The organism is Ensifer sp. ENS06 (assembly GCF_014852205.1).
GTDB lineage: Bacteria > Pseudomonadota > Alphaproteobacteria > Rhizobiales > Rhizobiaceae > Ensifer > Ensifer adhaerens.
In genome coordinates this window covers 115,343-173,013 of the sequence record NZ_JACVBC010000012.1, presented here as the reverse complement: position 1 = coordinate 173,013, position 57,671 = coordinate 115,343, and the positions used below count along the sequence as shown (strand labels likewise).

The window sequence follows — 57,671 nt, the reverse complement described above, 5'->3', positions numbered from 1 at the left end:
CAGCACCACATAATCGACATCGATGAGTTCAAGCGCCTCTTCCGCGACAATGCTGCTCTCAGCGGCTACTGCCGCTATCCAGTCACCAACAAAGCGTGCTTTGCGTGCGAAGATGGGAGCGGGATGAGTCCCGTCGATCGTAGTCCTCGTGCCTCCATCCTGACAATCGGCCGCAGTGAGGATGGCAACCACACCTGGTAGTGCAAGCGCCTTCGTTACATCGATGCCACGAATGACGGCGTGAGCGTGGGGGCTGCACAAGATGCGCCCATGAGCCATTCCGACTATTTCAGCATTGGCAGACTGCTGGATGGAGCCTGATATGCAATCGAAGATGTCGGGCCTGGGAAAATGCTCGATCTGGAACTTCAAGGCCATCACCGCGCCTCGAGGGTTGCACGCATAGTTTTAGCGGCTGCCAACACTGCGTCTATGATGTTCGCATATCCTGTGCAGTGGCAAATGTTGCCTGCCAAGCTGCGGCGGATATCTTCACGTGTTGGCCGCGGATTGGTATCCAGCAGGGCGGTTGCCGACATCAGAATACCAGCCGTGCAGTATTCGCATTGTGATGAGCAATGATCCACCAGGGCTTGCTGCAAGGGATGCAAGGTGCCGTCATCGCATCGCAACCCTTCGATCGTGCGGATCTGAGCGCCGTTGACGGCCACTGCAAGCGTGAGGCAAGAGCAGACGGGCCAACCGTTGACCAACACGGTACAGGCGCCAGTGCAGGCGATTGAAGGGCAGCGTTGGGCACCGCCGAAATGAAAAGTGTCTCTGATCAGGTCGATTAGCAGCGTACGCGTATCGATTTCTGCTTCGCGTTTTTGTCCGTTGATCTTGAATGCTACGGGATGACGTACCATGGGCCCGCTCCTCAATAAGCCAGATGTGCATCATCGGCGGGATCGTGCCGCGAGCGGGCCCGGCTTGCCGCTTGCTCCAGGACATCGCGCACCAAAACACGAACCCACTCAGACAGGACGCCGCCAAACAAGCGTGATCCTCTCGACAGTCCCAAAGTATCTACGGCTTCATCGGCTGCAGCGGCATAGTTCGAGCTTTCCGCTTCCGCGCCTGCAAGCCGGGCTTCCACAGCTAGCATTCTTTGTGGCGCATTGGTGATGCCGCCAATTGCGAGCGTTGCCTCGACGATCGTCTCCTTTCGCGTATCAAGCGCGACATAGGCTGCTGCATTCACTTTTCCTACGTCGCCTTGATAGCGAATTGTTCGGTATATTTTTTTGAATGCACTGCCAGCATCGGACGCGGGCGGTGGCGAAAAGATAGATACAACCATCTCCCCTCCTGCAAGGGTTGTCTTGCCGGGCGGGCCAAATATCCCTTCCACCGGCAGTTTCCGTACGTCACATCCGTTGTCTATCCGAACCTGCGCACGGTGCGCTGTAAGGGCTGTCGCGAGGTCGTAGTGCGCCTCAGCCGAGCAGATATTTCCGACAACGGTTCCCATATTTGCGATGTGAGGTGGTCGAATCTGTTCCAAGGCTTCGTGCAGTGCTGCCCAGCGTTTTCCAATCCAAATGTCTGAAGCCAATCTCCGGATCAGCACTTGGGCGCCAAATTCAAGTCCGATCTTGGGATGCGCCTTGACATCGTTGAGGCCCGGGAGCCGCATTATGCTGACCATCTTCCCGCAATCGAGCGCGCCTCTTCGCATCGCATGCGCCAATTCGCAGCCTCCAGCAAATAACCGGGAGCCCGGTTCTGCGGCAAGCCCAAGTGCTTCAGCAATTTGCGTTGGCTCGGCAAAGTCGAAGGGCCGCATTGGCATTCATCCTGTTTTCGTCGGGTGAGGATTCATCTCGAATATAGACCACAGAGGGCCGCTGAAAAAACACTAACGCAAATGTATATAAATGCGACTGAAATATCAAGTGTTGACTTATGAAATATTTATATGCGAAGAAACGACATCAACGAAAATGGGGTGCTGAACGATGGGAACAGGTCAATTCAAGCTGCCTCGCCGCGTACTATTGAACGCTGCGGGAACCCTGGCCGCGGCTTGCATGCTGCCGCGAAAGGCCTTTGCTGGCGCGGGACCGATTAAGATCGGCTATATTAGTCCGCAGACCGGTCCTCTGGCTGCCTTTGGTGAAACGGACAATTTTGTAATTGCCGGCATCCGCCAAGCCGTGAAGGATGGAATCAATACCGCAGGCGGCAAACGGCAAGTCGAGATAGTTGTCTATGACAGCCAGTCATCGTCCAGTCGGGCCGCGAGCGTTGCGGCTGATCTCATCGATAAGGATGGTGTCAGCTTGATGCTCGTCTCCGCGACGCCTGAGACGACAAACCCTGTTTCGGATCAGTGCGAGTTGGCGGGAGTGCCGTGTATATCGACCGCCGCACCTTGGGAGGCTTGGTATTTTGGCCGAGGTGGAACGCCGGACAAAGGATTCGACTACACCTATCATTACTTTTTCGGTCTGCAGGACGCTATTTCCATCTACTCATCGATCTGGAACAAGCTATCGACAAACAAGAGAGTTGGCGGGCTTTTCCCAAGCGACGCGGATGGCGCGGCCTGGAGCGATGAAGCGCATGGACTTCCTTTCCACTTGCCGAATAAGGGCTTCGAATTGATAAACCCGGGGAGCTTTACGAGCAACACGGACAATTTTTCTTCTCACATCGCCGATTTCAAGGATGCCAAAGTCGAGATCGTGACTGGTGTTCTTAACCCTGCTGATTGGAATACGTTCTGGAAACAGGCGCACCAGCAGAATTTCAGGCCAAAGATTGCGACCATTGCCAAAGCTCTTGTATTTCCCGCCGCTGTGAAGACATTGGGACCAATAGCCGACGGACTGACAACCGAAATTGTCTGGTCGCCTTATCATCCCTTTAAATCATCTGTTACGGGTCAGAGCGCGTTTGAACTCGTCAATACGTGGATGAGGGAGACAGGCAAGCCCTGGACCCCGCCGCTTGGCTGGACGCATTCCATCTTCGAGGTTGCACTGGATGTGTTGAAGCGCTCATCTGATCCGGAAAGTCGTGAAGCCAATGTAGTCGCGCTTGCGGAAACCGATCTCCAGACAATCTTCGGCAACGTCAATTTCAAGAGTGGACCATTCGGCAAAAATATCTGCGTGACGCCAACCGTAGGGGGGCAATGGACGCTTTCTGGACCGCACGGATTGGACATCGAAATCGTTGCCAACGACACCCTTCCAGCCGTTCCAGTGACGTCTGAACTTAGACCTTTGCCAGTTTGAGGATTTTGGGATGTCACTACTGCAGCTTGAAGGCCTGAGTTTGAGCTATGGCGCGCTCAAGGTAACAAACGACGTTACTATGAGCGTTGAGGCTGGAACAGCGCTTGGGATAATTGGACCGAATGGTGCAGGAAAATCTACTCTGCTCGATCTTATAATGGGATCAAGGCGACCCGACGCTGGACGCGTCATGCTTGAGGGAGCCGACATAACTCATGTCTCGGCGCAAGAGCGATGCGATCTCGGAATTGCACGCGCTTTCCAGATCCCTCGACCGTTTTCCGGAATGACAGTTTTCGAAAACATCTTGCTTGGGGCGACCCATGGCGGTCGGTACAGCGAAAGCAAGGGAACCAGCATTGCTGTCGATGTACTCGAAGTAACTGGGTTGTCACGGCTTGCCAATGCGTCCTCCGGTTCACTCCGCCTTCTAGACCGGAAACGCTTGGAAATGGCTCGGGCGTTAGCAACCCGACCAAGGATCCTCTTGCTGGATGAGGTGGCAGGAGGGCTGTCGGACATCGAGTGCGCGAACTTCATCGAGACGATCCGCACAATCCATCGCTGCGGCACGACCATAATCTGGATAGAGCACATCGTGCATGCGTTGCTCGCTGTTGTTCAACGTCTATTTGTGCTGAACCAGGGAGCCAGGCTCGCCGAAGGCCCCCCTAGGGAGGTTATCGAGTTGCCCAGCGTGCGACAGGTTTATCTTGGAGTGCCGGCATGAGCCTGCTTGAGTTGTCTGAAATCGATACTTTCTATGATGACATGCAGGCTCTCTACAGAGTTGACCTTACGGTCGCTGAAGGGAACGTAGTGGCGGTTATTGGGCCTAACGGGGCCGGTAAGACGACGCTCCTCAAAAGCATCTCCGGCTGGACGAAATCTCAGAATGGTACGATCTCTTTAGCCGGTCAAAAACTGTCAGGAAGAAGCGCTGATGAGATTGTACGACTGGGCGTTGCCACCGTGCCGGAAGGGCGCCGCCTTTTTGCGAGCCTGACCGTCGAGGAGAATCTGCTGATGGGTTGCAATTCGCGTCGGCATGGACCGTGGACTTTGGATCGCGTCTATGGGCTGTTCCCAGTACTCAAGGAACGGCGTCATTCTCCCGGTACAGCGCTTTCGGGGGGGCAGCAGCAAATGGTCGCAATTGGGCGAGCGCTGATGACCAATCCGCGGATTTTGCTCTGTGATGAGTTGAGCTTGGGATTGGCGCCAACGGTGGTCAACGACATCTATGCAATGATGCCGAGAATTCTCGACGAGGGTATCGGCATCGTGCTCGTCGAGCAGGATGTTCGCCGCGCCTTGAGTACTGCGAGCTTCGTCTATTGCCTCATGGAAGGTCGAGTCGTCTTGGCGCATCCACCGGCCAACCTCACGATGGAGCAAGTATCAAAAGCCTACTTCGGAGTGGTGTCATGACAGAGATTGTCAATCTTCTGCTGCAAGGCATCATGATAGGTGGCCTCTATGCGCTGTTTGCCTGTGGGCTAAGCCTGACATTCGGGATGATGCGGATCGTAAATCTGGCCCATGGCGATCTCATAGTCGCAGCCGCTTTTATGGCCTTTTCAATTGCCGACACTGTAGGGCTTGGTTTTTTCCCAGCGATCGTGCTTACTCCGGTCCTGATGGGGATCGTCGGGTACGGCTTACAACGATGGCTGTTAAATCGTGTCATCGGCAATGATATTTTGCCGCCGCTGCTCGTCACGTTCGGCCTCTCCGTCATCATCCAGAATGGCATCTTGCAGCTTTTCTCTGCAGATAGCCGCAAGCTGTCGATCGGTTCGATTGAAACTGACAGTCTGACAATCATGCCTGGGGTGTCAGTTGGGTCCTATGCTCTCATTGTATTTGCAGTGTCGGTCCTTGCTGTTCTTATTCTGCATCAGATCTCCAACCGGTCTGCGCTAGGGCGCGGTTTCCGCGCTACCGCCGACGATCCGGATGTCGCGCGTCTTATGGGAGTCCCCACGCAGCATATCTTTGGTCTAGCGATGGGAATGGCTCTGGCCCTATGCGGTCTTGCAGGTGTTCTGTTTTCCGTCTGGACGAGCTTTACGCCCGTTGCAGGCCCATCACGTCTGCTGATTGCCTTTGAAGTCATCGTTATTGGCGGGATTGGCTCGATTTGGGGGACCCTTCTAGGGGGTGTCGTTCTGGGCCTTTCACAGGCGCTCGGTGGATATCTTAACCCGTCGTGGCAAACTCTTGCCGGCCATATCGCCTTTTTGGGCATCATGATGATTTGGCCAACCGGCCTTTTATCTCGGAGGCACGTATGACCCGATTGCAGTTTTCAGTGGACAGAGGTGGAAGCTACGGCATGGTAGTCGCATGCTTGGTGGTCGTTGGCCTGTTGGTGCTGCTTCCGCTGTTTGTCGGCAATGCAACATTGCGGCTGGCAACGGAAATGGCCTGTTATCTGATCTTGGCCATGATGTGGAATATGCTTGCAGGCTATGCCGGGCTCATGTCCATTGGTCAGCAGGTCTTCGTCGGTCTTGGTGGCTATACGCTGTTTGCGCTTTCGGGACCACTCGGTGTACCTGTTCTGCTAGCGCTACCGCTTTCAGCCCTGTCTGCGCTGGCGCTCTCAATTCCGCTTGCCGTTGTTCTTTTCCGCCTAAACGGCGCCTATTTCGCCGTTGGTTCGTGGGTCGTCGCGGAAATCGTGGCGTTGATTGTGGCGCAGTCGACCCAACTTGGTAGCGGTTCCGGCATGAGCTTTCCCGTATCCGCGGCGAGATCGCTGGGTACGGGCAGTGATCGAGCTGCAACGATCTGGTGGTGTGCCCTCGGTGCAGCCGTTGTAGCGCAGGCAAGCGTCTATCTTTTGCTTAGGTCACCTCGGGGGCTTGCGCTTATGGCCATGCGCGACAACGCTGTAGCGGCAGGAGCGCTCGGCGTCCGTACCGTTCAAAACAAGGTGCTTGTCTATGGTGCTGCAGCTTTCGCATCTGGAATTGCCGGTGCAATCCTATTCCTTGTGAAGCTTCGCATTTCGCCTGCGGCGGCGTTTGACGTGAATGAGTGGACTGCTTCAATCATCTTCATCGTTGTGATTGGCGGGCTAGGTCATCTGGAGGGGCCGCTTATCGGTGTGCTGGTCTTCTTCGCGCTTCGGGGACTTCTGTCCGATCTGGGCGCTTGGTATTTGATCATCCTCGGCATGGTCGCCATCGCCGTCATGCTAAAGGCGCCCACCGGTCTTTGGGGCATCCTGCAGACGCGGTTCAACATTGAATTGTTTCCCATCCGCCGCAGTGTTTTGCTTCGACAGAGCGAAACTTCGGCTTTCACTAGGAACAAAACATCGTGAAACTCCTACGTTTTGGTGAAATAGGCAACGAGCGGCCCGGCCTCTTGGACACGAACGGTGTGATCCGAGATTTAGGATCAATCGTAGATGATATCGTAGGCTCGACCCTTTGCGATGATGCATTGGCCCAACTTGCTTCCCTTGATGTCAACTCGCTGCCCATTGTGCCGGGCAAGCCACGGATTGGGGCTTGCGTTGGTCGTATCGGAAAATTTGTGTGTGTAGGCCTCAACTACACGGACCACGCCACAGAAACCGGCAAGAGTGTTCCCTCGGAGCCTGTAATCTTTATGAAGGCCACTTCTGCCGTTTGCGGACCGAATGATCCAATTGAAATACCGCGTGGATCCAGCAAGTCTGACTGGGAAGTTGAGCTTGGCATAGTCATCGGCAAGCGATCCAAATACGTGAGGCAAGCTGACGCACTGTTGCATGTGGCGGGCTACTGCACCGTAAACGACGGCTCGGAACGGGCGTTCCAATCTGAGATGCAGGGCCAGTGGACCAAAGGTAAAAGCCACGATACGTTCGGCCCTATAGGTCCATGGCTCGTGACCCGCGATGAAGTTCCTGATCCGCAGAATTTGACGCTTTGGTGTGAAGTAGATGGCCACCGTTACCAGGACGGCTCTACTCGCACGATGGTCTACGGCGTCGCGTATCTCGTTTCATACATTAGCCGTTTCATGACGCTTGAGCCGGGCGACATTATCGCTACAGGCACCCCGCCGGGAGTGGGCTTGGGTATTCGACCGAGACCGATATTCTTAAAGGCAGGCCAAAGGGTTAGGCTGGAGGTCGAAGGGCTTGGCGTTCAGGATCATGTGACAATCGAGGCACGTGATTAAATCCGCGCAGTTCAAGCACGGAAGCATTATCCGGACCAAATAACAAACAGGACAATACAATCGGCGCCAGTCGCGACCGATTATCTCGTGACGGATTTCTGTTTTCCCGCCCCATGCAACGAGGGTGGATGAAGACAGATGCTCATCTTTCCAAAGGACGCTTCTGTGCTTGGGTAAGGCTGGCCACAGCTCAATGCGACGATGCAGAGTTGAGTGTACATCACTCAAAAAGATCTATTGAAATGCATCTGAAATATCATAGAATGTTCTCGGACCGGAAGACTCTTGGCTGCGGGAAAACACAGAGGGAAAGGCAAAGACTCCATGTCACGTAAGGGAACCGACTACATCCAAAGTCTGCGGGACGGCCGCCAGATCTTCATCAATGGAGAATTGATCAGCGACCACGTAGATCACATCGCGTTTCGTAACGCGGTTCGATCCACTGCTGCGCTCTACGACTATCAGGCGGAAAACCAGGAGCAGATGACGTTTACCACGCCGACGGGCAGGCAGGTCAATCGCTCTTGGGAACTCCCGGATACCCGTGAAAAGCTTATCAAACGCGGCCTAGCGGCCCAGGCTTGGGCCGAGCAAAGCTGCGGATGGTTGGGACGCTCGCCCGATCATGTTCCAGCAGCGATAACCGGGATGATGACCCATATCGATGTGTTCGACGAATATGACAAGAAGCGTGCCGATGCGTTGCGCGGTTATTATGCGTATGCGCGCGACCGCGACCTCGCGATGACCTATACCATCGTCAATCCGCAAGGAGACCGCTCGAAACTGGCCAGTGAACATGACGATAAATATCATAGCCTGGGGGTCGTCGATGAGGACTTCGATGGCATCACTGTTCGTGGTGCTAAAATGCTTGGAACCTCTGCACCCCTTGCAGAGGAAGTACTGGTGGGCGTGCAGAATCCGCTGAAAGAAGGCGTGGACGATATTTACGCTCTTTCTTTTGCTTTACCCCTCGCCACCAAGGGGGTGAAGATTCTTTCGCGCAAATCCTACGAGCAGGACTCCCATTCGGAGTTCGACAACCCCCTTGCTACGCGTTTCGACGAGAACGACGCCGTCATATATTTTGATGATGTCAAAGTGCCCTGGGATCGGGTTTTCATTTACAAGAAGACCTCGATGTGCCGCGCGCAGTTTCACTCGACCGCTGCCGAAATTCTCATGAATACTCAGAGTCAGGCGCGCTACAGCGTAAAACTAAAGTTCTTGGTAGGACTGGCCAAGCGAATGGCGGAAACGACCGGCGTCATCAATTTCCCAGCTATTCAGGAATCGCTGGGAAATCTGGCATCTCAAGCCATGGTGATTGACGGTATGTTTCGCTCGTTGATTCACGATCCAACTGCGCGCAACGGTTACTTTTTTCCTCGTCAGCTTCAGATCTATACAACGCAAGCCTACAGTCAGGAGCTTTATCCGTCGTTCATCACGGCAATTCGCAAACTGGCGGGCGGGGGCGTGATCATGCTGCCGTCTGGAGTCGAAGATTTCGACAATCCGGAGCTCGCCGATTTAATTGGCAAAACGCAGTATTCGTCCGTCGCAAGTCCGGAAGACCGCGTTAAAGTGATGAAACTTGCCTGGGATGCGCTTGGCTCCGAGTTTGGCTCGCGCCACACCCAATATGAGATGTTCTATAACGGCCCACATTTCGCGGCATTGATGCGCGTGTTCGGCGCCTTCGACTGGAGGCACGCAACCGGCATGGTCGACGACCTGCTCGGCCGCTACTCGCTGGCAGGCTCCAAAAACGGTGCAGTGGAATGAGTGCCGCGCTATCCGATCCGACGATCGACTATCCGCAGCCGGACCTCCCCGTCGATATTGAGCATTTTCGTCGAGGAATGCGGCGGTTGACCGGAGCTGTAAACCTCGTAACGACAACGCACGAAGGTATATTGCATGGACTAACGGCAACAGCGGTGTGTTCGCTATCAGGTGAACCGCCGAGGTTGCTCGCCTGTGTCAACGTCTCTGGCAAGACTTTTGAATACATTCTTCAGTCGCGCCGGATGGGTATCAACGTCTTGGCATACCGGCATCTAGAGCTGGCGCGACGATTTGCAAACATGACCGACATTGGCTTCGAACGACGATTTGCCGACGCAGAATGGGTTTCCCGCCCTTCGGGTGCTCCGGTGCTGAACGATGCGCTGGTGACCTTCGACTGCATTGTGGACGAAATTATCGTCACCCCCTCTCACGGGGTGATCATCGGTGAAATCAAGTATGTCGGCTTTGGCCCTGAAGGCGAGCCGCTTCTCTACAACAACGGTAATTTCACAACCGTTCGCGCTGACGCCTGAAGCTGACGAAGAGCCCAGATGAAAAGAGAAAATGCATGAAAACCCAGACGCACCCAAAATCGGCCGATATACTTGCCGCGCTCGGACTGAAGGACATTAACCCAGGTTCGTGTAGCGGACCAAACGGCTGGTCCGCTATTGAGCCCGCAAAGGCTTTTGTATCAACCAATCCCGCCACCGAACAGGAGATCGCCAGTATCTCTCCGGCCAGCTCGTCGGACATGAAAACGGCAATAGATATCGCTACAGGTACATTCCACACATGGCGCATGGTACCGGCACCCAAACGCGGAGAACTAGTCGGTCGCATCGGCGAACTTCTTGCTGAGAACAAGGACGCGTTGGGGGCGTTGCTGGCGCTCGAAACCGGTAAATCGATCGTTGAGGGCAAAGGCGAAATTGGTGAGATGGTGGATATGGCTAAATTTGCCGTCGGCCAATCGCGTATGCTCTACGGCTATACCATGCAAGCTCAGAGAAACGAGCACCGCATGTATGACCAATGGTTGCCGCTTGGGGTGGTCGGCATCATCACCGCTTACAATTTCCCGGCTGCACCGTGGGCGTGGAACGCGCTAGTCGCCGCGGTCTGCGGCAACACGATCGTTTGGAAACCAAGTCCCAAGGTCGCGCTTCCTGCCATCGCAATCCAGCATCTCTGCAACAAGGCAATGACCGAACTCGGATATGAAGGTGTTTTTTCGCTTGTCATTCCGGCTGACGAAAGCATTTCCGAAGAGTTGGTCCGAGACAAGCGGGTGTCGCTCGTGTCATTCACGGGCTCAAGCAAGATAGGGCGCCGCGTCTCTAAAATTATCGCTGAGGACCTTGGACGTCGACATCTACTTGAATGCTCCGGCAACAATGGCTGTATCCTCGACGAAACCGCAGAACTTGATCTTTCAATTGCGGCGATCACCTTCGGCGCACTAGGGACTACGGGACAACGTTGCACCAGCACGCGACGCTTGATCGTCCACAAATCGCGAACAAAGGAAGTCGTTGAAAGGCTGAAAAAGGCCTATGCAAAGGTCAAGCTCGGCGACCCTTTCGTGCCCGGCAACCTGATCGGTCCGCTTATCGACAAGCAAGCCGTGGCCGACTTTGAAAAGGCCGTCGCTGAGGCCAAGGCACTCGGTGGGGAAGTTCTGTACGGTGGTAAGGTCATGCCGGGACCCGGCTACTATGTTGAGCCGACCATCATCATGGCAAAAAACGACTGGCCCTGTGTACAGCACGAAACCTTTGCGCCAATTCTGTACATCATCGAATACGAGACTTTTGATGAAGCGCTCGAATTACACAACAGCGTGCCCCAAGGGTTGGCGTCCGGTATCCAGAGCACCAATATCCGCCATATCGAAGCCTTCCTTTCGGCCAGAGGCAGCGACTGCGGAATTGCCAAGGTGAATATGGGTACGACCGGTGCTGACATCGGCGCTGCGTTTGGAGGCGAGAAGGAAACCGGTGGTGGGCGAGCCAGCGGCTCGGAGTCATGGAAAGCATATATGCGTCGCCAAAGCGTCGCGATCAACTGGGGCGATGAAACCCCCTGGCGACTGCACTTACAGGACTGAGTTACCTCGTTAATTTCAAATCTGCGTTGGCTCGCAGAATTGCGAAATTATAAAATTGAACTGATTGCAGGAAGGCAAACTCGTGGAAGCTATCAACCCGGCGACAAAATCGCTTCTTAGCAAGGTCAATGTTTCGACATTGACCAATTGTCTGTTGCGCCATGGTCTGCGAAACCAGTTTCTTCACGGTGTGACCCCTCTCGCTCCAGGGTTGCCCAATATGGTCGGCCCAGCGTTTACATTGCGATTTATTCCATCTCGCGAAGACTTGGATACGATGGCAGGTTACCAACTCGAAAGCCATGTACAACGCCGAGCCGTGGAGGAATGCCCTCCTGGCTTCGTCTTGGTGGTCGATAGCCGTGGTGATGCGCGGGCGGCATCCGCGGGTGATCTACTAATCGCCCGCCTTAAAGCGCGCGGTTGCTCGGGGATTGTCACCGATGGCGGCTATCGGGACCATTCTGGCATCATGCGCACCGGCCTTCCGGCGTATCAGCGCCAGACCGCTTCACCTGCAACCCCCATTAATCTGCATCCAGCTGACCTCAATTTGCCGATTGGTTGTGCCGGGGTCGCTGTGTATCCCGGCGATATCGTGGTCGGTGATTGCGAGGGGGTTGTTGTCATCCCGGCAAATCTGGCGGATGAGATCGCCGCCGAAGCGATCGCGGCGGTCGAGTACGAGGAGTTCGTGGAGGAAAAAATTGCAGCGGGACGCTCGATCTTCGGATTGTTTCCGGCAACTGAAGAGAGTCTGGCCGAATACTCGTTTTGGAAGAAGAACAGGGCTTGAGGATGTATGCAGTACTGGGTGTTTCCGGGAAAACCGGGGCGGCAACAGCGCGCGCCCTTCTTGGGCAGAACGTTGCGCTACGCGCTATAGTCAGGGACCAAACCAAAGAAGAGATTTGGGCGGCAAAAGGTGCGCAGGTCGCGGTCGCCGACATCGATAATACGCGGCAATTGGCTGCTGCCCTTAATGGCACGGCTGCCACCTACCTACTAAATCCACCGACATACGGCGCCGAAGACCCGTTTGCTGAGGCAGAGCGCCGGGCCGAGATCTTCGTCAAGGCGATTGAGTTGTCGGACACCCAACGAGTGGTCGTACTCTCTTCGATATCTGCTCATCTGCCTGAAGACAACGGGATCATTCACACCAACTATCTATTCGAGCAGCGTCTCAGAACCCTCGCAAAACCCGTCGCGTTCTTGCGCGCCGGATATTTCTTCGAGAATTGGGGCCACTCGCTTGGTAGTGCTAAGTCTGAAGGCATCCTTCCGTCTCTTCTATCGCGGCTGAGCGTTGCCATTCCCATGGTTGCCACCGCTGATATCGGTCTGGTCGCTGCAAAGCTGATGCAGGAATTTTGGACTGGCCAAAGGGTGGTCGAACTTGCTGGGCCGTCGAACACTTCGCCAGAAGAGGTGGCGGTGGCCATCGGCGGGGCGCTATCGCGAAAGTTGAAAGCCATAGCAGTCCCACGGGAAGCCTGGCCTGACATCTTTGCAGGCGCGGGTATGAGTAGCCGCGCCGTCCGGGCATTCATCGAGATGTACGACGGTTTCAACAACGGCACGATCCGCTTCGAAAATGAGAAGCCACAGCGCGGCTCAACGACGATTGTCGAGGCGGCCGCAAGGCTGGTTTCCCAACCATGCTGACAAGTGTCGCCCTCGCCAGTTTGCACGATAAGCGATGACGGCAGAGGAGTTCGCCCACCGCCGCTGGCATCCGGACTTCGATGCATCCTATCTGGCGCCATTGCCGGCAAGCAAGCCCTTGGTGATGTCCGCCCATCAGCCTATTCCAAGCTACCTGTGGGGGAGCACTCTGCTCCTTGGGAACTTCGATGGCATGCACGTGGGACACAGGGAACTGCTCTCTGCCGCTCGCCGACACGCGGCACTCCTCGGCGCTCCGCTTGGTATGATGAGTTGCGAGCCTCATCCCAAGCAGTTCTTCGAGCCTGAAATTGAACCATTTAGGCTTTCAAGTGCTGATGCCAAAACCATGATATGCAGCCAGCTCGGGGTCGACCTGTTATTCATGCCGGAGTTCAATGCCGGTTTCGCCGGTCAGACGCCACAACAATTCATAGCAGATACTCTTGTGGGCAGATTATGCGTTAAAGCTGTGGTTGTGGGCGAAGATTTTCGTTTCGGAATCGGCCGAAGTGGTGCGGTGGCCGATCTTCGGCGGTTTGGGAAAGAAAGCAATTTCGACGTTCTCGTTGTTCCCAATCGTGTCGTGGAAGGAGGGCGCATCTCTTCGACGCGCATTCGCTCTTGGATCCGTTCCGGCGATCTAGAAAAAGTGAACACCTCAATGCGCGACGCCTGGATCACCAAGATCATGGCGGGTGAAGATGGTTTGGTCACATTTGAGAAATTTACGGTCCTGCCACCAGCTGGGCGATATGCCGTCTCCGTGTGGAATGACGACGGTAGACGGTCGGTTTGTTTGAAACTTGATCTGACATCTGAGCGGACAGCCAAAATTGAAGCTGTTGCACTGAAGCCGGGACTGCATCTGATCACCGACTGGAGAAAGTGTGAATAGCCAATTGCAACTTGGGCTGACAGGTATGGCACTCGAACCCTTGTCCTTTAGCCGTATTCATGGAGCACGTTCACTAACATCAGACGCAAACTGGGATTACACATATTTCAAGGTGTAGACGTAAGACTTCGGGCCTTTTCGACTGACCCAATCGCCCTCAGGAGGATGGTCTCCCTGTTGGTGTGGTAGTATGGCCCATGGCCGCCCCATACAAGTGTTGCTTGCCTGGTCCCAGGCAACCCAACCCCATTCCGAACGATAGACAATCCATAGTTCTTGGTCCTGTCGCTGGTAACCGAATTGCCCGTGGGCAATGTGTTTTCGGATAAAAGTGTAAATCCGATCGTCGCTTAGCCTTCGTAGTTGGAACTTTTTCCGAAGATCGCTACACTGAATCACAATCTGCTTCTCGGTTGTCTATCAAATATACCTAGCCTCAAGATCCTCGAGAATTCAAATCCTCGTTCGACTTCTTGCGTCTAATCGGTGCGTGCCGAGTGGCGGGGTTCATGTAAGCGCCAATTCTCAGAACTTGGATCTATACCGCAGGGTTGACGATTACAGTCGGGTTCGCGCCCGTTTTCGGCAAGCCTTCCTTCAGCCAGAGCGGCTTTCGGGCGGCTTCCCGGGCACTTCTGACCGTTGCCCGGACGGTTCCGCGAATTTCTCACCAATAAGCAGCAACAGGTGGCCAAGTAGGTATTGCATTCGTATGCAGAGCTGTTAGTATGCATACGAATGCAAAGGGAAGTTGTTGAGCTTGGGAGGAGCTGAACCCATGATTTCGAGGCGCAATTTCACGCAGCTTGGGCTTGCGTCGTCTATGGCGGCGGCCTTCGGACTTTCACCGGGTCGCACTGCGGCAGCTCTTCTTGAGGGAAAGCCTTTTGCCGGTACGACGATCAATGTCATGCTTCCGCAGTCGAGCCAATTTCGTGCTCACGAAAGGCGGCTTTCAGCATTCGAGGAGCTGACCGGCATCAAGGCCGTTTACACCTACGTGCCCTATGGTCAGGTCCGCGACAAGATCACCACTGAAGCCGTCGCCGGCAGTTCTGAATATGATGTTGTCTGTTACCAGGATACTTGGGGTCCATCCTTGTCGATTTATCTGCAGCCGCTCGACGAGATGCTGAAGCGCGACGGCATTGATATGGATCGCTATCCGCAAGCCTACAAACTCGGAAGTCAAATCGATGGGGTAACTTACGGCTTGCCGGTGCGGGGGCACCCGCAGATGTTGTTTTATCGCAAAGATCTCTTCGAGGCAGCAGGCGTCAAGCCGCCAACGACCTGGGACGAGGTTGCGGCAGCCGGTGCGGCCATCCAGTCGGCAAATCCGGACGTTTCGGGTGTGGCGATGTACTACGGGAAGGGAAACGGGCAGCAAAACCTCTTCCTGTGGCTCAATCATCTGTGGGGGAAGGGGGGGGATATCTTCTCACCCGACTTCAAGGAAAGCCGCTTTACGGATCCGGCCGCCGTCGAGGCGACGCAGATGTATCTCGATTTGTTGCTAAAGCAAAAGGTGGCGGCGCCAGGTTCCGTCCAGTTCGTCGAAGGCGATGCCGTCAACTCCGTTTCGCAAGGCAAGTCGGCGATGGTCATGGTGTGGTGGTGGGTCTATTCGGTCCTGACTGGCGAGAAATCGACATTGAAGCCGGAGCAGGTGGGCTTTGCGCCGATGCCGCAATTCGCTGGCAGCACGCCTGTCTCCTACGCCCTTTCGCTGCCTTTTGCCGTAAGTTCTCTTTCGCAAAAGAAGGATGCGGCATGGGAGTTCATGAAGTGGGTGTCGACACCCGAGCTCGAAATAGAGTGCGCGATCGATAAGTCCGACCCGAAAACCTCCGACATTGTAGTGACCCATTCGAAGAGCTTTCTCGACGAGAAGGTCAATAAAGCAAATCATGGGCTACACAAGGTCGCCGCGCAGAGCCTAGAGGGCTCGCGGATTATGCCGCAACTGAAGGAATGGCCGCAGATCGCGGTGACGCTCGAGAATATGATCTCTGAACTTGCAACGGGTTCAAGACCAGTCAAGGATGGGCTGGATCAGGCTGCGCAGGACATCGACCGCATCCTGCGGCGAGCAGGCTACCGTAAAAGCTGATCGAGCGGCCTTCATCGTGAATGAGGGCGCCAAGTGAAACAACTGTTTTGCTTGGCAGCGCCTTCCTTGTCGTCAAGGGAATATCCGTGAAAGACAAACACCTGAAATATTGGCTGATTACGCCAGCCTTTCTCGTCATCGCTGCAACGCTTCTCTATCCGCTGCTCGCTGCGATGTGGTACTCGGTCCATGATTGGAACCTAGCTCAGCAGCCTGCGCTCGGGCCCTTCATCGGAATGGAGAACTATACTCGCGTCATCACGGACGATCCGGACTTCTGGCACAGCATCCGGGTGACAACGGTTTTTACTCTGTTTTCCGTGTTCTTCACGATGGTCTTGGCTATGGGCCTCGCCTTGCTCCTCACAGGCGCAGACACGATGCGGGTGAGTGTCCGAACGCTGCTCGTCATCCCCTTTGCCATGTCGCCAGCTCTTCTCGGCATTTCCTGGCGCTTTCTCTTCAATCCTGAATTCGGAGCATTTGCCGCAGCGCTCGGCGCCGTCGTCCCGTCCCTGAAAGGTGTCCCGATCCTTGCAGATCCAACGCTTGCCATGGCGACGCTAATTGCCTCCGACGTGTGGCACTGGTCGCCCTATTTCATGCTGTTGTTTATTGGTGCTCTTGCCGCTCTTCCGCAAGAAACGATCGAGGCGGCTCAGGTTGACGGAGCGTCGCGAACACGGGTGTTCTTTGAAATCGTCGTGCCGCAGCTGCGACCTGTGCTCGCGATTGCACTTCTGCTCAAAGCGATTTTCTCGCTCAAGGTTCTCGACCAGGTGGTCACACTGACGAACGGCGGACCTGGCACAGCAACCGAGACCTTGGCACACTTCGTCTTTCAGACAGCGTTTCGGTGGTACGACCTGGGCTATGCGGCAGCGGTTGCATATCTGCTTGCGGCGGTGATGGCGGTACTTGCTGCGCTTTATTCGCGGTTCGTTCTGGAGCGTCATTAACATGGATACGAAAACGAAAAAATGCCTTGCGGCTGTGACCCGCGGACTGGCCATTGCGCTTATTCTTCTCGTGTTCATCGGCCCAATAATCTGGATCGTGGCAACGGCCTTTAAGGATCCTCGCGACGTCTACGCGCTCAAGTTCTTCTTCGCGCCGACGCTCGACAATATCCGTGCCGCATTTGATGCACCGTTCCTAGTGGGGCAGCGCACCTGGAACAGCATCATCGTGACGATGGGAACGCTTTTCTTGTCGCTGCCGATTGCAACTGCCGCGGCCTACGCGTTCTCTCGCTTTCGGTTCCCGGGCGGTAGCATATGGCAGATCGGTGTACTGGCGACCCAGTTCATCCCGCCTGTTATCGTCATCATCCCACTGTTCATTGCATTTCGCCATGGAGGTCTGCTCGACACTCGTTTAGCGCTCATTATCGCGAACATGTCGTTTGTGGTCCCCTATGCAATCTGGATGATCAAGGGGTTCATCGATTCCATACCGGTAGATATGGAGGAAGCTGCGCAGATTGACGGGGCTTCCCGTATCAGGGCCATCTGGGACGTGGTGGTGCCCATGGCGCTGCCCGGCATCGCTACGGCCGGTATCTTCTGCTTTGTGGTTGCCTGGAACGAGTTCTTCTACGCGCTCGTGCTGACGCGAGAAAATGCAACAACAATCCAGGTAGCGCTGATGAGCGCCAGAACGGAGCGCGGTGACGCGTGGGAGATCATGGCCGCTATCGGCCTAGTGATCATCCTGCCGATGTTGGTTCTGTCGCGATACGTCCAGAAATATTTCGTCAAGGGCCTTGTTTCGGGCTCGGTAAGATAGGGAGAGCATTATGAATGAGGTTTCTGCAGTAAAGCGCGACATGCGCTCAGGCGTAACGACCGTGCGCCAGCACTCGGTCGAGGAGCTTCTTGCTCCAAAGGAACGCAATGGTTTCCCGTTGGCGGGTTTCGAAGATGCATTCGGCGACATCGTCGACTACATCTTCAAGATCACACACTGGATCTGGGCCGAAAAGTCGGTGGGAAAGATCTACGATTACTACGACCATGCCTGCATGGTTTACACGGCCTTCGACATTACCCGCTCCGTCGAGGAGGTGGTCAATGCAACCGTCTCGATGATGCAGGCATTTCCCGACCGCGAGAGCCGTTTCCTCAATGTCGCCTGGAGCGGAGACGACAAGGAGGGCTACTACACGAGCCATCTCGGGTTCAGTCAGATGACGAATGTTGGGCCGTCTATATACGGCGATGCAACGGGCCGGCGGGTGAACATCCACACGGTGGCCGACTGCGTTTCTCGCGACAACAAAATCTTCCGAGAATGGCTTGTTCGGGACAACGGTGCTTTGGTGCGTCAACTCGGTTTCGACATCCACGAAGTAGCGCGTCAACTGGCGGCACGGGATGCGGCATCGGGACGGGAACCCTGGTTCATTGGGCAGCCTGAGCGCTCCGCCGGCCAGGCTTTGCCCGCCCCTCTGGACCGGCCAAAGAAGACGATCGAGGACAGGCTCGCCCATGTGTTGCACGAAGCCTGGAACCGCCGGCGGTTTGACGCGCTTCGCGAACTCTACGATCCGGCCGTCAATGTCCATATGGCTGGCGGGCGCGAAATCGCCGGCATCGACGGCATCATCTACCATTTCATCCAAATAGTCGCCGCCTTCCCCAATGCAGTCTTCTCATTTGACCATTATTGCCACGCCGACGAAGCGGATGGCACGATTGCGGCGGTGCGCTGGTCTATTCGTGGCCATCATCGCGGTGCCGGGCTGTTTGGGGCGCCGAGCGGTAAGCCGGTGTACATTCTCGGCATGTCGCATTTCCGCTTCCATGAAGAAAAAGTCATCGAGGAATGGACGCTCTATGACGAAGTCGCCATTCTCAGGCAGATCTACGCTCACCTTCCCGACCGGCAGGAGGACTGACCCGTGGCGTCGGTAACACTCAGCAATATCGAGAAGAGATTCGGATCCTTTGTGGCGCTGCCGCAACTCAACCTATCCATCGCTGACGGCGAGTTCCTAGTCCTGCTCGGGCCGTCCGGATGCGGCAAGACGACCACCATGCGTATTGTCGCAGGATTGGAGGAAGCGAGCACCGGTGTGCTGCGGATCGGTGACAACATCGTAAACGACATCCTGCCCAAAGACCGCGACGTGGCGATGGTCTTCCAGAATTACGGCCTCTATCCTCACATGACGGTGGCCGGCAATATCGCCTATCCGCTGAAGGTCCGCGGCGTTCCCAAGGCTGAGCGGGAGCGCCAAGTTCGCATTGCTGCAGAAAAGGTCGAACTCGGACCTCTTCTCGAGCGCAAACCGCGGGAGCTATCGGGGGGGCAGCGCCAGCGTGTCGCCCTTGCACGTGCCATCGTGCGCACGCCCAAAGTGTTCTTGATGGACGAACCGCTTTCCAACCTAGACGCAAAACTGCGGGTCACGATGCGCGCCGAAATCAAGCATCTCCAGCACGAGCTTGGTGTGACGACCATTTACGTCACCCACGATCAGATCGAAGCCATGACGCTCGCCGATCGGGTCGCGGTGATGAACAAAGGGGAAATCCAGCAGCTGGCTCCGCCTGAAGAGATTTATGACCGTCCGGCCAATCTTTTTGTTGCAGGTTTTATTGGCTCGCCGCCGATGAACCTAATCACGGGTGAGATCACCAACGGTGTGTTTCGGGCAGGCGCGTTGAGCCTTGACAAGTATCAGTTTCCCGGCGAGGGCAAGACGGTCTTCGGTATCCGGCCCGAAGACATGACGGTAGCGGAGGACGGAGCCGGTGATGTGGGCGGGCAGATTTATGCAGTCGAGCTTACGGGTGAATCCAACTATGTCACCATCCAGCTCCCAGGCACGCGGATCATTGCGCGGGCCCCCAGATCCTGGCGCGGAAAGCCCGGAGACATGGCTAGCTTCAACTTCAACATGTCGCGCATACATCTCTTCGACTTGGATACCGGCAAGCGAGTCGAACCCCTTCCGACAGAGGTGAGAGGCACAACAGATCATCCGTGCTCTGAATTAGGAAGGCTATCAAGGTCGCAGCAATGAAAACTCGTTGCGGACCTGGGCTATTTGCGCAACGGATATTGCATACGTATTCATTCGCGCTATAGTAGCGCTGAGATGCGGTCTGGGTCCGCTGAACAGATTTTGGAAGAAGTCCGATCCGACAGCCGTTTTTTGGAAGGAATATCATGACCGTCACCTATCTCAAGCGGGGCAAACCCGAAGCCCAGCGGTCCGAGGACGATGCGAAGGTCCGCGCGGTCGTTGAAACGACGCTGAAGGACATCGAGACGCGCGGCGATGCGGCCGTGCGCGACCTGTCGCAGAAATTCGACAAGTTCTCGCCTGCGTCCTTCAGGCTCAGCCAGTCCGAAATAGAGGCGGCGATGTCCAAGGTCTCGGCGCGCGACATGGCCGACATCGACTTCGCGCAGATGCAGATCCGCCGGTTTGCGGAAGCCCAGCGCGCCTCGATGACCGATATAGAGGTCGAAACGATACCGGGCGTCGTTCTCGGCCATCGAAATATCCCCGTCCAGTCTGTCGGGTGCTACGTGCCGGGCGGCAAGTTCCCGATGGTCGCCTCCGCGCATATGTCGGTGCTGACAGCGTCGGTCGCCGGCGTGCCGCGCATTGTCGCGTCCGCGCCGCCGCAAAAGGGCGAGCCGCATCCGGCGATCGTCGCCGCCATGCACAAGGCGGGTGCCCATGAGATCTACGTCCTGGGTGGCATGCAGGCCGTCGGTGCGATGGCGCTCGGCACCGAGACGATCAAGCCGGTCGATATGCTGGTCGGCCCCGGCAACGCCTTCGTCGCCGAAGCCAAGCGCCAACTCTACGGTCGCGTCGGTATCGACCTCTTCGCCGGTCCGACGGAGACGATGGTGATTGCCGACGAGACGGTGGACGCCGAGATGTGCGCGACCGACCTGATCGGCCAGGCCGAGCACGGCTACAATTCACCTGCCGTCCTGGTCACCAACTCGCACAGACTGGCCGAGCAGACGCTGGGCGAGATAGACCGCCTGTTGGCGATCATCCCGACGACCGAAACCGCGACGGCCTCCTGGCGCGACTATGGCGAAGTCATCGTCTGCGACAGCTACGAGGAGATGCTGGATGTCGCCAACGACATCGCCTCCGAGCACGTCCAGGTCATGACCGACCGCGACGACTGGTTCCTTGAGAACATGCACTCCTACGGCGCTCTGTTCCTTGGCCCACGCACCAATGTTGCCAATGGCGACAAGGTGATCGGAACCAATCATACTTTGCCGACGAAGAAGGCCGGTCGCTACACCGGTGGCCTGTGGGTCGGCAAGTTCCTCAAGACCCATTCCTACCAGCGAGTGCTTACCGACAAGGCGGCCGCCGAGATCGGTGCCTATTGCTCGCGCCTGTGCCTGCTGGAGGGCTTCGTCGGCCATGCCGAGCAGGCTAATGTGCGCGTTCGGCGCTATGGCGGCCTGAACGTGCCCTACGGCGAGGCGGCCGAGTGATGGCCATTCCTTGCACGCCCTCCTTCCGTCTTGACGGCAAGCGCGCGTTGGTCGCCGGGGCCTCTTCGGGCATCGGCTTCGGTTGCGCAGTCGCATTGGCCGAAGCGGGTGCGCATGTGGTGCTTTCGGCACGGTCTGCGGAAAGGCTTGCAGACGCGGTAGACGCGATCCGCGCCGAAGGTTTTTCCGCCGAGGCGCTGGTGCTCGATATAGCGGATGTCGGCTCTTCAGAGGCTGAAATCGCCGCCCGTGAACCGTTTCAGGTGCTGGTCAACAGCGCCGGTATGGCTCGGCACGGGCCAGCGCTCGACACGACGGCGGATGACTTCGACGCCGTCTTCGGCCTCAATGTCCGCGGCGCCTACTTCCTCACCCGCGCCGTCGCCAGGGGACTGATCAAATCTGGGCAGTCCGGCTCGCTGATCAATCTTTCCTCCCAAATGGCCCATGTGGGTGGCGTCGATCGCGCGGTCTATAGCGCCACCAAACACGCGGTCGAAGGCTTCACCAAGTCGATGGCGATCGAATGGGGGCCGAAGGGCATTCGGGTCAACACGATCTGCCCGACTTTCATCCGCACGCCGCTGACCGAGCAGACGTTCTCGCAACCGGAGCGGGTTCAGTGGATAACGGAAAAAATCAAGCTTGGCCGTATCGGTCGCGTGGAAGACATTATGGCCGCCGTCACCTATCTTGCCGGCGATGCCTCGGCGATGGTGACGGGAACCGCGCTGATGGTTGACGGGGGTTGGACAGCGGACTGATGGCAAACGAGAAGATCACTTCAAACGATGTTGCACGCGTCGCGGGCGTGAGCCAGTCGGCGGTCTCGCGCTATTTTACGCCGGGAACGTCGGTCTCGAAGAAGACGGCGGAGAAGATCCGGGCGGCCGCCGAGGAACTCGGCTACCGACCGAACGTGCTTGCCCGTTCGCTGATCACCGGCCGTAGCCGCATCATCGGTCTGGTCGTCGCCTATCTGGAAAACTATTTCTATCCCGAAGTGGTGGAGCGCCTGTCGAAGGCGCTGCAGGACCAGGGCTATCATGTGCTGGTGTTCATCTCGTCGATCGCCTCGGAGAATGTCGACCAGATCACCCAGGAGATCCTCGACTACCAGGTGGACGGCATTGTGCTTGCCTCCGCCAACATGTCGTCGGACCTCGCGGCGCGGTGCCATGCCTCGGGCGTACCGATCGTTCTCTTCAACCGGCTCCAGGACGACATGCGGCTTTCCGCCGTGACTTCCGACAACCGTGCAGGCGGGCGGCAACTGGCCGACCTGCTCGTCTCGCTCGGCCACAGACGCTGCGGCTACATCGCCGGGTTCGAAGGCGCCTCGACGCAGCGCGACCGCGAACAGGGCTTTCGCGACGGATTGGAGGCCGCAGGCCTCACGCTCTTTGCGCGCGAGGTCGGAAACTTCCGTTACGACGAAGCGCAGGCTGCAGGACGGCGGATGTTTGGCGGGCCCGACCGTCCCGACGCGGTCTTTGTCTGCAATGACCATATGGCGTTTGCGGTCATGGACGTGCTGCGCTTCGAGCTGAACCTGCGCATCCCCGACGACGTCTCGGTCGTCGGCTTCGACGATGTACCGCCGGCACGCTGGCCGGCCTACAACCTGACGACCATTCGCCAGAACGTCGACGACATGGTCGCCGAGACGGTGGCCACGCTCATGCACAGCATCAAGGAGGGCGAGGGCGCCACACGTCGTGTCGTCCTCGACGGCGCCCTTATTCTGCGCGGCTCCACCCGCCAAACCACGTCGACATAAATGACACGCTAGCCACGAGGTTCCCGCAAGGGACGGCGAAGCCATAACTGCAACCCATTTTGCATACGTATGAAAGGCTGAAAAATGCAGATCTCCCAGACGGAAATGGAAAAACGGATCGTCCGCTACGGCGAATTGAGACCGTGCCGCACTGCCTTCATCGATGCCCATACGCCGGGCTCGAACAGCAAGGAAAATTTCACGATCATCGGCGGTGGCGTTTCCGAAAGCGCCGACCAGCATGTCCACATCAAGGACACACCTGGCTTCAATATCGGTGCGGCCGGCCAGCCGCCGAAATGCCGCAACTCGCTGCATTCGCACCGCACCGCCGAGGTCTTCTTCGTGCTTAAGGGGCGGTGGCGCTTCTTCTGGGGCCACTTTGGCAATGCCGGCGAGGTCGTTCTCGAGGAGGGCGACATCTTCAACATTCCGACCGGCATCTTCCGTGGTTTCGAGAACATTGGTACGGACTACGGAATGATCATGGCAATCCTCGGCGGCGACGACGCCGGCGGCGGCGTGATCTGGGCGCCGCAGGTGATCGAGGACGCCAGGGAACACGGCCTGGTACTTGGAGAAAACGGAAAGCTCTACGACAGCAAGAAGGGCCAGTCGCTGCCGACGGGCATCAAGCCGATGCCCGTGCTGACGGACGAGGAGTTGCAAGCCTTCCCGGAAACGCCGGTGACCGAGGTCGTCCGCGATTACGTTGCCCGTTACTGGGACCTGATGGCGCTGGCGCAAAAGGCACCGGCGAAGGTGATCGGCGAAAACGCGCTTCTGCGCGACAAGCCGGGCTTCGAGGTCGAGCTCCTGACCCGCGGGTCTATCCCCGAAGAAGCCTATGTGAACGAACGTCACGAAGTGCTGATGGTCATGCGTGGTCATTGGAAGCTGGGTTGGGACGGTGGCGGGGCCGTGCTGGCGCCGGGCGATACGTGTGCCGTCCCTCCGGGACTGAAGCACAGCCTTGTGCCGTCAATGACCGGGGAGGCGAGCCTCTATCGTGTCGTCTCCACCAGCGACAAGGCCGGACTGACCTGGCGTAGTTGATGCCGTGTAAAGCGGGGGCAAATGCGCCGCCGCCTTCACCTTTATTCAGAAGGCCTCAACCCGGCGTGCCCGGTTGAGGCCTGACGCTTCGGAGGAAACCACTTGAACGACGCACTCCTCGCCCTGATGCTAAGGGTCGACACACCCACCGTCTGCAATGCCATCGAGGTTGCGCAGGGCAAGCGCGGCTTCAACGCCTTTACCCGCGGCACGGTCATCGCTTCGGCTCCGTCGGCAGCACCGATCGTCGGCTACGCTCGCACCGCGAGGATCGCCGCTGCGGCTCCATCAATAGATGATCCGGCGCTCATCAGGGCGCGACGCCGCGATTACTATCGCCACATGGCGGGTAGCGGTTCACCGGCGATTGCCGTGATCGAAGACCTGGACTTCCCCAATTGCGTCGGCGCCTTCTGGGGCGAAATCAACGCGACCGTGCATCGTGGGCTTGGTCTCAAGGGCGTGCTGACCAACGGCGTCATGCGCGATCTTGGTGATGTTCCGGCGGATTTTCCGATGATAGCCGGCTCGATCGGTCCGAGCCACGCCTTCGTGCATGTCGAGGCGATCGCCGTTCCCGTCACCGTCTTCGGCATGAGGGTCATGCCGGGCGACCTCGTGCATGCGGATCGTCATGGCGCAGTTGTGGTTCCGCCCGAAGTGGTCCCGAAGCTTGCCGCGTCGATCGAAAAGCTGCAGGCCACCGAGCGGCTGATCCTCGAACCCGCTCGACAGGACGGTTTCGATCTCGCAAAGTTTGAGGAAGCCTGGGCCCTGTTCGAAGCTGCCCGTACCTGACAGGGACCACGTTGGAAGCGACGAACGCTGCTGAAAAGTTCAACTGAGACGAAGGGTTTTCGCTTGTCCAACGAGCAAGATGCGCGCCTGCCATTGCTCCTCCTCCCGGGCACTGCCTGTGACGAGAGGGTTTTTGGTCCAGTAATTTCTCGGCTAGGCGATTATCCAGTGGTATTCGGGGATGTGGGTGGAGCACGAAAAATGCAGGATGTCGCCCGCAAGGTGCTGGCAGATGCTCCGCCAGAATTTCTGCTTGCCGGTTTTTCCTTAGGTGGGATTTGCGCGCTCGAAATGATAGCTCAGGCTCCGAACCGTATTGCAAAGCTTGCCTTGATCGATACGACGGCGCGTCCAGATCCTGCGGCCAACGCCGCAATCCGGCGAAGGGCAGTCGTGGACGCTCGTACGAAGGGAATGGATGGTTACATCCTTGACGCATGGGCGCGACTGGTTGCCCCTAGCAATGTTGCCAATGCTGAGCTCCGTCAGGCGATTATCGCCATGGCGCGCGATTGCGGCGCCGATAGGTTGGAAGATCAGGCCGAGATGGCTATCCACCGTTTTGACAGCAGGGTTCGGCTTTCAGATATCCGTCAAGAAACACTCGTGTTAGCGGGGGCGCATGAGCAGATCTGTTCGCTCGACGCACAGCAAGAGCTGGCGGATGGAATTGCTGGTGCACAGTTCCAGCTCATCGAAAACGCGGGTCATTTCGCGCCGTTGGAGAACCCTGCGGCTGTCGCTTTTTATCTCCGAAACTGGCTTCCATCGAGCTCAGCATAGTCGACGGGTCGACTGCGAAAACGCCGGTATCGCGAACACGGCTCTCAAGTGCTGCGTCTCGGCCATGAAGGAAGTTGCGCGCAACATTCCGTAATCGTCGACCTGTCCACGGGCTAGCGTGGTATCGCATCGTCCACGTCACTCGCTGTTTCTGACGCAAAGGAGGTTCTGCGGTTCAACAGCCCCCGATAGCGCATCGCTGATCAACAGCTGCTTCACGTTGGCAGCTTGGTTCAAGCCCAGATTTGCTGCTCATGCCGCATCAACAGCGTCGCGGCGCGAGCATGTTTGATGCTGGTTCAGGCGTTTGAGGCTTCGGGTTTTGGGCGCAATAGGCGGCCTGTGTCAACGGCACCATCGCTCGACGGCAATGGCGATCGCCTTGGTGCAATCGACCAGATCGCGTACCGACACCCGTTCGTTGGGTTGATGCGCCTGCGCCGGGTCACCAGGTCCGAAATTGACTGTGGGCGTGTTTCCAAGTCCGGTGGGAAGGCCGATGTCGCTGTGTGCGCCGAAACCGGACAAGGCAGGCGACAGGTTGGCTGCCGCAACGGCACCCCGGAAAACATCGAGGAACGGATTATCGGCCGGAATCTCTGCGCAATCGGCGTCTAAGATCCATTCCACGCGTGCTGGATGAAGCCGAAGATAAGGGTCTGCCTGGCAGATGTTGAAGACATGGTCCTCAATTTCCCGCTTCACCTTACCGCCAAGACCAAGCTCGTCTTTTTCGCTAGGCAAATACTGCGCGTCAATGATGATTTCGGCACGGCCTGCCATGGAGGAGGGATGTTCACCGGCACTCATCTGCGTGACGATGATCTGGTTCGGCAGGTCCATTAGGGGATGGTTTTTCTTCGGATCGAACATCCAGCGACGGTTGAGAATGTCTATTCCGTCCAGGACCTGCCGGCAGAGTTGAACCGCATCGACTGGCCCGCTTGTATACCAAGCATTCGGGGTCAGTTCCGCATGGCCGCCAATGCCGTCGATGATGATTTTCCCCCAGAGGATGCCATGACACAAGGGGGCGATTGTGTTGGCCGTCGGTTCCGTCATGATACCGGCGTCGGCACTAAAGCCGCGATCGACCATGGCCAGCGATCCCATCCCACCGATTTCTTCGTCCACAACGGTGGTAAAGACGACATCGCCCGATAACGGAATCTGAAGTTCCCTGAGTACCTCGATTGCCATCAGCATGCAGGCGACGCCGCCCTTCATGTCTACCGTCCCACGTCCGTGCAGGAACCCGTCCTTTAAGACTGGTGTGAACGGATCGGAAGTCCAGTGTTCTGCAGCCCCTGGCGGTACGACGTCGATGTGCCCCGTCAGCATGATCGAGCGGCCTCCACCGGTGCCCTTGAGAACGCCGCCCAGATTAGGCCTGCCCTCGAAGGTGCGGCCCTTGTTGGCGCCCGGACGGCCCTGGTATTTCGCGTAGAGAGCCGGACCGTCCGGATCCCACAGGTCGGTGGTAAACCCGAGCGCTTTCAGGCGGCCCTGAAGATAGAGCTGGCAATCGCGCTCGCCCGGGCCGGCCTCTTCTGGATTCGATTTGACGATCGAGGCAAAGGCGACGAGATCGCTCAGGGTTTCGACGATCCGATCGGCTTGTGCTTCGACACGCTCGGCGATGATTTCATCAAGGGACGCCATGAACTATCTCCAGTGTTGGGAAAGGCGATCGGCAAGGAGCACGAAAATCAGAAGGGCACCGACGATACCCACCTGCCAAACCGTATTGACGTTGAGTTGCAAGAGCCCGGTCTTGAGTGTGACCAGGAGAATGACGGCCGCCAGAACCCCGCCGACACCGCCGCGGCCACCAGTGATCGCGATGCCACCGAGCATGGCAGCCGTCAGGGATTCAAGCTCAAGGTTCTGGCCGATGTTTGGTCTGGCGCTTCCGAGCCAGCCGATCGAGACAAGGGCTGCTGCTCCGCCGAGCGCGCCGCTTGTGGCGTAGAGGATAAGGCGAACGCGATCGACCGGAATGCCGACGAGCCGGGCGGACCGTTCGTTGAACCCCATGGCATATATCCAGCGCCCCCATGCGGTCCAGGCCAGGAGTGTGCCGGCAATGGCAAACGCGGGGATCGTGATCGTCATGAAAGTCAGGGGGACGCCAGCGACGGTGCCGCGGCCCCAGCCTAGCAGCCAGCCAGGGACCCCCGATTGGGCGCCGCCACCGGTTAGCGCCAGCGCCAGCCCAGAATAGATGAAGAAGGTACCGAGTGTTGCGATCAGCGGCAGAATCGCGAGCCTTGTGATGAGAATGCCATTGAAGATGCCGAGAATTATGCCGATGAGAATGCATGCGATCGGCAGCAGCAGCGGTGGAAGCCCAAATTTGGCAAGAAGCATGGCCAGAATGGCCGATAGCGACACGATGCCACCGACCGACAGGTCGATACCGGCCCCGCCCGTCATGATGACCAGTGCTTGTCCGAGAGAGACGAGCGCCAGAATAGTGGAGAACTGGACGATGGTCGTGAGTGTTGCAGGATTGAAAATTGACGGCTTCAGTGCAAGCAGCGTGGCGATTATGATGACCCAGAGCAGCGCGAGAAGCCTCAGCGTGAGCGCGGGTCCATTGAGATGACGAAGACCGATCATATGCGCGCCGCTCCCAGTTGCTGGAGGGATAGCCGATTGGCTGCGACTTCGAGCGCGAGCACGCCAATGAGGAGAGCGCCCGTCAGAACCGGTTGCCAAAGGGAGGGCACGCCAACGAGAAGGAGCCCATTTTGCAGGATGCGAAGCAAGAGGACACCAAGGACGGTGCCGAGCAGGCTGCACCTGCCGCCGAGCACGCTCGTTCCGCCGAGGACGACGGCTGCAATCGCATCAAGCGCCAATGTACTGCCGATCGTCATTTCCACATTGCGGTAGTTTGCAACGTAAAAGGTTGCAGCGAGTCCTGTCAGTGCGCCGCTCAATATGAACATGCTAAAACGCACACGCACGACCGAGATGCCGGACAGGCGCGCCTTTTCCTCTGAGTTTCCGATCGCAAGCACGTGAAGCCCGAAGGTGGTGCGCCGGAGCGCAACCCAGACCGCCAGGTAGACAAGGCCGATGACGAAGGCGGTGACCGGTACCCCGAGAAACGTGGTTGCCAAAACGCCGGTGAGATCGGTCGGCAGGCCAGAGAGCCATTGGCCACCCAGCAGCACGAACATTGCCGTGCGGTAGATCCCGAGGAGGCCGAGCGTGCCGACGATCGCCGGTACGCGTCCGAGCACGACGACGGCCGCGGTCACAAGACCGAGTGTCGCGCCGATTACCGGCCCCGCAAGCACCGTGATCGCGATGGGCAGACCCGCCACGAGCGCCTGCCCGACCCCTATTGCCGCCAGACCCAATACGATGCCAACGGAAACGTCTATGCCGCCCATAGCCAGCAGCAGCGTCATGCCAAGGCCGACGAGCAGTAACTCGACGCTATTGCGCAGCAGGGTTGCCGCATTGCCGGCCGTCGCAAAATAGGGCGATGCGACAGAGAAGACGATGATCGCCACGATACAGGCGGCCAACAATGACCACTCCCGCCCGTTTCTTGTCAGAAAACTGTACATCAGCTGTCGCATCCTCGGTTCAAGCCGCTTCAGAAGTCGAATTTGTCGACATTTTCCGCGGTGAAGACGGCAGGCGGGCCGAGTAGCAGAATGCCGGTTCCGGCATCGTAGGTAACCGGTTGTGCAAAGCCCGGAACCGCGTTTTCTGCTTCGAAGGGCTTGCTGTCGATCAACTGCTTTCCTGCCCAGACCGTGAGGTATCCCAGCTGCGCCGGGTCCCAAAGCACGGTAAAGCCGAATGCCCCGCTCTTGAGGTAGGAGCGGGCAGTGTTCGGGCTGCAATATCCAGCGCCGATTACGCTACCGATCTTGCCTGCTGTCTCGATCGCCTGCGCTACGCCTGGGCATGTCGTCGAAGCAACCGCAATGATGGCCTTGATATCGGGATTGGCCGCCATCAGATCACCGGAAATCTGCGCTGCGCGCTGTGCCGTGCCGCCGGCATATTGTGGTTCAAGCAGTTGCAGCTTGGGATGCTTCGCGGCGGCCTGCTTCTGCATGAAGCCGATCCAGGCATTGAGGTTCGACGCGGTGGCCTCGCCAGAGACGATACCGATCTTGGCGTCTTCGCCAACCCGCTTCACCAGTTCGTCGATGATGGTGTTTCCCAGGCCCTCATCGGTCGCTTGTGCAACATAAATGGAACGCCCGCTGTCGGGCGCATCGCTATCGCTAGTGAACAGCTTGATGCCCTTGGCTTTCGCCGCTTCCACAACCGGTGCAATGCTGGAGGCGTCCAGTACGCTGACCGAGATCGCGCCGACACCTTGGTCGATCAGGTTCTGAACGATCTGCAACTGATCGACTGGATTGGTGTCGACCGGTCCGCTGTAGATGAATTCGACGCCGAGTTCCTCGGCGGCTTTCTTCCCGCCGGCCTCCATGGCATTGAAATAGGGGATACCGATCAACTGCGGGACGAAGGCTACCTTCGGCTTGTCCTGGGCGAAGGCGGCTGTTGAGACGGCAAGGGAAAGTGCCGACACTGTCAGCAGGGTTTTGATTTGTTTCAGCATGGCAATTCGATCCTCTCTGGACGTATTGGACGTGCTTTTTAGTTTGTTTTTTCCAGCGCCCGCACGTCAGGATGGGCGCCTGTTATGAGTGAAACGATTTCTTCGGGGTTCGTGTCGGAGCGCAGCCGCTCGGCGACTTTCCGGCCGCGGCGGAAAACCGCCATACGGTCGGCAACCTCAAAAACATCTGCAATGTTGTGGCTGATGAGGACGACCGCGCATCCGCGCTCTGCGAGCCGCCGCGTCAGCGACAGCACCTTGCGGGTTTCGGCAACGGCCAACGCCGCTGTTGGCTCGTCCATAATCACGAGCTTTGCATTCAGGTTGAGTGCCCGGCAGATGGCAACTGCCTGTCTCTGACCGCCCGAAAGGCTGCCCACCGGCGCTTCCGGATCGGTGATATGGGCATCGAGTTCGGTGAGGAGGCTATCGACGCGCCTGCGCATTTCGCGCCGTTTCAGGAAGGGAATACCGAGAATAGACCGCTTCAATTCCCTGCCGAGGAATACGTTTTCCGCGATCGAAAGGTTCTCGGAAAGAGCCAGTTCCTGAAAGATCGTGGCGATGCCGCACGAAGCGGCATCCTTGGGGGAAGTGAAGACTACCGGTGCGCCGTCCACCAGAAGCTCACCGTTGCTCTGCGGGTGCGCACCCGCCAGAATCTTGATGAACGTCGACTTGCCTGCGCCGTTGTCACCAAGGAGCGCAAGCACCTCTCCGGGACGGATTTCCAGATCGACACCGCAAAGAGCCGTCAGAGCGCCGAAACGCTTGACGATGCCTTTTGCCACGAGAAAAGGGGCGGTCATCTCGAAACTCCTTCGGCTAAGCTTTAGTTCGGGCGGCCCATCCCAATATGTTCTTCCAAAGCTTGGCGTAGCCGGGCCATTCGACGAAAGCGTTGGGCAGCCAATGCGGGCCGATATCGGACGTCCAGGCGACTGTGCGACCTTTGCCGAAAGTCCCGGTCACAAGCAGCGGGTGTCCACCCTGTTCGCTGGGAAGGGAGGCTAGGACTTCGACATTGTCACGGTTCCGCGCGACAACCTCGTTTGCTCCAAGAAGCAGGGGCCACTCGCCCTCGACGCCTTCAAAGATCGGATGGTCGGAAGAGCCTTCGATGACCGCGCGGAAGCCCTCGGGAATCTCGAGGCGGTCGTCATACGGAAGACACGTCACGGGCAGTGCCTCTTCCACGGCTGTGCGATGCCACCGCGCCTTGCCGTCAATGCCCTGGAAGCTGAAATAGCCGCCGATCATGATCAGTCCCCCGCCGGCTGCAGCCCAATCACGCAGCAGCTTCAACCGGTTGGGGATCGTCTTGCCGTGCAGCCAGACATCGGGATGGAGCAGGAGCGAGTTCGCACCAATATCCGACAGGATGATGACGTCGTATTTCGAGAGACCTTCCATCGTGAAGGGTAGCTTGTCCACCGCTTCATGGGCGGGCATGTATTGAAGATCGAAATCGCTGTCCTTCAAGGCGGTGACCAAAGGTTCCGCACCGAGGTGGAAGGTAACGCTGCCGAACTGGTCGAAACCCTTGTAATGTGTGGCGGAGCTGACCCAGCTCTCACCCACCAGAAGCACCCTGGTCTTGCTCATTTTCAATTCTCCCATCCAAATTCTGTGCTGGCGGAACGGCAGACGCGTTTATCGCGCTACCTTTTTCCGTTCGCCCGGTAGCGCTGCTTCCAACTGCTTGAAGCTGGCGATGTATCCCTGGGCACCTTCCACGGTCGTCGTCAGGCTGCCGCCGACGGCCGCGTAGCGTGCTGCGTCCTCCAGAGACGCCCCATGCAGCCAAAGGCTGAGGAATATGCCCGCGAAACTGTCTCCTGCCCCCGTTGCATCGACGCGGTCGACGGGAAGGGCCGGAACCTCGATCGGCGGTGCGCCGCTCTTACGAAAAACGACCGCGCCGAATTCGCCCAGCGTCAACACCACATCGCCTCGCTTCTTGATCTGCGACAAAATAGCGTGTGTCTGCTCGATCATTGTCGCCATTGGCGTGCGCAAGCCGAAGATTTCGCGCAGCGTCACGTCGTTGATGAAGGTCAGATCGACTGACTGGATCATTGCTGCAAAGGCATCAGGTGTCCGGACGCTTGCCGGAAGGCCGGCTGAATGCAGGCTAACTTTCCATCCGGCCTCGTGAAATCGGGCGATGGAGCCTGTCATGCTTTCGTAATGGAAGCCCTCGATATGCAGGCACGCGGGCCGGGTGTGCGGCTGGATGTCCATGTTGGCGGTCAAATCGAATTCGTTGAGCTCGAACGGCTCGCTGATGATCGTTCGGCTTCCGTTGGTTTCGATGATGACGACAGCTTGTGAAAGGCGGTTGTTGACGGTCCGCCGGATGGGCAACGCATGGACGCCGAGCTTGGAAAGGGATGCCAATGCCCAATCGCTTTCAGGGTCGTCGCCGACAGCGGTTGCGAGCTCCACATCGAGTGCGAACGGTGCACCGACAGCGGCCGCCGCAACGGCGAGGTTCGCGGCAGGCCCACCGAGCGCCTTTTCGATGTGTTGGGCCGTGATGCGGTCATCCCGATGGGGCAGCACATCGACACGACAGAGGAAGTCGGCGCTGACACGCCCGACGACCATCAGCCGCGGCAACGTCGCGAGATCTGCGGCTGTGCGCGGCGTCTGTCCCGGAAGTGCGCGTGCGAAGGCGCTCGGACGGTACATCAACTCGGAGACGGCTTTTTCGATCCGCTCGCGCGTGGCACCCTTGATCGTTGCCGTGCCATTGATGAAGTTTGACACGGTACCGATGGAAACACCGGCGGCCCGGGCGACATCTGCGATGGTTGGACGCTTGCGTTGCATGACAATTGATCCAATTGAAGCGCTTCAACGGTAAGCGGGGAGCAGTTAGGCTGCAACAGAACGCTATTCTAATTAGTGTGATAGAATGGGCGATATTGGTCAGGAATGTCCAACTCGGCGGAATCCTGTACTCGCAAGAAAGCGCTTTTGAATTTTCTTCAAAATGCAGTTCCGCGATTTTTGATGTGTCTTCTGTTGCTCCCCGCCGAGGGTCAGTCTGGAGTGACTTCGACATAACGGCCTTCGGCATCATGACTTCCAGGTCGGGCAGCGAGATTGAAAGGACGAGGCGATGGCGGCAGACCGTGGCGAATGCTTTCAGGGGAGCGAACATCGGTAGCCGCAGCGAATGCTTGAATCAGGCAGCGCGAACCAGGCCTTCAAGGCCATCGAGACGAAAGGATTGCCCACCCGCCTGCGCGGTCGCGTCACGAGCGATACCCTTGAGGAGGCCGCGAGCAGAACCGTTGGCCACATGTCCCCGAATGTCGCTGTGTTCGATTCTGGCTGGTAGCTGGCAAAGCGCCAAGCAGCCGGCGATTTCAGACTGGAGACTGCACCACTGCTATTCTGTTTGTTCTGTCATCTAAATCACATGCAATTGAAGTAGTAGCCGGTTCGTTCAGGAACCCGCCGGCAACGGCCCACAGATGTAGGCATTTACATGCAAGACATATCATACATCAGCGCCCAGGCGGTTGCCCCGGGCGGTATCAATCGCGCATTTGAAACTATATCGTCGACATCATCGGCGGCATGCTCGTACAATGAATGGGACCCATTGGAAGAAGTCATCATCGGTGTGATCGATGATGCAGTGGTGCCCGAGTGGAGCGTCGAGGTAGAGGCGACAATGCCCGCGAAAAACCGTGCTTTCTTTGTCGAGGAGGCCGGCCAGTACTTTCCAAGAGACCATGTTCGTGCGGCCCGCGAGGAGCTCGAAGGTTTTGCCGAGATCATCGCATCGCTTGGCATTAAGGTTCGCCGCCCTGCGCTCCTCGATTACAGACAACCTTTTTCGACACCAAACTGGAGCAGCAAAGGCGGCCTCTATGGCGCCATGCCCCGCGATGTCCTTCTGGTCGTCGGCGACTTGATCATTGAGTCCCCGATGGCCTGGCGGTCTCGCTATTTCGAAGCCGATGCGTATCGAGAGCATTTGGTTGACTATTTCAAATCCGGGTCCCGTTGGATCAGCGCACCAAAACCCCAACTCAAAGACGACGGATACCGGGCGGACTACGATCCGGAAACGCCGTGGGAAACAAAGAGATATGTAACGGCTGAAGCGGAACCCCTATTTGATGCGGCCGATTTTATCCGCTGTGGACGTGACATCTTCGCTCAGCGCAGCCACGTGACCAACGAACTGGGAATTGACTGGGTGCGCCGACATGTTGGTAACGAGCATAAGGTGCATGTCGTTGACGTAACCGATTCCTCTCCTATGCACATCGATGCCACATTCATGCCGCTGGCTCCCGGAAAGCTTCTCGTCAATCGCAAGAGAGTGGGCACCATCCCACCTCAGTTCTCCTCTTGGGACATCCGATTTGCGCCGGAGCCGACTATCCCAGATGACCACCTTCTCTACATGTCGAGCGCCTGGCTGACGATGAACGTTTTCATGCTGAACCCGAACACCGTCGTCGTGGAAGCGGAAGAATGGCCCCTCATCAGGCTGTTCGAGGAGTGGGGGTTCGACGTCGTTCGCGTGCCGTTTCGCAACGTCATGCGTTTCGGGGGCTGCTTTCACTGCGTCACGGCGGATACCCGTCGCGTAGGATCCCTCCAAGCCTATTTCTGATCGTTTCCAGCGCATCCAAAGCTAGCATGCAACGGAGGAGCGCACCGGCGCGCCTCCGCTTATCAAGCAGGTTTCTCGACAGGCCGCGACATCGGGTGGCCTGTCGAGCGCTTGTCTTCGTCAGTTCCATTCAGACACGATCGGAAACATGATGAATGCGGTCAATCAAAACCCCATGCGGCTGATAGCGTCTATCGCTGAACACGCCAGGGACCGTCCAACCTCGATCGCGGTGATCGAAGGAAAGCAGCATCTAAGCTACGATGAGCTTTTCGCCCGCGCCCAAGACCTGGCTCAAAATCTAAGATCCAGCGGGGTCTTGCCAGATGAAGCGGTGGGGCTGGTGGCCAAACGGGGCATTTCGACGGTTGTTGGAATGCTCGCAATATTTCTTGCCGGTGCGAAATATGTTCCGTTGGATCCCGGTTACCCGACGGAGCGATTGGCCGAGATCGTTTTGAATACCCGCATCACGCGCGTTGTGGGGGCAGCCAGGTGGAGCCAGCCATTCCTGGATCTAGGCATTGATTTCATGGATGCTCAGGGCTCGAGTTCCAAGCGGCTGGAACTCGAACTTCCGCTTTCCGTACCGTCGAACGGTGCCTATGTCATCTACACATCCGGCACCAGTGGCCGGCCCAAAGGTGTCGAGATTCCAAGACGAGCCCTGGACCATTTTTGTCAGGTCGATGCTGCTCTCTACGACCTTTCTCGTGATGACCGGGTACTGCAGTTCGTGTCGATTTCATTCGATGCGAGTGTCGAGGAAATCTTTCCGCCGCTCAGCGTCGGAGCAACGGTCGTGATCCGCGATGACGGCATGATCGCATCGCCTTTGGCATTCTTGGAAGAATGCCAAGAACTGAAATTGACGGTTCTCCATCTGCCGACGGCCTATTGGCATGAGTTGGTCGACGCCTTGGTGGCGGAAGACTTGACGCTTCCGTCGTTCATTCGGCTAGTCAGTGTTGGGGGCGAAAAGATCAGCAACGAGCGAGTGCGGGCGTGGCGCGCCTTATCCTCGGCACGCCACGTCAGATTGCTGAACGCCTATGGACCAACCGAGGTAACTGTCATTGCAACCTGCGACGAACTCGCAGGCCCACGCGTTGGTGAAGCTGAAGATCCGACGCCGTCCATTGGTCGCCCCTTGGGCGGCATGCTCGTCCGCATAGAAAGCGAAGTCGAGTGTGCTGTCGAAGTCGGAGAAGTGGGTGAGCTTCTGTTGGGGGGGCCTCAGACAGCGATAGGCTATGTTGGCCAGCCCGAGCTTACCGCCGCGAAGTTCGTGACCCGCGCCGACGGACATCGTTACTACCGAACGGGCGACAGGGTACGCCTGAGACCAGATGGGCGCTTGGAATATCTGGGTCGCGTCGATCGGCAAGTCAAAGTTCGCGGGTACCGTGTCGAATTGGCAGCTGTTGAAGAAGCAATCGTCGAGCATTCCGGCGTCAACGAGGCCGTCGTTTGTCTCAACGAGCAGGCCCAAGCACTTTGGGCATTCGTGCTTGGCGACACTGCCCTTTCGACCACAGCGCTCGAAGAGCATCTGCGCCGACGACTTGCCCCACACATGGTGCCGTCGCGCCTCATGCGGGTTGAACGATTACCACGGACAGACCGTGACAAGATCGATACTGCAGAACTCATAAGACAGTATTCGCAGTCATTGGCACCTGCCAGACCGGAAACCGGGGAAGTGACGCTCGCGGGGATCATCCGAGAGGTTCTTGGCTGCGACGTGAGCACTCCCCATGATACAATCTTTGCACTGGGTGCGCATTCCCTGTCGGTCATGCGGATTGCTTCCCGCATCCACCGAGATTTCGGAGTGAGGATTTCACCCGGAGACGTATACCTCAACCCTACAATCTCTGAACTGGAGGCTTTCATCGCGGAACAGCCGCGCGCAGAGGTCCGCGGTATTGTCGAAAATGCCGACGAACCCGTATCGCTGACGGAGTTTCAGCGTGATGTGTGGCTGGCCGAGCAATTGATGCCCGGTACTGCGATGCATACAATCTGCGCTCGCTTCAAAATCACTGGTGAAACAGATCCATCGGCTGTCTCGAGGGCGCTGAACATCATTGTCCAAAGACACGACGCGCTGAGGGCGGTTTTTCGTTGCGGTGACGGCGGTCCGGAAGTGACGTTTGAGCCGGAAGCACCGCAATTCGAATACGAGGTCGCGGATCTTCGAGACGCCCGTCCGGACGAACAGGGCGCTTGCTTGGACCGGCTGATAGACAGCCGGGCACAGACGGTGTTCGAGATCGAAGCCGGCCCGTTGCTCGCCGCAACTTATGTACATCTTGCGGATCATTACTCGGAATTGATCGTTGCGGTACATCACATCGCCTTCGACGGGTGGTCGACATATCTCCTCGCTCGCGAGTTGGCAGATATTCTCGGCGATCAAACGCTGCCGGCGCCACGCCCGTTCAAAGACCATCTCCTGGACGTAGCTGCTCGTGCAAAGCAAGCCGACAACGCTGCGGTTCAAAGCTTTTGGATTGAAACACTGGCGGGCGCCCGCACGCAGGTCGAATTTCCGCTCGACCATGCCCGACCAAAGACCAGATCGTTCAGTGGCGCACGATTGAAGTCGATCATCCCAGAGTCCTTGTTCTGCAAGATTGAAGACGTTGCCCGAACGGCCGGCACAACGACATACGCGATAGTTCTCGCCTGCCTGTACGTCGTCCTGTCACGATCGACCGGAACGCGTGATGTCACGATATTGACGCCGGTCGCGAACCGGGACGACGCTTACAGCGAGACGACAATCGGAGCGCTTGTAACGGTTCTTCCCATCCGATTGTCGCTGCACCCGAACTTGACGTGGCAGGACGCGTTCGTTCACGTACGTGAGACCGTCTTGAGCGCCATAGACAACAAAGCTGTCACGATATCGCAGGCAATGAAACGAGCCGGCATTCTATCACGGCCCGATCGGGGCCCATTGTCGCAAGTGATGCTTATCGTTCAGAATACGCCGGTTGCTGCGGCCCAATGCGGCGCTTTGCGTATCGATCACGTCGAAACAGGCTTTGCGGGATACAGTCGCCTCGACCTCACCTTCAGCCTCGATATTCTGGCTACAGGTGCAAATCTGTACCTGGAATACGCTTCCGAACTCTACGAGGAAGCGACGGCTCAGGCGCTGCTGACGTCGATGATTGATCTTATGTCGACAGCTGTTGAACACGTCGGCAGTCGTATAGATACGATTGAAGCAGCAATTACGTCAGGGTCTTGCAGGACGCCGGCGTCGCAAGCGATCGGGCGCGCAGCTTCAATCCAGACGGTATTGTCCCGCATGGAGTCCCATGCGCGAGAATTTCCCAACGACCTGGCCGTGACCCTTGGACGGGAAACGATAAGCTATGAAGCTCTGAACGCCAAGGCGAATGCGATTGCGAATGTCCTCGTTGAGCGAGGCGTATCATCTGGTCAGGTTCTGGCCCTGCACATGCCTCGCACCCCGTTGTTGTTCGCCGCGCTCCTTGCAGTTTGGAAGGTCGGCGGGGTCTTCCTCCCCATCGATCCGGAGTATCCGCTAGAGCGCAGACGCTTGTTGATCGATGATGCCGGCCCTGTGGCCGTCATCGTCTGCGGGCGACAAAACACTGAAGAGCTTGGTGATGTCGCCCTCATCGACGTGGGGGCAATAGGAGCATCCGGTGACGTTCCATCCGAAATCAGCACAAACCTCGATGATAGCGCTTATCTGATTTATACGTCGGGCACGACCGGGCAGCCGAAGGGCGTCGTTGTATCGCAATCGAGCCTGGCCCACCAATTGTACGCGTGGGCCGAGGCCTACCGACTGGAACCACGTCAACGGCACCTCCAAGTCGCCAGTTCATCGTTCGACGTATTCATAGGGGAAACCACTCGCGCGCTGGGAACGGGCGGACACTTGGTCATATGTCCGCGTGAGGTCCAACTTGATCCCAAGGCGCTCTTCGCGCTGATGGAGGTGAAGAAAATAGAGTTTGTCGAGCTCGTTCCCACGGTTCTTCGAGAATTCATGGCGCACGTCGAAAAGAAAGGAAACGTGCTTGGCAGCGTACGACTGCTGGCAGTCGGTGGCGAGGCATGGAGGGTGCACGAATACCGTCGGGCCCGGGGGATACTTGCTCCCGACGCGCGTCTGGTGAATTCATATGGTGTAACGGAAGCAACCGTCGACAGCGCGTACTTCGAAGGCGATGTGGAAGGATTTTTAGATGAAGCTCCGGTGCCAATCGGAAGGCCATTTGACGGGTCGCACCTTTATGTACTCGATGTCGATCAACGCGAAGTCCCCCCCGGCGGAGTTGGGGAACTCTGGATCGGAGGAATGGGAGTTGCGCAGCGCTACCATAACAGGCTGAAACTCACGGAAGAGCGTTTTCGCGGCGACCCGTTCATAGATGATGATGACGCACGTATTTACAGGACTGGCGACCGGGCGTGCCGGCGCCTGGATGGGCTAATCGAGGTCCTGGGTCGCCTGGACGAGCAACTGAAGTACAATGGTCATCGGATAGAACCCGGCGAAATCGAAGCGGCGTGTTCCGCAATACCTTGTGTTCTGGCAGCTGCGGTGGATGTACGCGCCGGACGTCACCTGGTCGCATATATCGTTGTCCGCCCCGGTCATGAAACGCCGCTACTTGTCGAGATCCGCGATGCCCTTAGTCGGATACTCCCGCGTCACAGCATTCCGACCCAGGTGATGGTCGTTGAACAGTTGCCCAAAACGCCGAACGGTAAGCTCGACCGTCGTGCGCTTCCCGACCCCGACGGTTCGTTGCGGTTGAGCGAAATCCAGTTGCTTCCTGCCAGCGCCGTTGAGCAAAGCCTTGCAGGCATTTGGGCAACCTTGCTCGAAACCGAGTGCGTCTATCTGAATGACTGTTTCTTTGAACTCGGAGGAACTTCCTTTACTGCCCTTCGCCTGACACGCGCTGTCGAAGCTCGGTTTGGTCAAAGGTTAGCGCTTCTGGATATCTATCGGCACACCCGCCTGGTTGATCTGGCCGCACACCTCGAAGACATCATGAACGCGCCACGTGGGGCTTCGCCTGTCAACCGTCTTCTTCACGAGCTGCAAAAATCCGATCAGTCGAGCACTCGCACGCTGGTTTGTATCCCCTATGCGGGCGCCCAAGCGGCCGTGTTCCAGCCGTTGGCCAAAGCCCTTGGTCCCGACTGGCAGGTGCTGGCTCTGCAGATTCCCGGCCGAGATTGGTCCCGCGCAGACGAAGCCATGATTTCCTTCGATCAGCTTGCTGCACTATGCCTCCAGGAACTGCAACAGCTCTCGGGCACGATATTTCTCTATGGCCATTGCCATGGGGGTGCTCTGACGATTGAGTTGGCACGACGAGCGGAAGACTTGGGGATAAAAATCGAGGGTGTCGTAATCGGAGCAATGTTCCCGATGTCCCGCATGCCCGGACGCTTGTTTGACTGGCTTTACCGGACATTGCCGATCGACAGGCTGGTTTCCGATAGAGCGATACTTGAAGAGATGCGGGCCCTTGGTGGTGGGCTCGACGAATACGCAAACGGGGAGGAACAGGCTTTTGTCATGCGTGCTGTACGTCATGATGCACGCGCGCTTGAAGAATACTTTGCGCGAACATTGACGTCAGATATTCGGCTGCGCTTGCGGGCACCTGTCCTGTCGGTCGTTGGCGAGCGAGATCGCGTCACCGAGCATTACACGGAGCGATACGAAGAATGGCGGCACTATGCCGATGATGTCAGCCTCAGGGTCATTCCCAAGGCTGGTCACAGTTTCCTTACCCATCAGGCCGATCAACTGGGACAGATCATCGACGAATGGCAGCCTTCGCGTCACGACCGGGCAGACTCCGTTGTGAACTCACACTTCGGCGTGGTGCAGAAGATGGCGAAGCCTCTGGCACCCATGCGGGATTTCTGGATTGTAGCATTCGGCCAATTCGTTTCACTGATCGGCACGTCCCTCACGCAACTCTTCTTGAGCATTTGGGTATTCCAGTCGACGGGCCGCGTTACAGACTACGCCTTCTTAAGCGCGATTTCGTTGTTACCGGGTATTCTTATCGGTCCTTTGGCAGGTGCCGTTGCCGACCGCTATGATCGCAGACTGATCCTCTTGCTTTCCGATCTGGCTTCGGGATTGGCGACGCTTGGCCTCATTGGCATCACGTTGACGAGCGGCCTGCATATTTGGCATGTCTACGCATTCTGCGCGGTCTCTTCGGTCGCAAATGCATTCCAGCGGCCTGCCTATCTTGCGGCGATTGCCCAGCTCGTCCCGAAAGCCTTCTTGGGGGCTGCGAATGGGATCACACAGATTGGTGGAGGAGCCGGCGTGCTGGCTGCGCCGCTGCTTGCGGGGGGGCTGATTGGGACTTTGAGCTTGCATCAGGTTCTTTTGGCGGATTTGTCGACGTTCGCGGTTGCGCTTGTCAGTCTCGTTCTCGTGAGAATTCCCAACAGGCTCTTTAGGCGGCGCGAAGAGACAATGCGCGCACAGCTACGCAACGGGTGGCGGTATGTTGCCCTTCGCCCTGGATTGCTGTCGGCCCTGAAGTTCTTCGTCATCGATCATCTTGTCTACATGACAGGATTCTCGCTTATTGTGCCGATCGTTCTCATTGAACATGGAGCATCTACTTTGGCGGCGGTCTTGGCTGCTGGAGGTGCAGGAACCGTCTGCGGAGCCGTAGCAATGTCCATTTGGGGTGGCACAAGGCGGCGGACCGAAGGCATAGTCATTTTCATGATGATCAATGCGGTTGCTCTTGCGGTCTTCGGGTACGCGCAAGACCCTCGGGCCCTCGCTGCAGCCATGTTCGCCATGGGTGCAAGCGAGGCCCTCATAAACGGGCATTGGATTTCGCTGGTCCAAATCAAAGTAGGGCTCGAACTTCAGGGGCGCGTGCTTTCGATTTTCATTACCGCCATGACACTTACGATGCCGCTCGGCTATCTCATTATGGGCCCGTTGGCCGATCTTCTTTTTCGGACTGCGCTGCTGGATGGTACGCCGCTTGCACACGCTGTCGGCGGCTGGTTTGGAACCGGACCTGCTCGGGGTCTCGCATTCGTCGTTACTATATCCGGGCTACTCTTGATGGTCTGGTCGTTGATCGGTGCGTTTAATTCGGCCTTTATGGCAATTGAAGATGTTTTGCCAGACGCAGTGCCTGACGCGGAGATTGAGGATCGTGACACGATCCAGATGCGGGCCGATGCAGCCTTTGGGGCAGGTTTCAATAGTGTTTGGAAGTACGATAATAGGTAGCGAAATAGTTTGGTAGGCGATGAGGAGCTTCAGTTGCCTTGTCTCAGCGTGCCAAGGTTTGTCGCGTGGCGATCGAGCAAACATGCAGGAGCAATTGTAACTATCCCGTCCGTCAGGCGCCCACATCGCTAGAGGACCTAGGGAATATCCGTATTGCGAGCGCCAGTCTGAACTCCAGAAATGGGTCTGCTCAGAATAGGGCTTCGCCGCTTGTCCCCAAGTGAGGGGCCTTATTCACAGTGTTTTGGTTGCCACCACTGTAGTCACTGTGATGAGTCCCGACGACGCAAGGGCAGGTCCTTATCCTGTGATCCTCCGTTGTCAGCGTGTGGCGCCGCAAAACAGCCCTTCTGACAATTGCATACGTCGGCCAGTCCCATCGTAATCTTCATCCAGAGCGCGGGGTTTTGGCGCCGGGTTGCTGGTTCGGGACGAGCAGCGTGGCAGCCGGGACAGCTTTGTGTGGCGCACAGGCAAAGGACGCTCAAAGGACAAGCCATTCTCTTGAAAAGGAGAGAATCTTACCCTCCTGCAATCTTGCGGCAATATATATCGAGATATCCGTGCGAGAATCGCAGACGAAAAGCTGTCTAGGAAAAGACGAAAGTGATCTCGGCAGCGGACAAATTTTGACCCATTCCGCAGGATAGCGCCGATCGAGATGTTACTGTGACATTCCAAACACGCCATAACAATTCCCCCAAAAGGCTTGTCGTGCTGGCTATCGCACTGCTGGTCTGCGCCGGTACTGCCGCCACGTTTGCAGTTCCAAATTCCGATCCGAGCGAGGGCGCGGCCCTGAAGGACGTTGTTCGTCGAGGCGCATTATCGGAGACCGTGGCGGCGGTCGGGACGCTCGAGCCGTCGCAACTCGTCCAGGTCGGAGCCCAGGTAACCGGCCAGTTGAAATCAATAAGCGTTAGGCTTGGAGACCGTGTCCGAGCAGGCGAGCGAATTGCGGAAATTGACTCGCTGCAACAGCAGAACGAACTTCGATTGGCGCGCGCATCTTTGTCGCAGGCGCAGGCTACGATGCGGGCACGGCAGTTTCAGTTGGAAAAGGCGGAACGCACGTTCAAGCGCCAACAGGATCTCTATGCCGGTCGGGCGGGATCAGGTGCGGATCTGAACGATGCAGAATCTGCAGCTCAGATCGCCCTTGCCGAACGCGACCTCGCAGCGGCTCAGATCGAAAACGCCACTGTCGAAGTTGAGAAGGCCGAAACCAATCTTGGTTATACGCGCATACTGGCACCTATCGACGGACGTGTGATCGCATTGGTGGCCAAGCCAGGACAAACATTGAATTCAGCCCAAACGGCGCCCGTCATCGCGGTCATCGCGCAGACCGACGTAATGATCGTACGCGCGCAGATTTCGGAGGCTGATGTCGGGCGCATCAAAGCTGGACAGAAGGTTCAGTTTACCACCTTCAGCGACCGCAGGCTCAACCGTGAAAGCATTCTGGAAGAGGTCGAACCCGCGGCTTCCACAATGCTAAGCTCTCTTGCAAGCAATGGCGTGCAGGCGGGTGCTGGCGCTTCCGCACAAGCCATTTATTTCAATGTGTTGTTCAGAGCATCGAACCGTGACGGCAAGCTGCAGCCTATGATGACGGCCGATGTAACCGTCGTAACAAATGCCGTGGCTGATGCGTTGCTGGTACCTTGGGCCGCGCTTCGTGGCCCGGATGAAAAGGGCCTTTTCAGTGCGCTCGTCAGGCAAAACAATGGCCAAGCGGATGAGCGCCGCGTGCGAACGGGCATTACCAACGGCATCGATGTGCAGGTCCTGGAGGGATTGGCCGAGGGCGAGGAAGTTCTGCTTCAACTCGATGCCGGTCCCACAGACACGGATATGATCCGCCAATGAGAGCACCACGGCTAGAGCTGCGCGGTGTCGCACGTTTCTACAACAGTGGCGAAGAGACGGTCGCCGCACTTGACGGTGTGGACCTCATTATAGAGCCGGGAGAAATGGTAGCGATCGTCGGGGCGTCAGGATCAGGGAAATCCACGCTTGTGAACATTATGGGGTGCTTGGATCGACCCAACAGCGGCCAATACTTTGTCGGAGAGGTCGATGTCGGGAAGCTTGACTCTGATGATCTCGCAAGACTGCGGCGCGATTGTTTCGGTTTTGTTTTCCAGCGGTACCACCTCATCAACACGCTGACCATCAGCGGAAACGTGGAGCTACCGGGCATCTATTCCGGAATGCCTGCAGACCAACGTAGACGACGGGCCAATCGCATCATTGGATACTTCGGTCTTTCGGATCGGCGGTCTTCGCGGCCCAACCAACTGTCGGGCGGCCAGCAGCAGCGGATAGCAATCGCGCGCGCCTTGATGAACGACGCCAGTGTCGTTCTTGCGGACGAGCCAACGGGTGCACTCGATCGCCGATCGGGAGAAGCTGTTTTGTCCGTACTCAAGGAACTGCACGCTGAGGGGCGCACGATCATCATCATCACCCATGATCGCGACGTGGCCTCCCATGCGCAACGGACTGTCGAGTTCGCAGACGGTCGCATCATTGCGGACAGTCGACAGAGTTGTATTCAAGCCAATTCGTTGGCGGAGACCGGTGCGCCATATGCTCGTCACAACCCGTTCCCGGCCGTCGTCTCTCGCATAGTAAACGCGTTTGCCATGTCCTTTAGGGCCATGGTCGCACAGAAGCTGCGTACCGGGCTGACAATGCTTGGCATCATTATTGGTGTCACTGCGGTGGTGGCGGTCATCGGTCTCGGCGAGGGTGCTCGCAACACGGTAATGAACCAGTTAAGCGTTCTCGGCACGAACTCTTTGGGCATCTATCCAGGGCGCGATTTCGGTGATCCAAATGCATCGGCCGTTGTCAGCCTGACAGCGGCCGATGCGGATGCTTTGGCGGCACAGCCCTATGTCGACAGCACATCACCCGAGATTGCGGCAAGTCTGAAGGGTCGCAATGGCGGGTTGAATGCGAACCTGCAGGTTTCCGGCGTAGGGCCGTCGTACTTTCGGACCAACGGAATGAGACTCGTTGCTGGCCGGGCGCTGACATCGGACGACGTGACCGGTGCCCATCCTAACGTGGTTCTGTCTGATATCGCCGCGTCGACCCTTTTTAAGGATACCAATCCGACGGGGCGCACAGTCCTTATTGACAGGGCACCCGTCACGGTCGTCGGTGTCGTGGCTCTGCCGGGATCCGGAGACACGGCTTTGAATGCCTATATGGCGCACTCGGCTTTCCGGGTGAGGTTGGTTGGAGCCATGCCGCTCGCCAACATCACGCTCAGGATTCGCTACGGCGTTGATAGCGATCTGGTCGAGCGTGCAGTCAGCAACCTCCTGGCGCGACGGCACGGAGTGAAGGATTTTTTCATTGTTAATAGTGAACAGATCCGTCGATCGACTGAGCGAACAATGGCGACGTTCAGCTTGTTGATTGCTTCGTTGGCAGCAGTTGCCCTCTTGGTCGGTGGAATCGGCGTCATGAACATCATGCTGATTTCAGTAGGCGAGCGCACGCGTGAGATTGGGTTGCGTATGGCGGTCGGCGCCCGGCATATCGATATCATGACCCAATTCATGATCGAAGCGATTGTCGTTTGCCTCGTTGGTGGCAGCCTCGGCATTGCCGTTGCATTTGGTCTGGCCGCGCTTTCCGATGTCCTCCTGCTGCCCCTGCCCATCATCCTCAGTTTCGATGCGATTCTTCTGGCTTCTGGCTTCACCGTGTTAGTCGGCCTTGTATTTGGTTATCTCCCGGCACGCACCGCTGCGCGCCTCGACCCGATCCAGGCACTGGCAAGCGAATAGACGTGATGCGCTCCTTAAAGACGGCGGTTGCTATGGCAACCGGGATAGCGCTCTCAGGGTGTCTGGCGCCGACCGAATTTCACCGTCCAGAATTGCCCGGTGGATTTGAATGGGAGGTATCCACGGATCTTGGACGCGACAAGCCCAGCATAGACGATGAATGGTGGAGAGCTTTCGGTGATCGGGGCCTCAACGCCGTTATTCCCGTCGTACTTGCCGCCAACAACGATCTGCTTGCGACCAGCCTTCGTGCCCGCCGGGCGATGCTTGATGCTCGCCTCGCTGGGGAGACTGGCATGCCGAAGTTTTCTGGTGGCGCTGACGGAAACACAAACAGGCCTTTTGGCGGTAGCCGATCTGCAACGCAGCATTTTCAATCAGCCTTTAATCTGTCTTATGAACTGGACCTTTGGGGTAGGACGGCGGCGATACGTGACATCGGCAACCTGGAAGCTTCGGCGTCGACAGAGGATCTTGAAGCTGCTCGCTTGACCGTTGTCGCTGCGACTGTTTCGACTTGGTGGCGTCTTGGCCACACAAACCAGATGCTCGACAGCGCGTCTGCCGGACTTGCCGTAACTGAGCGCACTGAACGCATAGTGGAAACGATGCGACGGGTCGAGACGGCGTCTGACCTCGAGCGTTTCGAGATAACCCAAGTGCTTGAAACACAACGTGCCGCGCGCGAAGCCCTCCTGCGGGAACGCGCCAAGCAGCGCATCAGCCTTGCCATTCTCCTCAACGGCAGCGCCGATCCTATTGCGGAGCCGCTGCGGCTTCCACCTGGAGCGTTGCCAGAGTTGCCCCCCGGCCTGCCGGCCGATTTGATTTCCCGCCGCCCAGATCTGCGTGCCGCGGAGATGAGGCTTCGGGCGGCTCTCCGCCGAACAGACGAAAAGAAAGTGAGCTTCTATCCGCCTATATCGCTGACTGGTAGTCTTGGGGCTGGCGGCCAAGAGCTTGCGCACGTTCTGGCAAATCCTCTCGCCACACTTGGCACCAGGGCGGTGCTGCCGTTCCTAAACTTGCGGGAGATGGGGCTGCAGGTAAAGGTATCCGAGGTACAGTATGAAGAGGCCGTGACCTCTTTCCGGGGGGCGATGCTGACGGCGCTCTCCGAGGTTTCCGACGGCCTGTCGGTCAGAACGTCCTTATCTCGGGAGGCTCTGCATCTTACTCGTGCTCTCGAGGCCCACCGGCGTGTCGAAGCGCTATACGAAAAACGGTTTCGAGCCGGTTCGCTCCCATTGCGACCACTACTTGAGGCGCAGGAGCGCACGAGACTTGCCGAGAACATGCTGATCGATAATCGCCTCGCGCGCCTGCTAAACGAAGGAAGTCTTGTTCGCGCCCTTGGCGGAGCGGCCATACCGGCACCAGATGAGAGGAGTGGTTCCGATCCTTCTGTCGCAGCAAGGAATACCGTCCGTTGACAGCCTTTAAGACTGCGCTGCACCTGGCTATCAGATCCTGATACGCAGGTTCCGTTGACTAATCCCTATATCCCTTGCTGCATATCGCCGACTCATGAAGGTCGCCAGCTTCGTTGACCAGACTCAACTACCCGCAGGTTCATGCTATTTGCGTCAGGAGCCGCTGGATGGATCGATGGGAGCGACTTCGGATTTGCTCGCGCTGCAGGCAGATTATTGACTCTGCCCCTTGCTCATAAGAAAAGGATGTGTTGTTGGAGAGGCAAAACACCTTATGGCAGACGAGAGCGATACTAGGATAGTAACACTGACGCGATCCAAGCGCGTGTCTTCAAAGAGATAGCACCGCCAGAAAGCGTGGTGGGAGCGGTTTCACGCATCGTGCCGGTCTCGCACTCCTGAATTGGATTAATATGAAACCACAGCAGCGAAAGTTTGTCGTCGAATTCAAATCGGGTCGCCGGCGCTCTACAATCAATCCCTCTTCCATATGGGGCGATACCGACCTGAAGGCGCTTGTGCGTGAGGCGGAGACTGAAGCGCCGCATCTTTTCGAACCGGCTGACCGCACCAGCGAGGATTGGTCTGAGCAAAGTGCTGAGCTGTCTTCAACAGATGGCACCAGCATCGCCACCTCAATCGCGGAGCCCGGGGCCTTGGCAGAAGAGCTCAGAGCGAACCAGAATGCCGCCGATTCTGCTTTTATCTCGCCGTCGCAAGAGGACAGTCCGAAGACGACGTCACCTGGAGCGCCGCAGCGTCCGCGCCGGGCGCGCAGCGTTCGTCGGTCCGTTAGTGAAACGATCACGGCTGCAACCGAAGTACCCTCCGACGACCTTGCCGCTCTCGAGGAAGAGAACCGGAGGCTGAAAGACCTGCTGGCGCGACGTCTTCACCACGAGAACAATCGGCTTCGAAGAATGCTTGAGCGTTTCAAGACAGACGAAGCGTTGATTGTAACCGAGAAGACAGAGCACTTTTAACCCAGCGCCCGATGTCTGCTACTTTTTGTGTATTTATAACCCGCGCAACGTGTCGACTATATCAGCATCACAGCCGGAGGCGGTGGCGTTTTCCTGCGCTGTCTCCGGAAGTCGCTGGGCCCATGAGAAACGTTTTCCGTACTCTCAAATAGGTTGCAAATCGCGTCCGGAGATTTCGCAGACTATTTAAGGCAGTTCCAGCTTATTTTAATAAAACCTAAATGATTGCCATGATCATATTGTAACCGATGCAACTGTTCCGAGACCGCAGCGGTTCTTCTCACCTCTGTAGCGGAGTTGTTTCTCCTTAGAATCCACATTGTCATGGAATGACGTCCATGGCCGACGGATCACCCTTCCTTATGACGAGGAGCGAGGGACAATTTCATAATGCTCCATCGCCGTGAGGGAGGAGCCGTGAGGAGATTCCATGCCAAGCTTCACCATCAAAACCACACTGGTTTCAATCCTGTCAGCCTTGGCGATCGCGATGGCATTGTTCTCATACCTGACGCTGTCAACCGTTATGACGATCAACGGTTCGACGACGGAGATCGCTCAAAACTGGCTTCCGAGTGTTGCTGTGGTGAAGGACGTGAAGATTGCGTTGGCCGCATCCAAGTTGGCCTATGCCAGCCATATTACCTCCCTTACCCCCGAGACAATGAAGTCCGCGGAACAGTTGATCGTCGATAGGAAAGGCGCATTTAAAGACGCGGCCGCAATGTACATTCCTCTGATATCATCCGAGCGTGAGCGAGCTATATTAGACGATATCAATTCTGGTTACGATCAGTATGTCGCAGCGGGTGAGGTCATGCTCGCTTTATCGAGGCAGAACAAGAATGATGATGCGGTAAAGGTTTACGCGACGTCGATGGAGAAAATCAGCGAGGAAATCGCTGCCAGCGTGGCGGAATTGATCAATATAAACATGAAAGGCGCATCTGCCGCTGTCACAAATGCCGCCGCCGTCTATGATTTCTCCGTCTATTTCGTTTCCATTGCCATCGGAGCAATCGGTGCGATGGTCGCCGGCGCGACAGTCTATGTCATTCGCAGAGTTTGCAATCCGATCAAGACAATCACGGGCTTCATGGGGAACCTCGCGAAAGGCGTAACCGGCACGGCAACACCTTTCGCCGAACGTAGCGATGAAGTTGGCATGATGGCGGCAGCCGTTGAAGTCTTCCGCGAGAATGCGCTTTCGAAACAACGGCTGGAGCAGGAGGCCGTCGAACAGCGCAATCTGACAGATGAAGAGCGGCGCCGGAATGCCGAAGTCGAGCGGGCCAAGGCAGACGCGATGGCGCAGGCAACGACGAGCCTGGGCGAAGGCTTGACGTATCTTGCGCAGGGTGATCTGACTTTCCGGCTGGCGGAGCCTTTTGCTCAGGATTTCGAACGTCTGCGTGGCGACTTCAATGCCGCCATCGCACAGCTTGCGGAAACCATGGATACTGTTGCTCATGCAACAGGTGCGATCGATGGGGGCTCACGCGAGATCAGCACCAGCGCTGACGATCTCTCCAAGCGGACTGAGCAGCAGGCCGCGGCGTTGGAGGAAACGGCCGCCGCTCTCGATCAGATTACCGTGAACGTCGCAAACTCTTCCAATCGAGCCGAAGAAGCTCGCGCCATTGCAGTACAGGCCAACGACAGCGCAGCCGAGTCCGGCAAGGTCGTAGCCAATGCGGTTCAAGCAATGAGCCGGATCGAGCAATCTTCCAACCAGATCGCGAACATCATTGGCGTCATCGACGAAATCGCATTCCAGACCAATCTCCTCGCCTTGAATGCTGGCGTTGAGGCTGCCCGGGCCGGAGATGCGGGCAAAGGTTTTGCCGTCGTGGCTCAGGAAGTGCGCGAACTGGCCCAGCGCTCGGCCAAGGCCGCCAAGGAAATCAAGGAACTCATTCGCAATTCATCCGCCGAGGTGCAGAACGGCGTCAAGCTTGTGAGCGAAACCGGAGATTCATTGAAGACGATCGAGGGTTACATCGTTACGGTCAACCAGCACATGGATTCGATCGCCAAATCGGCGAAGGAACAGTCGCTCGGACTTGCGGAGGTAAACACCGCAGTCAACCAGATGGACCAAGTGACCCAACAGAACGCCGCGATGGTTGAGGAAACCAGTGCCGCCAGTTCGAATCTGGCGGCCGAAAGCAGCAGACTGCGTGAAATGGTTGCGCAATTCAAGCTTGGGCACACTCTTCGCCCGACCGCACCGCTCGTCGCAGCCGGGAAAGGTCACCGTCCGGTCGCTTCGCCGGCCCATCGGATGACCAGGCAATTGGTCGGAGCATTTTCGGGCGGCGCCGCCGTGAAGGAAACTTGGGAGGAGTTTTGATCGTTGGGTGATCATGACACCAGCTTGTGAACTGCGACCAGCAATGCCGTTCGAACTGCCTGACGATAGGCCTAAACCCTATCGTCGGCAAACATCTCAAACTCACCTTATTTCTGCTTTTCCTGGCCAGAGTTCCTTTGTTGGCGAAAGAGTAGCCTTCGTTTGCGAAGTTTGGTGCAGTTGCGGATTGGATTGTCGTGATGGGCTGGTCCAAGAGGCAAGGCGCGCGAACTGATCGCAATGCAGCGCGCCCCGGAATGAACGCGCGGGGCCATGCCGGTCTTCATCACGCCTTATCGATGACGCCAGTCGACTGGCATCGAGACGACCCTGCCATCTCGTCTGTCGCTGACGCCGCGGGGCCGTGTGAGGCGTTTTGCGATTTTAGGTTTCCTTCATGTGCTGAAGCCTCAACGACTGATGCCATGTGCTATGGAACGCCAATAGGTCTTCGCCAGACAGGGGAGCGGCAAATGCGTATCCCTGCAGCAAGTCACATCCCAAGGTTTTAAGCATTTGCGCATGAGCCAGCGTTTCGACGCCTTCGGCAACCACCTCGATGCCAAGGGAGTGCCCAATGAATATGATGGCGGATACAAGTGCCTGCTCCTCACTACACGACAAGATCGGAGCAACAAGCTGACGGTCAATCTTCAATCGCTTTGGCTTCAGTTTCAATAGGCTGACAATCGAGGTATGTCCGCTGCCGAAATCGTCAATCTCAATGTCGATGCCGATGCCCTTGAGCTTTTCGATATTCATCATAAGGATGTCGTCATTATCATCGAGAAATATGGATTCCAGGAGTTCAAACGAGATAGTCCCCGGCGTGATCGCTAGATCTGCGAGCCGATCGACCAACGCGGGGTCGGCGAGTCTTCTGGCGGAAACATTAACGGAGACTTTTGGCACGTTTAGGCCAAGGCTTGAAAAACGGACGCGGTCCTGCAGGACTTTCTTTAAGATTATGCTGTCGAGAGTCGCCGTGGCATTGATGGCGTCTGCGGTTTTGAGAAATCTCTGAGGCGCAAGCAGACCGTCGCGTGGATGTTGCCACCTTATCAACGCTTCCAATCCTGCAAGTTTGAAGGTCGCAGCGTCGATCTGAGGTTGGTAGAATGGAATGAATTCATCGTTTTCGATTCCTGCCAGGATATCGTCGGCGATACGTTTTTCCTCTATCATCTCTGCTTGCAAGATTTCGGCGAAGAATTCATAGCGACCCCGACCGAGCTCCTTGGCCCTGCATAGCGCCAAATCGGCGCGAACAAGGATCTGGTGTGTATCAAGGTTTTTGCCCTCGCTTTGGTCAATACCAATACTGACGCTAAAGCGGCAAACGTGGCCGTTGTATTCGAATGGCTGGCGCATCAACGCGATAACGCGGCATGCTAATTCAGCTAATTCCTCTTTGTCACAGATATTCCTTACAAGGATCACGAATTCATCGCTGCCGATCCTTGCGATCAGATTTTCGGGTGAAACAGTATTTCGGAGTGTGCCTGCCGCATGGACTAGAATTGCATCTCCCACAGCATGCCCAAGCGTGTCGTTGATCTGCTTGAAGCGATCCAGGTTCAAATGCAAAATGCCTATTTTCAGGGCATTGCCGCGGCTTCGCCTAGCATGTCTTGCGAGCTCTTCATCCAGTTTCCTGCGGTTGGCGAGGCCGGTGAGGGGGTCGTGCAGCGCGCTGTACTCGGAACGACTTCGCGCTTGCTCGAGTTTGGCAGCTAATCGGATGGTTTGCAGCCGGGCTGCTTTGAGATTGGCGCGCAGCTCAACATGGTCGGTGATGTCCAACACCATTCCAACCAGTTTGCGTTTTCCGCTGGGTAACTGGCGGACCTCAGCGACCGTCTTAAGGTGGCGAACCTGCCCAGTTGGTAGGACCTTACTTCCTAGCTGGCTGTAAGGCCCGCCATCGGCACTGGACGCCGCCATATTGAGCTGCGCAGCCTTTCGTTCTCCAGGGTCAAGGGCCGTAAGCCATGCCTCATTCGTTAACAAAGCCGCTGGCGAATTGTAGGGTACCCCATAGAGTTCATGCACCCTGCGATCCCAGCTCACGCTGCCGTCTTTTAGATCGGTGTCCCAGAGTCCGCCGTTACAGCAATCAAGCGCAAGTTCAAGCTGCCACAGCTTTTCCGCCAGCGCACATTCTAGCTCTGCGAGCTTCGCCAGTGTTTGTGCCTCGACGGGCTGCCCATCACTTTGGTCGTCCATACCGGAAACATTCTTCTCTGCACATAGCGGGCACGGTGGTGTCGAAGACAATTCCGACAATTTAATACTCCCATTTTAAAGGCGACCACTCGTTCCGCTTCTCCCCTTTGTTCAGCCCGCATCGCCAGATGGAAACTAGTCTTAACTATTCAGTCGGATAGATTTTTCAATTGAGATGCATATTCTGGCAAGTGGACAAAATGAATATGAGGCCTCTGTCAGACTTTACGAGGAATGCCATTTTTTTTCGATTGGACTCAGAACGTGAAAAAGTAAGGTTTTTGTAGGCGGACCTTGGGGGCTCACCTGTCGCGCATAATCTGAACATGACAGAAGAATGGCAACTACGTCCGCTAGAATTTTTTGAGGATTGGTTGTTTCCCAGCCATTCGGGCCATATCGACAGATTCCACACTTTGATCGACACTCGGTCCACGTTGCAAGGCCTGACTGACCGGCGCCTGGCGCGCTGCAGGCAAAGAGTGATGTTACCAGACTCGATCGTGCAGCCCTGATCCTCAGGACTATCGCTCAAGGAAGACATCCAGTTTGGGACTGCCGACTGATGCTTCCTCCCAGCCTTTGTCACACGGGCCGGAAAAGGTTGCCTTTCGATCGAACTGGCGGCGGTAAAATCCTTTTGCCGGGTGGACCTAGCCCCGCTGCAGGGCGGTGGCAATCTTTTGCCTGTGTGACTTCGGCCTTCCAGAAGCTGCCAATGCAACGCCCGCACTACCTGAGAGACTTACTTGTGAACTGCGTTGTGCTTTGCGCGGGTATTGCAAGCCGTTATGATCAGGATTGGCTGTAGGTTTGCCGGGAGTTGGCAGTCGCTGTTTTGGTTTCGTGTGGTAGGCAAGAAGCCGACGCCACACCCTCGATCGCCCTTCATAGCCGCGCCTGCTTCGCGACAATTTCAGCGGTGATGGCTGCTTCATCTACGACGAGACGTCGGGTGACTTCCAGCCCTGTGCAAAGCGGGCCCCGGGCTGGACAGCCGTGAGAAGCGAAACGGGACTGTTGCACGCATTTTATGCACTTCGAGGATGCACGCAACTACGAGGCCTACCACAAGTCAATGCGCTTGCTCACCGACAAGGCACCCGGGCTGTCTGTCGACAGCCGTTTGCGGAGCCACGCCCCGCCGCGTTGAACGTGAATGCGATATCGTTGCTACAGTCGATTATCTCCGTTCGTGTTCCGCTCGTTCCATTTCATGTCAGATGAGTCGAATATACTTTGGTATACGCCAAGTACCAAAGAGATGTAGCGTGTCGGTCAAATAATGTTAGATGGAATGAAAGCACTCTGATAGTGAGAAGAATGTGTTTCGGCGGAATTCCCCAGACACTTTTAAGGAACAAATAAATGTCAAGCGACAGTAGTCGAAAAAGAAAGCCGAGTAAGTCGCTCAGACGGGGTTGATGTTTCAATCTTGCTCCGACGGCCTACCCGGCGTAAGGAGTAAGACATGCACTTCCCATTTTTTTCCTTGAGAAGGACAGGGTTGCAGATTCGCGCTGCGGCACGTGCCAAAAGGAATTCGGCGAGGGTTCCAACCTCGGCGAAGCGGGAGCTTGAGCCCGCGATTGAACGCGGACGAAACCAATCGGCACCCACTGCAATCTGGACAATCAACACCAAAACCGGACGCCTTGAATGCCGCTGGACGTCGGACCGGGACGCAATTGACCGTTGGCGATCGTTGGCGCTGTTTGAGCGCTTCGCGATTGTCTTGGCCGTAACTCGGCAGAGCCGCAACTCTATACGCCCGAACTGAGACGTCCTGTCTCCCCCATCGAAATAGCGGTGCCTTTCGAAGTTCAACATTCCCCGGTGTTCACACTTCAAAAGGCATCGCTATTTCGACGGGACTCGTCCAGTTAGTCCGTCCTGCTTGGCTGTGATTGCTTATGCGTGGCGGACTGACCTCCTCAAACGAATTCAAATCCAACCGACCGTAAGTTCGACGGCGCGGCATGGCTTCACGCTCTTTGGTCGGGCGCACCAAGCTTCATGTCGTTGCAGCCGATGCTGCGGCAGGAGACTAAGAAAATGAATGTTGCCCTGCAAAAATCCGTGCACAAGACGGATATGAAAGACGACCGAAAGCTCTCCATGCGGGCTATTCGGGAGTCTGGAAACACCATCGAGCTCACCCTCGCCAATGTCAAAGGCAACCGTGACGGGCTTGTTGCAGCCGAGGCTGCACAACGGCTCGTCGAAGATGGACCAAATGAAGTCGCGCACGACCGGCGGATTCCCGCCTTACTGCAATTCCTTCTGGCGTTCAAAAACCCGTTTATCCTAGTCCTCATCGTCCTTGCCTCGATCAGTGGTTTCACCGATATCTGGTTGCCGATCCAGGACGGTGAAGCCGGCGATCCCACGAAGGTCATCATCATTGCCGTTATGGTGCTTGCCAGCGCATTCATGCGTTTCGTTCAGGAGTACCGCTCAGGCAAGGCGGCTGACGCTCTGAAGGCCATGGTTCGCACGACTGCAACGGTGTTGCGTCGTCCTTCGCCCAAGGCTGCCGGGGAGGCGAGAGAAGTCCCCATGCGGAACCTCGTTGCCGGTGATATCGTCAGGCTCTCGGCAGGTGACATGATTCCAGCCGACGTACGCCTGCTCGAATCGCGTGATCTCTTCGTCAGCCAGGCTGCATTGACGGGGGAAGCGCTGCCCGTAGAGAAATACGATACACTTGGCGCGGTGTCAGGCAAGTCGGCCGTGGCGGTTGTAACGGACCACATGGATATGCTTGATCTGCCGAATGTCTGCTTCATGGGCACCAATGTGGTCAGTGGCACCGCGGCAGCTGTTGTTGTGGCGACGGGTCCGCGCACTTACTTCGGGTCTCTGGCAAAAGCCATCGTCGGCGCTCGGGCCCAGACTTCCTTTGACCGGGGCATAAACAGCGTAAGCTGGCTTCTCATTCGCTTTATGCTGGTGATGGTTCCGATCGTCTTTGCAATCAACGGCTTCACGAAGGGCGATTGGGTTGAAGCATTGCTCTTCGGCTTGGCGGTTGCCGTCGGGCTGACCCCTGAGATGCTTCCAATGATCGTCTCATCGAATCTCGCCAAAGGCGCAGTCGCCATGGCACGGCGCAAAGTGGTCGTAAAGCGTCTGAACGCCATCCAGAACTTTGGCGCCATGGATATCCTTTGCACCGACAAGACCGGTACGCTCACACAGGACAAGATCATCCTGGAGCATCACGTCGACGCGACGGGTAAGCGCGACGATAGTGTTCTGCGTCTGGCATGGCTGAACAGCCACCATCAGAGCGGTGTTAGAAATCTGATGGACCAGGCTGTGGTTCAGTTTGCCGGTGGATCACCAGAAACACTGCGCTCAGCACAGTTCTATCGCAAGATCGACGAGCTTCCATTTGATTTTATCCGTCGTCGGCTGTCCGTCGTCGTGGAGGGAATTGGCGGCGAACACCTGCTGGTCTGCAAGGGTGCCGTTGAAGAAATGCTCAATATTTCAAGTTGGGTGAGGGACGGCGACACTTCACGCGAGCTCGACGAGAGCGGCCGGAAGGCGCTGGCCGCGATTGCGCGCGGTTACAACGAGGATGGGTTCCGGGTTTTGGTCGTCGCCACACGCACGATCGAACCCGTAAAGACCAAATCACAATACAAGATCGCCGACGAAACCGATTTGACCATCCAGGGTTTTCTCACCTTCCTGGACCCACCGAAGGAAACCGCGGGGCCGGCCATTGCCGCCTTGGCGGAACACGGTGTCACGGTCAAGGTTCTGACCGGTGACAACGAGGTCGTCAGCACGAAGATCTGCCGTGAGGTTGGATTGGCGCCCGGCATAGCCATTCTTGGGCGCGAGATCGAGAAACTAGACGAGACAAGCTTGCGCGAAGTCGTTGAAGAACGAACGATCTTCGCCAAACTCACCCCGCTGCAGAAGTCTCGTGTCTTGAAAGCACTGCAGGCCAATGGCCATACGGTAGGTTTTCTGGGCGATGGCATTAACGATGCGCCGGCCTTGCGCGACGCCGACGTCGGCATATCCGTCGACAGCGGTGCCGATATCGCCAAGGAATCCGCCGATATTATCCTGCTCGAAAAAAGCCTCATGGTTCTCGAGGCTGGCGTTATTACGGGTCGCGAGACGTTCGGTAACATCCTGAAGTACCTGAATATGTGCGCAAGCTCGAATTTCGGGAACGTGTTTTCAGTACTGGTGGCAAGCGCATTCTTGCCTTTCCTGCCGATGTTGGCGATCCACTTGCTCGTTCAGAACCTCATGTACGATATTTCGCAACTCGCGCTCCCCTGGGACAAGATGGATAAGGAGTTTCTGCGCAAACCACGCAAATGGGACGCGAAAAACATCGGCCGCTTCATGCTGTGGATCGGACCGACTTCGTCCATCTTCGATATAA

The 57,671-nt window shown here is 57.0% G+C and carries 42 protein-coding genes (2 of these 42 running past the window's edge); 31 read left to right on the top strand and 11 right to left on the bottom strand.

Annotated features, from left to right (window positions below; translation table 11 throughout):
- The 3 genes in view from IB279_RS29420 to IB279_RS29410 are tightly spaced (at most 11 nt apart) and all read right to left on the bottom strand, a layout consistent with a single transcriptional unit that may run on beyond the window.
- A protein-coding gene (locus IB279_RS29420) for a xanthine dehydrogenase family protein molybdopterin-binding subunit (RefSeq protein WP_192340339.1) crosses the window boundary here: on the bottom strand, positions 1 to 372 show its beginning. It extends 1,347 nt beyond the left edge of the window; only the first 372 of its 1,719 coding nucleotides appear in the window; the start codon lies at positions 370 to 372; the stop codon falls past the left edge of the window.
- A 5-nt stretch (positions 373 to 377) separates the two neighbouring features.
- Positions 378 to 869, bottom strand: coding sequence for a (2Fe-2S)-binding protein (locus tag IB279_RS29415; RefSeq protein ID WP_192340337.1), 492 nt, complete (start codon positions 867 to 869; stop codon positions 378 to 380).
- 11 nt (positions 870 to 880) lie between these two features.
- Positions 881 to 1,789, bottom strand: coding sequence for a xanthine dehydrogenase family protein subunit M (locus IB279_RS29410; RefSeq protein WP_192340335.1), 909 nt, complete (start codon positions 1,787 to 1,789; stop codon positions 881 to 883).
- Between the two features lie 172 nt (positions 1,790 to 1,961).
- Between IB279_RS29410 and IB279_RS29405 the strand changes: the two genes are divergently transcribed.
- The 23 genes from IB279_RS29405 to IB279_RS29295 all read left to right on the top strand — a co-directional run bounded on the left by IB279_RS29405 (position 1,962) and on the right by IB279_RS29295 (position 25,920).
- Entirely contained in the window at positions 1,962 to 3,245 is a 1,284-nt protein-coding gene (locus IB279_RS29405) for an ABC transporter substrate-binding protein (protein WP_192340333.1), read from the top strand.
- A gap of 10 nt (positions 3,246 to 3,255) precedes the next feature.
- The gene (locus tag IB279_RS29400; protein ID WP_192340331.1) at positions 3,256 to 3,975 is read left to right on the top strand and encodes an ABC transporter ATP-binding protein; all 720 of its coding nucleotides are present in this window, start codon (positions 3,256 to 3,258) and stop codon (positions 3,973 to 3,975) included.
- Positions 3,972 to 4,676: an ABC transporter ATP-binding protein gene (locus tag IB279_RS29395; RefSeq protein WP_192340329.1), complete on the top strand. Its 705-nt coding sequence runs from the start codon at positions 3,972 to 3,974 to the stop codon at positions 4,674 to 4,676. Before IB279_RS29400 ends, IB279_RS29395 begins: the two co-directional genes overlap by 4 nt.
- A complete protein-coding gene (locus IB279_RS29390; protein WP_192340327.1) occupies positions 4,673 to 5,542 on the top strand; it encodes a branched-chain amino acid ABC transporter permease in 870 nt (289 codons plus the stop codon). Before IB279_RS29395 ends, IB279_RS29390 begins: the two co-directional genes overlap by 4 nt.
- Complete coding sequence (locus tag IB279_RS29385; protein ID WP_192340325.1) at positions 5,539 to 6,579, top strand: branched-chain amino acid ABC transporter permease; 1,041 nt, start codon at positions 5,539 to 5,541, stop codon at positions 6,577 to 6,579. Before IB279_RS29390 ends, IB279_RS29385 begins: the two co-directional genes overlap by 4 nt.
- A complete protein-coding gene (locus IB279_RS29380) occupies positions 6,576 to 7,427 on the top strand; it encodes a fumarylacetoacetate hydrolase family protein (protein WP_192340323.1) in 852 nt (283 codons plus the stop codon). The genes IB279_RS29385 and IB279_RS29380 overlap by 4 nt, the downstream gene beginning before the upstream one ends.
- 324 nt (positions 7,428 to 7,751) lie before the next feature.
- Positions 7,752 to 9,221: a 4-hydroxyphenylacetate 3-hydroxylase family protein gene (locus IB279_RS29375; RefSeq protein ID WP_192340321.1), complete on the top strand. Its 1,470-nt coding sequence runs from the start codon at positions 7,752 to 7,754 to the stop codon at positions 9,219 to 9,221.
- Positions 9,218 to 9,760 carry a flavin reductase family protein gene (locus IB279_RS29370; protein ID WP_192340319.1) on the top strand — a complete coding sequence of 181 codons (543 nt, stop codon included), beginning with the start codon at positions 9,218 to 9,220 and terminating at the stop codon, positions 9,758 to 9,760. Before IB279_RS29375 ends, IB279_RS29370 begins: the two co-directional genes overlap by 4 nt.
- Positions 9,761 to 9,795: 35 nt before the next feature.
- Positions 9,796 to 11,337 carry an aldehyde dehydrogenase family protein gene (locus IB279_RS29365; protein ID WP_192340317.1) on the top strand — a complete coding sequence of 514 codons (1,542 nt, stop codon included), beginning with the start codon at positions 9,796 to 9,798 and terminating at the stop codon, positions 11,335 to 11,337.
- An 82-nt stretch (positions 11,338 to 11,419) separates the two neighbouring features.
- Entirely contained in the window at positions 11,420 to 12,133 is a 714-nt protein-coding gene (locus tag IB279_RS29360) for a ribonuclease activity regulator RraA (RefSeq protein WP_309142322.1), read from the top strand.
- Entirely contained in the window at positions 12,112 to 13,005 is an 894-nt protein-coding gene (locus tag IB279_RS29355; protein WP_192340315.1) for an NAD(P)H-binding protein, read from the top strand. Before IB279_RS29360 ends, IB279_RS29355 begins: the two co-directional genes overlap by 22 nt.
- A 34-nt stretch (positions 13,006 to 13,039) precedes the next feature.
- Positions 13,040 to 13,903, top strand: a complete 864-nt coding sequence (locus IB279_RS29350; RefSeq protein WP_192340313.1) for a hypothetical protein — start codon at positions 13,040 to 13,042, stop codon at positions 13,901 to 13,903.
- A 778-nt stretch (positions 13,904 to 14,681) separates the two neighbouring features.
- A complete protein-coding gene (locus tag IB279_RS29345; RefSeq protein ID WP_210338734.1) occupies positions 14,682 to 16,016 on the top strand; it encodes a sugar ABC transporter substrate-binding protein in 1,335 nt (444 codons plus the stop codon).
- A gap of 86 nt (positions 16,017 to 16,102) precedes the next feature.
- On the top strand, positions 16,103 to 16,975 hold the full coding sequence (locus IB279_RS29340) for a carbohydrate ABC transporter permease (protein WP_192340311.1): 873 nt from the start codon (positions 16,103 to 16,105) through the stop codon (positions 16,973 to 16,975).
- Position 16,976: 1 nt separating this feature from the next.
- Positions 16,977 to 17,804 (top strand): carbohydrate ABC transporter permease, encoded by an 828-nt coding sequence (locus IB279_RS29335; RefSeq protein WP_192340309.1) that lies wholly within the window; start codon positions 16,977 to 16,979, stop codon positions 17,802 to 17,804.
- A gap of 10 nt (positions 17,805 to 17,814) precedes the next feature.
- The gene (locus IB279_RS29330; protein WP_192340307.1) at positions 17,815 to 18,915 is read left to right on the top strand and encodes an ester cyclase; all 1,101 of its coding nucleotides are present in this window, start codon (positions 17,815 to 17,817) and stop codon (positions 18,913 to 18,915) included.
- Positions 18,916 to 18,918: 3 nt separating this feature from the next.
- Positions 18,919 to 20,046: an ABC transporter ATP-binding protein gene (locus IB279_RS29325; protein WP_192340305.1), complete on the top strand. Its 1,128-nt coding sequence runs from the start codon at positions 18,919 to 18,921 to the stop codon at positions 20,044 to 20,046.
- Between the two features lie 146 nt (positions 20,047 to 20,192).
- Positions 20,193 to 21,503, top strand: a complete 1,311-nt coding sequence (hisD, locus tag IB279_RS29320) for a histidinol dehydrogenase (RefSeq protein WP_192340303.1) — start codon at positions 20,193 to 20,195, stop codon at positions 21,501 to 21,503.
- Positions 21,503 to 22,267, top strand: coding sequence for an SDR family NAD(P)-dependent oxidoreductase (locus IB279_RS29315; RefSeq protein ID WP_192340301.1), 765 nt, complete (start codon positions 21,503 to 21,505; stop codon positions 22,265 to 22,267). Before hisD ends, IB279_RS29315 begins: the two co-directional genes overlap by 1 nt.
- Positions 22,267 to 23,283, top strand: a complete 1,017-nt coding sequence (locus tag IB279_RS29310) for a LacI family DNA-binding transcriptional regulator (RefSeq protein ID WP_192340299.1) — start codon at positions 22,267 to 22,269, stop codon at positions 23,281 to 23,283. Before IB279_RS29315 ends, IB279_RS29310 begins: the two co-directional genes overlap by 1 nt.
- A gap of 84 nt (positions 23,284 to 23,367) precedes the next feature.
- A complete protein-coding gene (locus IB279_RS29305; RefSeq protein WP_192340297.1) occupies positions 23,368 to 24,339 on the top strand; it encodes a cupin domain-containing protein in 972 nt (323 codons plus the stop codon).
- A gap of 102 nt (positions 24,340 to 24,441) precedes the next feature.
- Positions 24,442 to 25,137 carry an RraA family protein gene (locus IB279_RS29300; RefSeq protein ID WP_192340295.1) on the top strand — a complete coding sequence of 232 codons (696 nt, stop codon included), beginning with the start codon at positions 24,442 to 24,444 and terminating at the stop codon, positions 25,135 to 25,137.
- 201 nt (positions 25,138 to 25,338) lie between these two features.
- Positions 25,339 to 25,920, top strand: a complete 582-nt coding sequence (locus IB279_RS29295) for an alpha/beta fold hydrolase (RefSeq protein WP_246802180.1) — start codon at positions 25,339 to 25,341, stop codon at positions 25,918 to 25,920.
- 345 nt (positions 25,921 to 26,265) lie between these two features.
- Here the strand turns inward: IB279_RS29295 and IB279_RS29290 are convergent, their stop codons facing one another.
- From IB279_RS29290 to IB279_RS29260, 7 genes are read right to left on the bottom strand one after another with little or no spacing between them, the layout of a single operon-like run.
- Complete coding sequence (locus tag IB279_RS29290; protein ID WP_192340291.1) at positions 26,266 to 27,582, bottom strand: M20 family metallopeptidase; 1,317 nt, start codon at positions 27,580 to 27,582, stop codon at positions 26,266 to 26,268.
- A gap of 3 nt (positions 27,583 to 27,585) precedes the next feature.
- Entirely contained in the window at positions 27,586 to 28,542 is a 957-nt protein-coding gene (locus IB279_RS29285; RefSeq protein WP_192340289.1) for an ABC transporter permease, read from the bottom strand.
- Positions 28,539 to 29,504 carry an ABC transporter permease gene (locus IB279_RS29280; RefSeq protein WP_192340287.1) on the bottom strand — a complete coding sequence of 322 codons (966 nt, stop codon included), beginning with the start codon at positions 29,502 to 29,504 and terminating at the stop codon, positions 28,539 to 28,541. The genes IB279_RS29285 and IB279_RS29280 overlap by 4 nt, the downstream gene beginning before the upstream one ends.
- Positions 29,505 to 29,533: 29 nt before the next feature.
- Entirely contained in the window at positions 29,534 to 30,520 is a 987-nt protein-coding gene (locus IB279_RS29275) for an autoinducer 2 ABC transporter substrate-binding protein (RefSeq protein WP_192340285.1), read from the bottom strand.
- A 38-nt stretch (positions 30,521 to 30,558) separates the two neighbouring features.
- The gene (locus IB279_RS29270; RefSeq protein WP_192340283.1) at positions 30,559 to 31,329 is read right to left on the bottom strand and encodes an ATP-binding cassette domain-containing protein; all 771 of its coding nucleotides are present in this window, start codon (positions 31,327 to 31,329) and stop codon (positions 30,559 to 30,561) included.
- 16 nt (positions 31,330 to 31,345) lie between these two features.
- Positions 31,346 to 32,125, bottom strand: a complete 780-nt coding sequence (locus IB279_RS29265; protein WP_192340281.1) for a glutamine amidotransferase — start codon at positions 32,123 to 32,125, stop codon at positions 31,346 to 31,348.
- 48 nt (positions 32,126 to 32,173) lie between these two features.
- A complete protein-coding gene (locus tag IB279_RS29260; RefSeq protein WP_192340279.1) occupies positions 32,174 to 33,355 on the bottom strand; it encodes a carbohydrate kinase family protein in 1,182 nt (393 codons plus the stop codon).
- A gap of 781 nt (positions 33,356 to 34,136) precedes the next feature.
- Between IB279_RS29260 and IB279_RS29255 the strand changes: the two genes are divergently transcribed.
- The 7 genes from IB279_RS29255 (at position 34,137) to IB279_RS29225 (ending at position 51,031) form a co-directional block, all read left to right on the top strand.
- Positions 34,137 to 35,162 carry an amidinotransferase gene (locus tag IB279_RS29255; protein ID WP_210338732.1) on the top strand — a complete coding sequence of 342 codons (1,026 nt, stop codon included), beginning with the start codon at positions 34,137 to 34,139 and terminating at the stop codon, positions 35,160 to 35,162.
- A gap of 148 nt (positions 35,163 to 35,310) precedes the next feature.
- Complete coding sequence (locus IB279_RS29250) at positions 35,311 to 42,453, top strand: non-ribosomal peptide synthetase/MFS transporter (protein WP_210338731.1); 7,143 nt, start codon at positions 35,311 to 35,313, stop codon at positions 42,451 to 42,453.
- Between the two features lie 669 nt (positions 42,454 to 43,122).
- Positions 43,123 to 44,325, top strand: a complete 1,203-nt coding sequence (locus IB279_RS29245; RefSeq protein ID WP_192340275.1) for an efflux RND transporter periplasmic adaptor subunit — start codon at positions 43,123 to 43,125, stop codon at positions 44,323 to 44,325.
- Positions 44,322 to 46,262 (top strand): ABC transporter permease, encoded by a 1,941-nt coding sequence (locus IB279_RS29240; RefSeq protein WP_192340273.1) that lies wholly within the window; start codon positions 44,322 to 44,324, stop codon positions 46,260 to 46,262. The genes IB279_RS29245 and IB279_RS29240 overlap by 4 nt, the downstream gene beginning before the upstream one ends.
- A 32-nt stretch (positions 46,263 to 46,294) precedes the next feature.
- The gene (locus tag IB279_RS29235) at positions 46,295 to 47,695 is read left to right on the top strand and encodes a TolC family protein (protein WP_192340271.1); all 1,401 of its coding nucleotides are present in this window, start codon (positions 46,295 to 46,297) and stop codon (positions 47,693 to 47,695) included.
- Positions 47,696 to 48,108: 413 nt separating this feature from the next.
- Complete coding sequence (locus tag IB279_RS29230) at positions 48,109 to 48,678, top strand: hypothetical protein (RefSeq protein ID WP_192340269.1); 570 nt, start codon at positions 48,109 to 48,111, stop codon at positions 48,676 to 48,678.
- 430 nt (positions 48,679 to 49,108) lie between these two features.
- Positions 49,109 to 51,031 (top strand): methyl-accepting chemotaxis protein, encoded by a 1,923-nt coding sequence (locus IB279_RS29225; RefSeq protein ID WP_192340267.1) that lies wholly within the window; start codon positions 49,109 to 49,111, stop codon positions 51,029 to 51,031.
- A gap of 384 nt (positions 51,032 to 51,415) precedes the next feature.
- On the opposite strand, the gene IB279_RS29220 is transcribed toward IB279_RS29225, so the two are convergent.
- Complete coding sequence (locus tag IB279_RS29220) at positions 51,416 to 53,257, bottom strand: bifunctional diguanylate cyclase/phosphodiesterase (protein ID WP_192340265.1); 1,842 nt, start codon at positions 53,255 to 53,257, stop codon at positions 51,416 to 51,418.
- A 2,055-nt stretch (positions 53,258 to 55,312) separates the two neighbouring features.
- On the opposite strand from IB279_RS29220, the gene mgtA reads away from it, so the two are divergent.
- A protein-coding gene (mgtA, locus tag IB279_RS29215) for a magnesium-translocating P-type ATPase (RefSeq protein ID WP_192340263.1) crosses the window boundary here: on the top strand, positions 55,313 to 57,671 show its 5' portion. The gene runs 356 nt beyond the window's last position; 2,359 of the gene's 2,715 nt are visible here — the first part of the coding sequence; the start codon lies at positions 55,313 to 55,315; its stop codon lies beyond the right edge, outside the window.

Coding starts and splice junctions, on each gene's coding strand:
- IB279_RS29295 (WP_246802180.1), top strand. CDS start 25,339: ATGCAGGATGTCGCCCGCAAGGTGCTGGCAGATGCTCCGCCAGAATTT.
- IB279_RS29365 (WP_192340317.1), top strand. CDS start 9,796: ATGAAAACCCAGACGCACCCAAAATCGGCCGATATACTTGCCGCGCTC.
- IB279_RS29385 (WP_192340325.1), top strand. CDS start 5,539: ATGACCCGATTGCAGTTTTCAGTGGACAGAGGTGGAAGCTACGGCATG.
- IB279_RS29240 (WP_192340273.1), top strand. CDS start 44,322: ATGAGAGCACCACGGCTAGAGCTGCGCGGTGTCGCACGTTTCTACAAC.
- IB279_RS29350 (WP_192340313.1), top strand. CDS start 13,040: ATGACGGCAGAGGAGTTCGCCCACCGCCGCTGGCATCCGGACTTCGAT.
- IB279_RS29330 (WP_192340307.1), top strand. CDS start 17,815: ATGAATGAGGTTTCTGCAGTAAAGCGCGACATGCGCTCAGGCGTAACG.
- IB279_RS29285 (WP_192340289.1), bottom strand. CDS start 28,542: ATGATCGGTCTTCGTCATCTCAATGGACCCGCGCTCACGCTGAGGCTT.
- IB279_RS29260 (WP_192340279.1), bottom strand. CDS start 33,355: ATGCAACGCAAGCGTCCAACCATCGCAGATGTCGCCCGGGCCGCCGGT.
- IB279_RS29235 (WP_192340271.1), top strand. CDS start 46,295: ATGGCAACCGGGATAGCGCTCTCAGGGTGTCTGGCGCCGACCGAATTT.
- hisD (WP_192340303.1), top strand. CDS start 20,193: ATGACCGTCACCTATCTCAAGCGGGGCAAACCCGAAGCCCAGCGGTCC.
- IB279_RS29390 (WP_192340327.1), top strand. CDS start 4,673: ATGACAGAGATTGTCAATCTTCTGCTGCAAGGCATCATGATAGGTGGC.
- IB279_RS29315 (WP_192340301.1), top strand. CDS start 21,503: ATGGCCATTCCTTGCACGCCCTCCTTCCGTCTTGACGGCAAGCGCGCG.
- IB279_RS29345 (WP_210338734.1), top strand. CDS start 14,682: ATGATTTCGAGGCGCAATTTCACGCAGCTTGGGCTTGCGTCGTCTATG.
- IB279_RS29250 (WP_210338731.1), top strand. CDS start 35,311: ATGATGAATGCGGTCAATCAAAACCCCATGCGGCTGATAGCGTCTATC.
- IB279_RS29400 (WP_192340331.1), top strand. CDS start 3,256: ATGTCACTACTGCAGCTTGAAGGCCTGAGTTTGAGCTATGGCGCGCTC.
- IB279_RS29375 (WP_192340321.1), top strand. CDS start 7,752: ATGTCACGTAAGGGAACCGACTACATCCAAAGTCTGCGGGACGGCCGC.
- IB279_RS29370 (WP_192340319.1), top strand. CDS start 9,218: ATGAGTGCCGCGCTATCCGATCCGACGATCGACTATCCGCAGCCGGAC.
- IB279_RS29310 (WP_192340299.1), top strand. CDS start 22,267: ATGGCAAACGAGAAGATCACTTCAAACGATGTTGCACGCGTCGCGGGC.
- IB279_RS29410 (WP_192340335.1), bottom strand. CDS start 1,789: ATGCGGCCCTTCGACTTTGCCGAGCCAACGCAAATTGCTGAAGCACTT.
- IB279_RS29275 (WP_192340285.1), bottom strand. CDS start 30,520: ATGCTGAAACAAATCAAAACCCTGCTGACAGTGTCGGCACTTTCCCTT.
- IB279_RS29305 (WP_192340297.1), top strand. CDS start 23,368: ATGCAGATCTCCCAGACGGAAATGGAAAAACGGATCGTCCGCTACGGC.
- IB279_RS29230 (WP_192340269.1), top strand. CDS start 48,109: ATGAAACCACAGCAGCGAAAGTTTGTCGTCGAATTCAAATCGGGTCGC.
- IB279_RS29280 (WP_192340287.1), bottom strand. CDS start 29,504: ATGTACAGTTTTCTGACAAGAAACGGGCGGGAGTGGTCATTGTTGGCC.
- IB279_RS29265 (WP_192340281.1), bottom strand. CDS start 32,125: ATGAGCAAGACCAGGGTGCTTCTGGTGGGTGAGAGCTGGGTCAGCTCC.
- IB279_RS29395 (WP_192340329.1), top strand. CDS start 3,972: ATGAGCCTGCTTGAGTTGTCTGAAATCGATACTTTCTATGATGACATG.
- IB279_RS29405 (WP_192340333.1), top strand. CDS start 1,962: ATGGGAACAGGTCAATTCAAGCTGCCTCGCCGCGTACTATTGAACGCT.
- IB279_RS29290 (WP_192340291.1), bottom strand. CDS start 27,582: ATGGCGTCCCTTGATGAAATCATCGCCGAGCGTGTCGAAGCACAAGCC.
- IB279_RS29225 (WP_192340267.1), top strand. CDS start 49,109: ATGCCAAGCTTCACCATCAAAACCACACTGGTTTCAATCCTGTCAGCC.
- IB279_RS29270 (WP_192340283.1), bottom strand. CDS start 31,329: ATGACCGCCCCTTTTCTCGTGGCAAAAGGCATCGTCAAGCGTTTCGGC.
- IB279_RS29415 (WP_192340337.1), bottom strand. CDS start 869: ATGGTACGTCATCCCGTAGCATTCAAGATCAACGGACAAAAACGCGAA.
- IB279_RS29220 (WP_192340265.1), bottom strand. CDS start 53,257: ATGGACGACCAAAGTGATGGGCAGCCCGTCGAGGCACAAACACTGGCG.
- IB279_RS29335 (WP_192340309.1), top strand. CDS start 16,977: ATGGATACGAAAACGAAAAAATGCCTTGCGGCTGTGACCCGCGGACTG.